This is a genomic window from Reyranella sp. GW821-FHT14A01, from assembly GCF_058803965.1.
The window spans coordinates 167,751-222,802 of sequence record NZ_JBXAPM010000009.1 but is presented as its reverse complement, the minus strand read 5'-3'; the positions used below and the strand labels follow the sequence as shown (position 1 = coordinate 222,802).

Genomic DNA, 55,052 nt, shown 5'->3' with positions numbered 1-55,052 from the left:
TCGAGGCCATCCAGCGCGCCCTGCCGAAGGTCCCGGCCAAAACGCTCTACTGGCGCTACTACTTCATGATGGGCGCCTACGTCTGGACCCTGCTGCAGCCCGGCCGCCTGGAATCGATCTCCCAGGGCAACTGCGATCCCGCGGACATGGAAACCGCCATCCGCGAGATCGTGCCCTTCGTTTGCGCCGGCCTCGCCGCGCCGGTCGAGGGTTAAAGCCTCATTGGAGCGCGCAACTCCAGTTGCGCTCATGTCTTGGCAACCGATGAAGTATGAGCGCCACTGGAGTGGCGCGCTCCATTGCTACGCCGTCTTCAAGCGGCTCTTCAGGCGGCAGCGGCATTTGTCGAACTGGTGGAGTTCCACCATGTTGCCGCACGGATCGTTGAGGAAGAGCTGTTCGGCATCAGGCCCCGTCGCGCCCTTGAGAGACCAGTAGTTCGCGCCGAGGCGATCGAGTTCGGCCTTGGTCTCGACGATGTTTTCGACGGCCAGCGCCACATGCGGCGAAGTCGGGTCCTTGCCCGGCCCCTGAGCGAAGCGCGAGGGCACGTCGCCGCCGATCAGGTGGATCTGGCCGACATCACCGATGTTGATCCACATGCCGGGAATGCCCGGGATCTCCGGACGGCCGGTGTCGTGCTCCAGGCCGAGCACGCCGGTGTAGAAGTTCTTGAGGTCTTCGACCGTCTTGTCGCCGGCGTCGATGCGCACGCCGTGGTGATGGATCTCGAGCACCTTGATGGCCATCGTCTGCTCCTCCCGTGAGCTGTTCTGTTGGTTGGGAGTATCGCCGACAGCAGGTCAATCGATCAACAAATTAGGTCACTTGACCTGAACGCGTGACACAAGCATCGTGACGACAAGGAACAAGCGCTGAGGCGCCGGGAGGAAATTCGATATGCGGACCAAGCGGGCCGCCGACTGGACACCGTCGGCGACGTTGCCCAGCACGCCCGTCTCGTTCACGGGCGTCACCTATGCGGAGATGCTCGACCGTGCGCGCGCACTCGTGCCGACGATTGCCGCCCGCGCCGAAGCCTGCGAGAAGCTGCGCCGCCTGCCCGACGACACCGAGCGCGACCTGCACCGCACCGGCCTCTTCCGCATGGTCCAGCCGGCAAGGGTCGGCGGCGCCGACCTCGATGTCGGCATCCTGGTCGACACCTGCGCGGAGATCGCGCGCGTCTGTCCGTCGACCGCCTGGAACCTCGGCAATCTCGGCAGCCATCACTGGATGCTGGGCTACTTCCATCCCGAGGCGCAGGACGAGATCTGGGACGCCTCGCCCGACGTGCTGATCGCCACCTCGCTCATCTTCCCGGCCGGCCGCGGTCGCAAGGTCGAGGGCGGCTACGAGGTTACGGGGCGCTGGCCGCTCTCCTCCGGCATCGACAATTCCGACTGGAACATGCTGGGCTTCATGGTGCGGGAGCGCGACGACGGTCCGCCTGTCGACCAGCGTTTTGCCCTGATCCATCGCTCGCAGTACGAGATCATCGACACTTGGCATGCCGTCGGCCTCTCGGGCACCGGCTCGAAGGACGTAGCGGTCAAGAACCTCTTCGTGCCGGACATCCGCACGATCTCGGCCTGGTCGATGAACGGCAAGCCGCACCCCGGCTCGGCGGTCAACACCTCGCCCCTGTTCCGCCTGCCCATGCTGGCGCTCGGCCCCTACGTCCTGTCGGGCGTGATGCTGGGCTGCGCGCAGGGCGCCTACGAGACGGTCGTCGGTGCCGCTCGCAAGCGCAACGCGACGACGACGGGCCAACCGTTCGGTGCCAGCCAGGCGGTCCAGATCAAGGTCGCCGAGGCCAGCGTCCGCATCGATACGGCGGAGGTCATGATGAAGCGCGCCTGCGAGCATGCAATGGCGGTGGCCCGGTCGGGCGCCGACCCGACGCACGAGGACAAGCTGCGCTACCGGCGTGACGCCTTCTTCTCGGCCCGGCTCTGTCTCGAGGCCGTCGACATATTGATGGGTATCGCGGGATCGAGCGGCCTCTATCTCAGCGGCTCGATGCAGCGTCTGTTCCGCGATGCGCATGCTGCCAACGCACACGTCATGTTCTCGACCGACATTCAGGGTGCATTGTTCGGACAACACGCGCTCGGCATGGCCGGGCCGCCGCCGCTGCTCTGACAGTGGCGGCCATAAAGAAGCTCAATGAGTGGGAGGAAGAAAAATGTCAGTCAAATCGTTCATCGCAAAGTTAGCCGGCGCCACGGCGCTGGTCGGACTGTCGGCACTCAGCGTCCAGGCGCAGACCTCGGGTGAGCCGGTCAAGATCGGCGCCATCGTTTCCGTCACCGGCGCGGGTGCCGGCCTCGGCGTGCCCGAGCGCAACGGCCTGCTGCTGGCCGAGAAGGACATCAACGCCAAGGGCGGCATCAAGGGCCGACCGATCAAGATCATCGTCGAGGACGACGCGTCCAATCCCGACACCGCGCTCAGCAAGGCCAACGACCTGATCTTCGGTCAGAAGGTCCAGGCGCTGCTCGGCCCCTCCCTCACCGCCAGCACCGTCGCCGTCGGCGGCGTGACGCATGCCAACAAGATCCCGCAGATCGCCTTCACCGGCATCGGCCCGGCGGTCGAGCGCGAGCGCAAGTGCCTGGCCCACGTGCTGCCGCCGCAGCGCCTGAACGCCACCGCGCTGCTCGAATATGCCAAGAGCATCAAGGCGACCAAGATCGGCGTGCTGCATGATGCCGGCTACGGCAACGTCGTGATGGCCGAGCTGCGGCCGCTCGCCGACAAGTACGGCGTCAAGCTGGTCGCGGTCGAGAAGTTCGAGATCGGCGCCACCGACACGACGACCCAGGCGGCCAAGGTGAAGGCGTCCCAGCCCGACGCGGTGTTCATCATCGCCACCTCGGCGACGCCGTTCCGCAACGTCAAGCAGATCCAGATCACCCAGCCGGTGGTCGCCGCGATCGGCTCCTCGTCCTACGAGTACGTGAACGCGATGGGACCGGCCGCCGACAATATCGTCATCCCCGAATTCCTGGTCGGCGAGGATCCGCTGCCGCACCAGAAGGCTTTCGTCGAGCTCTACAAGACGGCCTACAATTCGACGCCGAAGAACTACGAGGCGGCGGCCTGGGATGCGGCGCAGATCATCGCCGCGGCCCTCAACAAGGCCGGCGCCGACGCCACGGGCGAGAAGCTCTGCGAGGCCATGAAGGCGCCCTATACCGGCGTGCTGGCCAACTACGACTTTTCGGCCGACGACATGACCGGCATTCCGCTCTCGAGCTTCATCTTCTCGAAGCTGGTCGGCGGCAAGTACACGCGCACGCCGTTCCGCGTCACGCAGTAGCGACCCTCAGCGGCGCAGGTCTCCTCGCGAGCCCTGCGCCGCGCCTTCTTTTGCGCGGAAGCATCTCTTCATGACATTGAGCCTGGTCCTTCAGGCCCTCTTCGCGGGCGTGACGAACGGTATCGTCTACGCGCTCGTCGGCATGGGCCTGTCCGCCATCTTCAAGGGCAGCCGCGTGATCAACGCCATGCAGGGCGAGTTCGCCGTGATCGGCGCCATGACCACGGTGCTGCTGCTCACCAAGGCTGGCTGGCCCTATACGGCGGCCATTGCCGGCGGTGCGATCTCGGGCGCCCTGGTCGGTGCATTCATCGAGGTCGCCTTCGTCCGTTACATGGCCAAGAAGAATGCGAGCGAGGACAGCTTCCTGCTGCTCACCATCGGCCTCGCCCTCTCCCTCTCGGCCAGCATTCTCTATTTCGTCGGCCGCGACGGTCATCTCCTGCCGCCGCTGGGCGGCGAAGGCGTGCTGATCGTCATGGATGCGGTCATCCAGTTCCACGCGCTGTGGCTGATCGCCATCGGCATCGGCGCCACGCTGGCGCTGCGCGCCTTCTATCACCGCACCACGATCGGCCTGTCGATGATGGCGGCCTCGATCGACGCGGACGGTGCCGCCACCACCGGCATTAACGCCGGCCGCATGCGCACCTACACCTTCGTACTGGGCGGTGTGCTGGGGGCGCTAGGCGGCATTCTCGTGACTCCACTGATTTCCGTCGACTACACGCTCGGCCTCAACCTAACGCTCAAGGGCTTCGCCGCCGCCGTGCTGGGCGGGCTCACCAACCCGCTGGGCGCCGCCGTGGGCGGCATCACCCTGGGGCTGGTCGAGTCGCTGGCCATCATCGGCATCTCGTCGAGCTACAAGGACGTCGTCGCCTTCTCCGTGCTCATCATCATCATGATCCTGATGCCGCAGGGCATCCTCGGCCGCGCCGGCCGGCGGGGAGGCTGAGCGCATGAACTCCCGCACCCTCCTCTGGCTGGTCCCCTGCCTCATCGTCTGGGCCGTCCTGCCCTTTATCGTGCCGCGCAATATCGCCGACCTGCTGGTCTTCACCGGCATCTACACGGTCGCCGGCCTCGGCATCGGCCTGCTGCTCGGCCATTGCGGCATCGTCAACCTGGCGCAGGCGACCTTCTACGGGCTCGGCGCCTATGCCAGTGCCTACTGCACGGTGATGATGGGCCTGCCCAGCATCGTGGGCTTCGTGGTCGGCGCCGTGGTCAGCATGGCGCTGGCCTATGTGATCGGCCGGCCCATCCTGCGCCTCACCGGCTATTTCCTCGCACTCGGCACGCTGGCGCTCAGTGCCATCGCCAGCGCCCTGTTCTTCGAATGGGACTGGCTGACCGGCGGCACGCTGGGCATCGGCGGCATCCCCAAGCTCGACCTGTTCGGCTTCCTGCTCGACCGGCCCTCGCGCTACTACTTCTTCGTCTGGATCGTGGCCTTCGCCTGCATGGCGGTGGCGCACAATCTGGTCGACAGCCGCACCGGCCTGATGCTGCGCTCCATGCGCGATTCCAGCACCGCCGCCGCCGCCCTCTCGATCGATCTCCAGGCCCTGCGCACCAAGGTCTTCGTCGTCTGCGCGCTGTTCGGCAGCCTGGCCGGCAGCCTGTTCGCCCACCACGTTTCCTTCGTCAGCACGCAGAGCTTCACCGTCGACCGGTCCATCAGCTTCCTGCTGATTCCGGTGATCGGCGGCGCGACCTCGATCCCGGGCATTGTAGTCGGCGCGCTGTTCGTGACCTTCCTGCCCGAACTGCTGAGCAAGCTGGGCGACATCCACGGGATCCTGTTCGGCCTCGCCCTCGTGGCCGTCGTCGTCCTGATGCCGGAGGGCCTCGTCGGCGCGTTCAGCAAGCTGCGGACCCGACTCGCCAAGCGGGGCAGCGGCAATGGCTGAGCCCCTTCTCGCCCTCAAGGAGGTCGGCCATTCGTTCGGCGGCCTCTCCGTCCTGCGCTCCGTCACCTTCGACGTTCCCGAGGGCGGCATCATCGGCCTGATCGGGCCCAACGGTTCGGGCAAGACCACGCTGTTCAACATCGTGACCGGCTATATCCGCCCCCTGGCCGGCACCGTCAGCTATCGCGGCGTGACGCTGGGCCGCGACACGATCCAGCAGCGCGGCCTGCGCGGCCTCGTCCGCACCTTCCAGACGCCGCAGGTTTTCGAGCAGATGACCGTGCTGGAGAACGTCATGGTCGGCTGCACCAAGCTCACGAAGACGACCATGCTGCAGGACCTGTTGCGCACCCCGGCCGCGCGCGGCCAGATGCGCGAGATCCGCGAACGCGCCGAGGCAGCCTGCGAGCGGTTCAGTCTCACGGCGCTGCGCGACCTGCCGGCCGCCAGCCTCACCGCCGGCCAGCGCCGCATCCTCGAGATCGCCCGCGCCGTGGTCGGCGAGCCGCGCCTGCTGTTGCTCGACGAGCCCTCCTCCGGCCTCAACGTCCAGGAGATCGACGACCTGCGCGACTGGATCGTGCGGCTGAACGAGGAAGGCATCACCGTCCTGCTGGTGTCGCACGACATGGGCCTGATGACCGTGGCCCGCACCGTGCACACGCTCTATTTCGGCGAGATCATCGCCAGCGGCGACATGGCCGCCATCCAGCGCGACCCCAGGGTCCGCGAAGTCTATCTCGGGGTCTGAGCCGTGCTGGAAGTGACCTCCGTCTCCGCCGGCTACGGCGCGCTCACCGTCCTGCGCGACGTGTCCCTCAAGGTGGGCGACGGCGAGGCCGTGGCCCTGGTCGGCGCCAACGGCGCGGGCAAGACCACCCTCGTCCGCACCGTCTGCGGCCTGCTGCGCGCCCGTGGCGGCCGCATCGTGAAGAACGGCACCGACATCACTGCCACGCCGGCGCATGACCTCGCCCAGCACGGGCTCGCCGTCGTGCTGGAGAACCGCCGGCTGTTCGGCGAGTTGTCGGTGCGTGAGAACCTGATCCTGGCCGAAACGGTCGGCCGCAAGGTGCGCGGCGCCAACATGCGTTTCTCATGGGACGAGGTGACGGCGCTCTTCCCCGTGGTGAAGGAGCGGCTCGCCTCCCCCGTCGAGCTGCTGAGCGGCGGCCAGCAACAGATGGTGGCGATCGCCCGCGCGCTGCTGCTGCAGCCCGACCTGCTGATCATGGACGAGCCCTCGACCGGCCTTGCGCCCAAGGTCGTGAAGGACATCCTGCTGGTCATCAAGGCGCTGCGCGAACGCGGCATGGGCCTGCTGCTGATCGAGCAGAATGTCGGAATCGCCTCGGAGATCACCGACCGCGCCTATGTCATGTCGGTCGGCAGCATCGTCCACGAGATCGGTCCCGGCGAATGGCAATCCTTCCTCACCGACGAACGGCTGGTGAAGGCCTATCTCGGCTGACACGGTCGCGCTAGGCTCCCCCAAAACAACCGGGGGAAACAGCGTGCAGGACGAAGCTTCCTACGATTTCATCGTGACCGGCGCGGGCTCCGCCGGTTGCGCCGTCGCCGGCCGGCTCAGCGAGGACGGCCGCTTCTCGGTCCTCCTGCTCGAGGCCGGGCCGCGCGACACCTATCCGTGGATCCATGTGCCGCTCGGCTATCACAAGACCTTCAACAATCCGAAGGTCAACTGGATGTTCGACAGCGAGCCAGAGGCCGAGCTCAACAACCGCATCATGTACCAGCCGCGCGGCAAGGTGCTGGGCGGCACCAGCTCGATCAACGGCATGGTCTATATGCGCGGCAATGCGGCCGACTACGACGAATGGCGCCAGCGCGGCTGCGAGGGCTGGGACTATGCGTCCGTCCTGCCCTACTTCAAGCGCGCCGAGGACCAGGAGCGCGGCGCCGACGAGTTCCACGGCACCGGCGGTCCGCTCAAGGTGCAGGACCATCGCTGGCAGCCGACCTTGGCGCGCGCGATGCACGAAGCTGCCGTGCAGGCCGGCATTCCCGCCAATCCCGACTTCAACGGCGCCACGCAGGACGGCGTCGGGTACTACCAGACCACCATCAACCGGGCGCGCCGCTGGTCTTCCGCCCGCGCCTATCTCGGTGCAGCCAAGGGTCGGCGCAATCTCACGATCGCCACGTCAGCGCACGCCACCAGGGTGCTGATCGGGAACGGCCGTGCCACCGGCATCGAATACCGCACGCCCGGAGGCCTCGTGCGCGCTCGCGCGAAACGCGAGGTCATTGTCTCGGGCGGCGTCTACGGCTCGCCGCAGCTCCTGATGCTGTCGGGCGTCGGTCCGGCCGATCACCTGAAGCAGCACGGCATCGAGGTCGTGCGCGACATGCCGGGCGTCGGCAGCCATCTGCACGATCATTTCAACACCTACGTCGCCTATCGCTGCAGCCAGCCCGTCACCATGAACGATCTGACGCTCAGCCTGCCGCGTCGCTTGATGGCCGCCGCGCAGTACGCGTTCGGCCGTACCGGCCCGCTGGCCAGCATGGGCCTGTTCGTCGGCGCGCTGGTACGGAGCGACAAGCGCCTGGAGCGTCCCGACCTGCAGATCAACATGTTCGCCTGGGCGATCAAGGACCGGAACAAAAATGGCGTCATTCCGCAGCCCTTCTCGGCCTTTGGCCTCAGCCCCGTGCATCTCACGCCCTCGGGCCGCGGCACGGTGCGGCTGAAGTCCGCCGATCCTTTTGCGGCGCCGGAGATCAAGTTCAACTTCCTGAAGAACGCCTCGGACTTCGACGCCCTGCTGCACGGCATGCGGATCTGCCGCGAGATCGCCAGCCAGCCGGCGCTGAAGCCCTTTATCATGGAAGAAATCCTGCCCGGCGCCGGCATCACCAGCGACGCCGACCTCAAGGCCGACATCCGCGCCCGCGGCGTCTCGAACCTCCACCCGGTCGGCACCTGCCGCATGGGCCGCGAGGTCGACGCCGTGGTCGACCCGCAGCTCCGGGTCCATGGCATCGCCGGCCTGCGCGTCGCAGACGCCTCGATCATGCCGTCCATCGTCGCCGGCAACACCAACGCGCCCGCCATCATGATCGGCGAGAAGTGCGCCGACATGGTGCGTGCGGCTGCAACGGGCTGAGCTCGGCGACCTACTTCCGACGGATCGCCGGATTGAGAGACACGGCTCCACCCGCGACGCCGCCGGCATCGTAGGCATCTGGCGATATGAAACGCCCCGGCCCCGCCTCGACGGTACGCAGTTTCAGGCCGAGCTTTTCAAGCTCGGTATCGACCACGGCAGCCTTGAGCACGACCAGCCCCCGGCCGCTGCTCTGGATCACGCCATCGCGCTCGGCCTTCATCGCCACCAGCCGGTCGGCGATGGACGCGCACATGCCCAGCGTGAAGGAGGCATTCGCGAGATGTCGCTCCTGGTGCCGGAAGCGCTTGTACTCGGCCGAGACCTTGTAGCGACCCAGCTCGGCGCGGACCGCGCCGTCGATCAGCTCGGTCAGGTAATGCGCCACTTCGACGTCGGCCGGCAGGCCGAAGAAGACGTAACGCGCCTCGCCGGCTGCGTTCTTCTCGCGCCAGACGCGGCAATCGCAGAAAGCCGCGATGGCGCCGATGCATTCGTCGATCGGGATGCGCTTCTTGAGATGGGTCTCGTAAATCCGCTCCTCGCACTGCGTCTCCCGGATCTCGATATCGGTGAGCGACAGCTCATAGCGGTCGAGCAGCTCGGCCACCTTGGCTGCCGCCGCCAGCGCCTCGCCCTCGGTGCAGCCATTGTCGATGGTCTTGGCCCGCAGCGCCTGGATGCGAGCCCTGAGCTTGTCGAACTCCAACGTCACGGTCGTACGGCCGTTGTCGCGTGCTTCTTGCGGAAATGCCGGTACAGCGCGAAGGCGACGCCGATCGCCAGGCCCGGCAGCGCCGAGGCGATGGCGAGGGACGCAATCCCCATCTCGCAGCCGCCGGAATCGCCCGGCGTGCCGCAGCCAGAGTCCAAACTGTATGCCAGGGCGAGAGCCGTGATCCCGACCACGATGGGCGTCAGGAGAAACCCAAGCAGACCGAAGCCGATAATTTTTGCGATGAGGCCAAACATGGTTCGGCAGTATACGCCTCTCAGACCTTGATATCCGCCTTCCTGACGATCTCGCCGAACGACACCCGCTCGCGTTCGATCGTCGCCTGGAAGGTCTTCGTGTCCTGGAAGCTCGAATAGTTGCCGCTGGTCACCAGCTTCTCGTTCAGCGCCGGGTCCTTGACGGCCTCGCCGATCGCTGCGGACATCTTGTCGATCGCGGCCTGCGGCGTGCCCCTGGCCGCCAGGATGCCGTACCAGGCATCACCGCCGATCTTGCCGAGGCCCTGCTCCTTCAGGGTCGGCACGTCCGGCTTGCCAGGCCAGCGCTTCTCGCCGAGCACGGCGAAGCACTTCAGGCGGCCGGCCGCGATGTGCGGCAAGGTGGTCGGATCGAACTGCACCTGGATCTGGCCCGACAGCAGGTCGTTGGTCGCCGGCGCGCTTCCCTTGTAGGGCACATGCACCATCTTCACGCCGGCCTCGATGTTGAAGATCTCGCCATAGAGCTGGGTGATGGTGGCGAGGCCCGCCGAACCGAAATTGACTTTGCCGGGATTGGCCTTGGCGTAGGCGATGAACTCCTGGAGGTTGTTGGCCGGAACCTGCGGGTTGATGCCCATGCCCATCCACGAGGTCGCGGTACGCGCCACCGCCACGAGGTCCCTGGACGTATCGTAGGGCAGCGGCTGCAGGTGCTCGGTGATGCAGACCATCGCCGTGGTCGTGGTCAGGAAGGTGTAGCCGTCGGCCGGCGCGCTCTTGATCACATGCTCGGCGCCGATCGCGCCGCTGGCACCGGCCTTGTTGTCGAACAGGATGCTCTGTCCCAGCACCGCGCCGGCGCGCTCCAGCACGATGCGCGTGGTGACGTCCGATGGGCCGCCGGGCGGATAGGGAATGACGACGCGGATCTGCCTGTTGGGCCAGTCGTTCTGCGCCGACACGATGGTTGGCGCCGCAACAAGGCCTGCGGCCGTGCCGCCGAGAAAAAGACGCCGTCCGACCTTCGCCGGATTCTTCCTGCGGTTGTCCATGGTCGTTTGCCCTCCCAGGCACTTGTTTTGCGGGAAGGCTACACCAAACCTCAGGAAAGGCCAGCCGGCGGCTCCTCGCCGTTGCGTTCGAACGTGAACCGGTCACGGATGTGCTGGTTGAAGAACTCACCCTTCGAGAAGGCTGCCTTCATCGCGTCGTAGGTCTCTTCCGGCACGCCGAGATAGGTGTAGCGGCGGCGCGACTGGAAGACGATGTCGAGCGCTCGCCGCCGGCGGTCGTAACGGTAGGAGCGGATGACGGTCGAGGGCATGACTGGGTAACGCCGGAGCCCCGCGCAGGATGCTCGTGGCTGCGCCTAACGCTGCAGGCTGACCCGCCGCCACAGGCCGAACAGGCCGACTCCGAGCGCCAGGGTCGCGCCGATCAGGAAGCCGGTGCTGTAGCCACCGGTCAGCGATAGTGCCGCGCTGAACAAGAGCGGCAAAGTCAGCGCGCCGGCATCGCCGAACGCCAGCACGGCGCCCGTCGTGGCGCCGATGCGGCCGACGGGCGACAGGCGAGCGACCTCGGCCAGCAGCACGCCATGCCAGCTCACACCCGTCACGCTCAACGCCGTGGCGATCAGCGCCGCGGCCCAGGTCGGCCACGCCGGATCGATCGAAGCCGTGAGAACGGCGGCGCCCGCCATGCCGATGCCGAGGAAGGCCAGCAGCGTCGCCGGCGGCACGAAGCGCGAGGCGAGCCAGCCCCAGCCGATGCGCGCCGGCACCGCCACGACGATGGCGATGGCGAAGACCTGGCCGGCGCGCTCGAGGTCGTAACCCAGGCCGCGCACCAGATAGAGCACGAAGAAGCCGGTGAAGAGCGACTGCAGGCCGACGAAGCTGAACATCGCGACGCACAGGATGCGCAGCGCCGGGTCGCGTAGCACGCCCACGACATTGGCCCGGATATCGGCCGGCGACAGCGGCTGGGCCGGATTGCGGTCGACGTCGAAGCCCGCGCGCAGCGGCTGCAGCGCCAGTACGATGAGGATGCTGATAAGCGCGATGACCAGCAGCGCCATCCGCCAGCCAGCTTCGACCACAAGCGCCGGCGCCACGACGCCGGCCAGCATCAATCCTACCGGCACGCCGCACTGCTTGATCGAGAAGACCAGCGGCGCCAGGTTCCGGGGTGCCAGCCGGCCGAGCAGATGCGAACTCGACGGTGTCGAGACCGCCTGCCCCAGCCCGCCGATGAAGGCGCCGGCCGCGATGAGCGGCAACCAGCCCGCCGTCGTGATGGCGAGACCGATGCCAAGCGCCGCCATGCCGACCTGGGTCATGCGCACCGCGCCGTAACGCAGGATGAAGCCGCCGCAGCCCAGGGTCGTGAGGAAGGCCGCGACCGAGCCGATGGCGAGATAGACGCCGACCAGCGCCGCCTCGATGCCGAGATCGACCACGATGGCCGCCGCGATCAGCGGCACCGTGGACCGTCCCAGGGTTGCGAAGGTCTGCTGCACCGTCATGGCGCCGAGCGCGACGTAGAGTGGACTGGCGATGAGGCGGCTCCGATGAGGCTTTCGTCAGAGTGCCGCCGCACGCTTAGAATGCAAACAGATTGTCGCGGAAATGCGCGTGCGCGTACGCAGTGCGAACCAGGCCACGCTTTTGTAATTCAGGCACGAGTCCGTCCGTAATCTCGGCGACATAACGACGGCTGATCGGGCCGCTGAACATGAAGCCGTCGCCGCCCACCTGCTCCATCGCTTCTTCCATCACGTCGGCGACGTGCTGAACTGTTCCGACCACGGGATGCTCGAAGCCGAAGCTGTAATTGCTCGCCACTTCGCGCAAGGTACGGCCCTGCGCCAGGAAGCGCTTCAAGGTGCCCTGCTGGCCGTTGGTCTTGAGCTCGGCCAGCGGCGCGTCGAGATCGAAGGTCGAGAAGTCGATGTCCGTCAGGCTGCCCATCATGGCCAGCGTGATCTCCGGCGCGGCCTCACGCTGGGCCTGCCGGCGGCGGACGCGTTCCTGCGCTTCTTCGTTGCTCTCGCCCAGGGTCGGCGAAACGACGAACAGGACCTTGCAGCTTTCGGGATCTCGGCCCAGTGCCGAGAGACGCGCACGCATATCGTCGCGAAACGCCTTCATCTCCGCGACCGTGCCGAGGGCCGCGATCACGATGTCCATGTGACGGGCGGCGAAGGCCTTGCCCTGCGGCGAGCCGCCGGCCTGGACCAGCACCGGCCGTCCCTGCGGCGGTTGCGCGGTGTTGAGCGGCCCGCGCGAGGAGAAGAAGCGCCCCTTGAAGTCGACGGCGTGCACCTTCGTGGGATCGACGAAAGTGCCCGACTTCTCGTCCATGACGACCGCATCGGCATCCCACGACGACCAGAGCTTCGTCGTCAGTTCGACGAACTCGTCGGCCATCTCGTAGCGCAGGTCGTGTTCGAGATGCGCGTCGAGGCCGAAATTCTGCGCCGCGCGCTCCGCCGTCGAGGTCACGAAGTTGCAGCCGACACGGCCCTTGGACATCAGGTCCAGGGTCGCGATCAGGCGCGCCAGCAGGAACGGCGGATAGAAGCTGGTCGAGATGGTCGGCACGATGCCGAGATGCTTCGTCGCCTGCGCGATCAGCGGCACCAGCGGCAGCGGATCGTTCTTCGGCGCGCGCAGGGCCCGCTTGAGATAGAAATCCATCGAGCTGCCGTAGTTGTCCGGGACGAACAGCGAGTCCTCGAGCAGCAGGCAGTCGAAGCAGGCGCGCTCCAGCGCCTTTGCGAGTTCGACGTGAAGATCAGGCTGCGCCCACTCGCGCGCATCGATGCCCGACCAGGGCTGGTTCCAGCCGTGCACGCCGAAACTGTTGCCGAGAAACCAGCCGAGATGGAACCGCGACGCCAAGCACTTTCCTCCGCCTTCGATCCCGGCGGAGATGCAATCGACGGACCAGCCTGACGAAGAAAGGAACCATGGAGCGCGCCACTCCAGTGGCGCTCATCTCCTACTTATCGACGAAGCTTGAGCGCCGCTGGAGTGGCGCGCTCCAATGAGGCCGAATTAACCCTACGCCTCGACCTTCGCGGTCATGTCGACGGTGCGCGCCTTGTGGGCGTAGAGGTCGATCTTGGCCCACATGCGGGCGAGCGCGACCTCGTCGGCTTCTTTCTCCGTGTCGTACGGCCCGTGCCAGGCGATCGTATCCCGCACCGGCCTGTTCCAGTTGGCCTTGCGATCCTCGATCTCGTACTCGGCTTCGAAAACGAACCACATGCCCGGCCCCCTACTCTTTTACGCGGCTTCCTTGTCGTTGCCCTCGCCCACACGGGCGGCCAGCGACGCGGCCATGAATTCGTCGAGGTCGCCGTCGAGCACCTTCTGCGGGTCGGAGCGCTCCACGTTGGTGCGCAGGTCCTTCACCATCTGGTAGGGCTGCAGCACGTAGGAGCGGATCTGGTGGCCCCAGCCGATGTCGGTCTTGCTGGCCTCGGCCTCGAGCCGCTCGGCCTCGCGCTTCTGCAGCTCGACCTCGTAGAGGCGCGCCTTCAGCATCTGGATCGCCTTGGCGCGGTTCTGGTGCTGCGAGCGCTCCTGCTGCACGGCGACGGCGATGCCGGTCGGCAGATGGGTGATGCGCACCGCCGAATCGGTCTTGTTGACGTGCTGGCCGCCCGCGCCCGAGGCGCGATAGGTGTCGACCCGCAGATCCTTGTCGATCAGCTCGATCTCGATGTTGTCGTCGACCTCGGGATAGACCCAGACCGAGGCGAACGAGGTCTGGCGCCGCGCATTGCCGTCGAACGGCGAGATGCGCACCAGCCGGTGCACGCCGCTCTCGGTCTTCAGCCAGCCATAGGCGTTGGGACCCTCGACCTTGTAGGCGCACGACTTGATGCCGGCTTCTTCACCGGCGCTCTCTTCCAGCCAGCTCACCTTGAAGCCGCGGCGCTCGGCCCAGCGCGTGTACATGCGCGCCAGCATCTCGGCCCAGTCCTGGGCCTCGGTGCCGCCGGCGCCGGCATTGATCTCGATATAGGCGTTGTTGCCGTCGGCCTCGCCCGACAGCAGCGTCTCCAGCCGCGCCGCCTTGGCCTCGGCCGTGGCCTCGCGCAGCGCCTTCTCGCATTCGGCGATGGTGGCTTCGTCCTTCTCGGCCTCGGCCATCTCGATCAAGCCGACATTGTCGTCGACCGCCGCGCGCAGGCGCTTGATCGCACCGATCGCTGCTTCGAGCTTGGTGCGCTCGCGCATCACCTTCTCGGCTTCCTTCGGATCGTTCCACAGCGCCGGATCCTCGGCGCGCGCGTTCAGCTCATCGAGACGTACGACCGCACGGTCGTAGTCAAAGACGCCTCCTGAGGAGTTCGAGCGACTCCTCGATCTCGTTCACCATTGCCTGTGCTTCGGCGCGCATCACAAATCCGTTTCGAACTGACTAATAGGTCTCGCCGGTGCCCGAGAGACCCGGACGCCGGGGGCCGCCCGCCTGCTGCGGGCCTTGCGTGGGGTCTATAGCGGAATAAGGGGCCGATCCGTCAAGCGGTGTGACCATATAGCCTTCCGATCCCGGCTCGGTGTTCGGCTTGAAGACCTCGTCGATCGTGCCGCCCTCGTAGCTGAAGCGGACCATGCGCAGGCCCGGCGGCACGCGGAACGGCGTCGGCGGCTTGCCCTTGAAGATCTCCTTGGCGATCGCCTCGTAGATCGGCACCGCGTTGCCACCGCCGGTCTCCTGCGAGCCCAGGGTGCGCGGCTCGTCGAAGCCGATATAGACGCCGACGGTGATGTCGGGCGTCGAGCCCAGGAACCAGTTGTCGTGCGCGTCGTTCGTCGTGCCGGTCTTGCCGGCGATCGGGCGGCCGAGCGCCGCCAGACGACCGGCGGTGCCGCGCGTCGTGACGCCCTGCATCATGCTGACGACCTGGTAGACCGAAGCCGGATCGTGGAAGGGCTTGCGCCCATCGACCAGCTCGGGCGCCGCCGGCTTGGCGTTACCCGCCGTCTCGCCGCAGCCGCGGCAGGTGCGCGGCTCGTGGCGGTAGACCGTCTTGCCGTTGCGATCCTGCACGCGATCGACCAGCGACGGCGTGATCTCCAGCGCGCCGTTGGCCAGCATCGCGTAGGCCATGGTCATGCGCAGCAGCGTCGTCTCGCCGGCGCCCAGCGCCATCGGCAGGTAGGCGCCCATATGATCGGTGACGCCAAATTCCTTGGCGACGTCGACGACGCGCTTCATGCCGATCTGCTGGGCCATGCGCACGGTCATCAGGTTGCGCGACAGTTCGAGGCCGCGGCGGACCGTGGTCGGTCCCAGCATGTCGCCGCCATAGTTCTTCGGCGTCCACAGCGGCTGGCCATAGCCCGGGTCGTAGACGAACGGCGCATCGAGCACGATCGAGGCCGGCGTGAAGCCGGCATCCATCGCCGCGAGATAGACGAACGGCTTGAAGGACGAGCCCGGCTGGCGTGCGGCCTGGACGGCGCGATTGAACTGGCTGCGGCCGTAGGACCAGCCACCCGACATGGCCAGCACGCGACCGGCCTGGGTATCCATCACGACCACGCCGCCCTCGACATTGGGCACCTGGCGCAGCGCATAAGTCCGGGGCGGATAGGGCTTGGCGTTGGCGCCCGCCGGCTTCTCGATCTTCTCGACGACGATCACGTCGCCCACCGAGACGACATCGCGCGGACCGCGCGGTCCCGCACCCAGCGTCTGGTTCTGCAGGGTCGGGCGCGCCCAGGTCATCTCGGCGAAGGGCACGGTGCCCTCGCCGTCCGGCAGGCCGACGATCTGGACCGATTGCGCATCGACCTTGTTCACGACGGCGAGCTGCCAGGCCGGCGGACCGGCCAGCGGCCGGCGCTGGGCGATGCGGGCGAACTCCTCCTCCCAGACGCTCATATCGGGGATCTTGGCGTAGGGCCCTCGCCAGCCGTGGCGGCGGTCATAGGCGATCAGCCCCTCACGCAGGGCATTGTCGGCGACGTTCTGGATGGCGGGATCGAGCGTCGTGCTGACCGTGAGGCCGCCTTCGTACAAGCCCTTCTCGCCATAGGCCGCCATCAGGTTGCGGCGCACTTCCTCGGCAAAGAAATCGGCCTGCGCCACTTCGGTGGTGCTGCGGCGGCGATACTGCAGCTTCTCGGCCCGGGCGGCCTGCGCCTCGGCGGCGGAGATGTAGCCGTCTTCGGCCATGCGATGCAGCACGTAGTCGCGCCGGGCGTAGGCTTCCTTCTCGTTGCGCACGATGTTGTAGCGGTTCGGCGCCTTGGGCAGCGCCGCGAGATAGGCGATCTCGGACAGCGAGAGTTCGTCGAGCGAACGGTCGAAGTAGTTGAGGGCCGCCTGCGCCACGCCATAGTTACCCGAGCCGAGATAAATCTCGTTCAGGTAGAGTTCGAGGATGCGCTCCTTGGAGTAGGTCTCCTCGATGCGGAAGGCGAGAATGGCCTCGCGGATCTTGCGCGAGAGCGTCGCCTGGTTGGTGAGCAGGAAGTTCTTGGCGACCTGCTGCGTGAGGCCCGACGCGCCCTCGGGCCGCTTGCCGGGGTTGGCGATGTTCGCGACCATGGCGCGCGCCACGCCGATGAAGTCGATGCCGGGATGGGTAAAGAAGCGCTGGTCCTCGGCGGCCACGAAGGCCTCGAGCACGCGCTTGGGCATGGCGTCGACCGGCACGAAGACGCGCTTCTCGCGCGCATATTCGGCCAGGAGCTTGCCGTCGGCGGCATAGAGGCGGGTCAGGGTCGCCGGCTGGTAATCGGCGAGCTGCTTGTGGTCGGGCAGTCCGTGGCTGAAATGCCAGAAAAGGCCTGCAACGGTGCCGGTGCCGACGATGAGGGCGGCGGTGGCAAAAGCCAGACTGATCTTGAGGAAATTGAGCACGGTCACTTTCTACGCGGCACCCGGAGAGCCTTCAACGTCGCAGAGTGGCTCCCACTTATGCCTTTCTTGTGGCGCCAAAATAGGCGTCCACGGAGGCCCGCAGCGCCCGGGCCAGCGCCATCTGGTGCTGGCGGACGGTCAGCAGCTTTTCATCCTGGGGATTGGACAGGTAGCCCAGTTCGACCAGCGCGGCCGGGATCTCGGGCGAAGTCAGCACGGCGAAGCCGGCCTGGCGGTGCGTTCGCGGCAGCAGGCGGACACCGTTGCGGGCGAAGGTGGCGACCACGGTGTCGGCCAGCCGGCGGGAATCGTTCACCGTGCCGCGCTGGCTCATGGCCACCAGGGTCTGCGCCACGTTGTCGGGCTGCTCCGACAGCCTCATGCCCGAAACGACACCGTTCTCGCGGGCGGCCAATGCCGCCGCCTCGCGGTCCGTCGCCTCTTCCGAGAGCGTGTAGACCGACGCGCCGCGCACATCGTGGTCGCTATGGGCGTCGGCGTGCAGCGACAGGAACAGGTCCGCCTTGGCCGCCTGGGCACGGGCGACCCGCTCGCGCAGGGCCACGTAGCTGTCGGTATTGCGCGACAGCAGGACCCGGTAGCGGTTGCCGGCCAGCAGCTCGCGTTGCAGGTCGCGCGCGATGGCGAGAACGACACCCTTCTCCTGGGTGCCGCGGCTGCCGAGGGCGCCGGGATCGCGGCCACCATGACCCGGATCGAGGAAGACCAGCTTCGGCTTGGCCATCGGCACGGAAGGCGTGGGCTTCTTGACGGATTTTTGACGCTTGTTTGGCGCCGCCAATGCCCCGCCGGAGCCCATTCCAAGCACGCTCACGCCGGCCAGAACGGCGAGCAGATGACGGCGACGGAAGTCGGACATGGCAAACGCCAAGGATCAAAGAGGGATGAAAATTAATTGAATATTGTTAAACCAATATCAGAAACACGACTGTAATTCCAAATATTTTCAAGAACTTAAAAGGCTGAACTCAGACGACACAATCTTTTGATTGTGGGTCTCTTTCTAACCCCGTATGTTGCGTGCGCGAGCAGTCGCCGTCGTTCGTAGCGCGCCTTCGGGTCGCGCTCCGACGGCAGTTTCCGAGCCAGGTTGGGCTCGCGCCCTAACGAAATGGGGCGCGGCCGGTCTGCGGAGAGACTGTCAGGCAGGCGGTGGCTATCAGGAAACTCGAGGTTGGCAGGACCCTGTCGTGGTCCGGCAGTGCGAAGCTTCCCCGTCTTGGCCGGAGTTGGCCGTTCGGCGGGTCGATGACGCACCGCTCCCCTCGCACGACGGAGGCGACATGGCCGCCGGTCGCTCGCGCTGGTTGGGATCGGACGCCTCGGAGCGAGCCCATGGCAAGGCGTATGCTCATCGATGCAAGTCACCCGGAAGAAACCCGGGTCGTTGTGGTCGATGGAACAAGACTTGAAGAATTCGACTTCGAAACCGCGAGCCGCAAGCCCCTCAAGGGCAATATCTACCTCGCGAAGGTCATTCGCATCGAACCGTCGCTGCAGGCGGCGTTCGTCGAGTATGGCGGCAACCGGCACGGCTTCCTCGCCTTCTCGGAAATCCATCCCGACTACTACCAGATCCCCGTCGCCGACCGCGAACGGCTGATCGCCGAGCAGCAGCGGCTGCATGCCGAAGCCGAGGAAGACGAACCCCGGCAGAGCAACCGCGTCGATCGCACGGACATCGAGGAAGCCCGCGCCGATATCATCGAAGCGGCGGCGGACGATATCATCAAGGCTGCGGCCGTCAGTGACGAGGCCCCCGCGGCCGAGTTCGCCGGCGACGCTCCCGTGAGCGAGCCCGCCGCGGAGACTCCCGCCGTCGAAGTCGTTGCGGCAGAGACGCCGGCGCCCGAGGCCCCTGCCCCAGAGGCTCAGGCCATCGAGGCTGCTCCCGTCGAGCCCGTCATCATCGAAGCCGCGCCGGTCAGCGAGCCTGAGCCGCAGGCCCAGCCTGCGGAAATCCCGGTCGAGCGTCTCGACGGTCCGGTTCATGTCGAAACCGCCGAAGTCCTGGTTTCCGAGCCGGCGGCCGAACCCAAGGCCGAAGGCGAGACGACCGCCCTTGCCGAAGGTGCCGAGCAGCCGGCAGAGCAGCCGGCCGACCTCAATGGCGAGTCCTTCCCGGCCGAAGCGGCCGATCCGGCCGAGGCGCCGCAGCCTGACGTCACGGTCGAGACGCTGGGCGGCGACGAAGGGGTCACCGAGGAGCGCGAGACGCGCGAGCGTCGCCGCCGCAACCCGATCCGCCAGTACAAGATCCAGGAAGTCATCAAGCGCCGGCAGATCCTGCTGGTGCAGGTCGTCAAGGAAGAGCGCGGCAACAAGGGCGCCGCCCTCACCACCTACCTCTCGCTGGCCGGCCGCTACTGCGTGCTGATGCCCAACGCCGGTCGTGGCGGCGGCATCTCGCGCAAGATCTCCAACCCGTCCGACCGCAAGCGGATGAAGGAGATCCTGAGCGACCTCGACGTGCCGCAGGGCATGGGCGTGATCCTGCGCACCGCGGGACTGGAACGCTCCAACATCGACATCAAGCGCGACTACGAATACCTGTCGCGCCTCTGGGATTCGATCCGCGAGATCACCATGCGCTCGACGGCGCCGGCGCTGATCTACGAGGAAGGCGACCTCATCAAGCGCTCGCTGCGCGACATCTACGACACCGACATCGCGCAGGTCCTCGTCGAGGGCGAGGCGGGCTTCCAGGGCGCCGCCGAGTTCATGCGCCAGCTGGTGCCGCACCAGGCCAACAAGGTCGAGCTCTACAAGGAGCCGATTCCCCTCTTCCACCGCTACCAGGTGGAGAGCCAGTTCGACGCCATGCATTCGCCGACGGTGCAGCTCCGCTCCGGCGGCTACATCGTCATCAACCCGACCGAGGCGCTGGTCGCCATCGACGTCAACTCGGGCCGCTCCACCAAGGAGCGGAACATCGAGGAGACGGCGGTCCGCACCAACATCGAGGCGGCCGAGGAGATCGCCCGCCAGGTTCGCCTGCGCGACCTCGCCGGCCTGATCGTGATCGACTTCATCGACATGGAGGAGACGCGCCACCAGCGCCAGGTCGAGCACAAGGTGAAGGACTCGATGCGCAGCGATCGCGCGCGCATCCAGATCGGCCGCATCTCCGCCTTCGGCCTGCTCGAAATGTCGCGCCAGCGGCTGCGACCCAGCCTGCTGGAGCACTCGACCGAGGTCTGCCCGCATTGCGCCGGCACGGGCCGCATCCGCTCGCTCGAGTCCGCCGCGCTGCACGCGCTGCGCGCCATCGAGGAGGAAGGCGTGCGTCGCCGGGCCAGCGAGATCGCCGTCAACGTTCCGCCGAACGTTGCACTCTACCTGCTCAACCAGAAGCGCCATTCGCTGTCGGAGATCGAGCAGCGCTACGGCTTCACCGTCATCGTCGAGGCCGACGAGGAGCTTCACGCCGCCGATTGCGAGATCGAGCGTGTGCGCTCGCGCCGCGACGATCATCGCAGCAACGACCGGCCTGCCCCCGAGTTGGCCCGCGCCAGCTACGAGGAGACGTCCGGCGACGAGGCCGAGGGCAGCGAGGCCCGGGAGGATGACGAGCGCGGCGAGGAGAGCGGCAGCCGCAAGGAAGGCGAAAGCCGCAGCGGCAGCAGCAGTGGCCGTCGCCGTCGCCGCCGTCGCAGCAGCAGCAGCCGTCGTGAGGACGGTGAAGGCTCCGAGCGGTCGCAGGCGGCCGACGAGGCTCGCGAGGGCGACGCTCCGCAAGCCGACGAGCAGCACGTCAACGGCGCCGATGACGACGATTCCCAGGACAATGCGCCCGAGGGTGATTCCGATGTCGCCCGCGCCGACGATGACGGCGCCGAGGACGATCGTCCCGAAGGCGACCGCAATGGCGATGATCGCAACGGCAGCAGCAGCAGCCGGCGCCGCCGCGGCCGCCGCGGTGGCCGCCGCCGCCGCCGCGAGCCCGGCGAGGGTGAGGGCGACGGCGAACCGATGCAGGGCGAAGGCCAGAACCCGGAAGGCGACGCCTACTCGCACGGCGAAGAGCGCGCCGAGAACGGCCACGATACGAGCGAGTCGAACGGCAGCAGCCACGAGCCGCCGGCTTCGCCGCCGACGCCGCTGGAAAGCATGCCGGTCGAGCACATGCCTGTGGAACGCGCGCCCTACGATCCGGGCCCGCCGGTGAACGTCGAAGCGGCCCCGCCGCCTGCACCGGAGCCGGAACCTGTCGTCGCCTCGGCACCGCAGCCGATCGCGATCCCCGAGCCGGAGCCCGCTCCTGCACCGCCGCCGGTCCCCGTGATCGAGGCGCCGCCGGAGAAGCCCAAGCGCGGCTGGTGGCGCCGCTAGACAAGACGAACATCATGCGCCGGCGATCCCTGATCGCCGGCGCTGTCGCATTGCCGGGGGGGCGGCCACCGACCAGAGTGTCCGCAACGTCGCTGACGGCCTCAACAAGGCCTTCGCCGTCCCCGCCTATGTCGAGCGCCACGCGCAGGGCGGTTCGGAGATCACGCCCTGCTCTCCCGATAAGATGCGCCGGATCGTGTCGCCGAGATCGACCTCTATCGCGAGATGATGAAGATCGCCGGCATCGAGCCGGAGTGGCCGCAGCGGTCGGGCTTGCCCGGTCCGCCATATCGTTGTATTCAAAAAGATACAACGATATGGCCACATCCCCCATGGACACCACCACGGCCGCCGGTCGCCTCCAGGCTCTCGCCAACCCGGCGCGTCTCAAGATCTACGAAATCCTCTCGCAGGCCGGCGAGGAAGGCCTCACGGTCGGCAGCGTCCAGGACCTCCTCGGCATCAACGCCTCCACCCTGTCGCATCACCTGAAGACGCTGGTTCTGGCCGGCCTCGTCACGCAGACGCGTGCGGCGACCAGCCTGGTCTGCCGTCCCAATCACGATGCGATGGATGGGCTGTTCAGCTATCTCGCGCGCGAGTGCCGCCCCGCGCCCAGGCGCACGGCCGCCTAGCCCGCCGGGCGGGTTTCCGTCATTCCGAGGATCGTACGGCCAATCTCGGCCATGCTGTCGCGCGGCAGCGAGAAGGACAGAACCGCGGCGCCGACCTCGACGGTCAGCACGCCCTTGTCGTCCGACTCCATGCCCAGTGAAACGCCGTGCAGCGGCAGCGGCTGGGCCTGATAGGTCTCGCTGAAGGCGGCGAACCGGCCGTTCATGGCCGCCTTGCCGCCCAGGATCAGCAGAAGCGTCAGGAGGTGCTGGAGGTCGACCGTCGGGAACGCCAGTTCGATCCGCCCGTCCCGTTCCGTCTCGACGTTCAGAAGCAATTCCCGGCCATCCGGCGTCACGTCGCCGGTGACGTAGGACACCTGCCGGACCTTGCTGCTGCGTTCGCGGAACGGAAATACCTCGGCCAACGGTCTCTTTCCCTTCGTTATATTCAATTATATATATCGCCAGTCGCACATCGGCGAGCACTTTCCCAAACAGCCTCAGAGGGTCGCACCATGCAGCACGCGAAGCATTTCTACATCGACGGCCAGTGGGTCGATCCGATCAAGCCGGCCCTGCTCGACGTCATCGATCCGTCGACCGAAGAGGCGTACATCCAGATCTCGGTCGGCACCGCCGCCGACGTCGATCGCGCCGTGGCCGCCGCCAAGGCCGCCTTCCCCGCCTTCGCCCGTACCAGCCGCAAGGAACGGCTCGAACTGCTGCGCGCCATCCTGGCCGAGTACAACAAGCGCCGGAACGACGTGGGCGACGCCATCTCGCGCGAGATGGGTGCGCCGCTGGAATTCGCCCGCACCATCCAGGCCGGCCGCGGCACGGCGCATCTCGAGCGCATGATCTCGGTCCTCGAGACCTATCCGTTCGAATCGGTCGAAGGCACGACCCTGATCGCGCGCGAGCCGATCGGCGTCTGCGGCCTCATCACGCCGTGGAACTGGCCGACCAACCAGATCGCCTGCAAGGTCCTGCCCGCGCTGGCCGCGGGCTGCACCATGGTGCTGAAGCCGTCCGAGGAGGCGCCGATCGACGCCATCATCTGGACCGAGATCATGCACGCCGCCGGCACGCCCAAGGGCGTCTACAACATGGTCCAGGGCGCCGGCTCGGTGGTCGGCGAGGCCATGTCGAGCCATCCCGACATCGACATGATGTCGTTCACCGGCTCGACCCGCGCCGGCATCCGCGTGGCCCAGGCCGCCGCCCTCACGGTCAAGCGCGTCGCCCAGGAGCTGGGTGGCAAGTCGGCCAACATCCTGCTGCCCGACGTCGACTTCCAGATGGCCGTCACCAAGGGCATCAACAGCATGATGGTGAACTCGGGCCAGTCCTGCACCGCGCCCAGCCGCATGTTCGTGCCGCAGGACCGTCACGACGAGGTGAAGCAGATCGCCAAGGTCGCGGCCGAGAAGTTCGTGGTCGGCAATCCGCAGGATCCGGCCACCAGGCTCGGCCCCGTGGTCAATGAGTCCCAGTTCAACAAGATCCAGGGCCTCATCCAGAAGGGCATCGACGAAGGCGCGGAACTGGTGACCGGCGGCGTCGGCCGTCCCGAGAACCTGAACCGCGGCTTCTACGTGCGCCCGACCGTGTTCGCGGGCGTGACCAACGACATGACGATCGCGCGCGAGGAGATCTTCGGGCCGGTCATCTGCATCCTCCCCTACAAGAACGAGGAAGAAGTCATCCGTCTCGCCAACGACACGATCTACGGACTCGCCGCCTACGTGCAGGGCACCGATCTCGAGCACGCCCGCAAGGTCGCCTCGCAGATGCGGGCCGGCAACGTCCATGTGAACTACCCGATGGGCGACACCGCCGCCCCATTCGGCGGCTACAAGCAGTCGGGTAACGGCCGCGAGTACGGCAAGTGGGGCATGGAGGAGTTCCTCGAGACCAAGGCGGTCATCGGCTACAAGGCCGCCTAAGCTCTCCGCGATCGAACGAAGCGGCCGGTCCGAATGCTCGGACCGGTCGTTTTCATTGGAGCGCGCCACTGCGCGCGGAGTAACCTCCGCGCTGAAGTGGCGCAATCATGATCATGAGCGCAACTGGAGTTGCGCGCTCCAATGACTACGTCGGAAAGTCGGCGGCGGCACCGACCTCTGCCCAGGCATCGAGTTCGCGGCGCTGCTCGTCCAGTTCTGCGCCGATGCGCTGGATCGCTGAGCGGCCCAGCGCCAGCCGGAACGGCGGGTCCTTCGCCTCGACAGCCTTGATGATCGCCTCCGCCGCGCGCACGGGATCGCCGGGCTGCCGTCCGTCGGTGGTGCTGTTCTCGCGGCGGCGCTTGCCGGCCGTCTCGGCATAGTCGTCGATGACGCGGGCGGACTGGTGCAGCGAGCGGCCGGCGAAGTCGGTCCGGAAACCGCCCGGCTCGACGACCGTGACGGCGATACCGAGCGGCTTCAGTTCCTTGCGCAGCGCATCGGAGAGACCGCCGACCGCGAACTTGCTCGCCGAATAGTAACCCGAGCCCGGCTGCGCCATCCGCCCCGCGACCGAGGAGATGTTGACGATGTGTCCCTTCCGGCGCGCGCGCATGCCGGGCAACACGGCCTGGGTCATGGCGACGAGGCCGAAGAAGTTGGTCTCGAAGAGCTGGCGAATCTCGGCGTCGTCCGCCTCTTCGACTGCGCCGCGATAGCCGTAGCCCGCATTGTTGACCAGCACGTCGATGGCGCCGAACCGGCTTTCTGCGGCCTTCACGGCGTCGGCAATCTGGGTCCGATCCGTCACGTCGAGCGGCAAGGCAAGCCCAGTGGCTTCCTTGCCGGCCACGATCTCAGCCACCGTCGCCGGATTGCGTGCGGTGACGGCGGCATTCCAGCCGCGCGCCAGAACGGCGCGGGCCAGCTCGCGGCCGAAGCCTGTCGAGCAGCCAGTGATCAACCAGGTCGGCATGGTCCCTCCTCCTTCAGCGCTCGGCATCGACGGCACGCCACTCGTGCGTCAACTCGTCGAGCTTGGCCTTGAGGTCCTTAGGCAGCGGCCCCTGCTCGGCCGCGGCGAAACTGTCGGCGAGCTGTTCAGGCTTCGACGCGCCAATGATCGGGGCGGTGATCGCCGGGTTCGACAGGGTCCAGCGCATCGCGAGGGTGGCCATGCTCATGCCGGCTTCGGCCGCGACCCCGCGTATCGCCTCGATGCTCTCGAACTCCCGCTGGTGCCAGTAGCGCTCCTGGTAACGGGCACCGGCGGTACCGAGCTGGAAGCGCGAGCCTTCCGGTGGGGCTGCCTTGGCGTTGTGCTTGCCGGTGAGAAGACCGCCGGCCAGCGGATTGTAGGGGATCACGGCGATGCCCTCTTCCTCGCAAAACGGCAGCAGGTCGCGCTCATAGCCACGGAACAGAAGGTTGTAGCGCGGCTGGACGGAGTCGATGCGCACGCTGTTCTTCACCTCGGCGCGTCCTATCCCGCGTGCCACTTTGTGGGCGGGCCAATTGGAGACGCCGACATAGCGCGCCTTGCCCTGCCGCACGACCGTGTCTAGCGCATCCATCGTCTCGTCCAGCGGCGTGTTCGGATCGTAGCGGTGGAGCTGGTAGAGATCGATATAGTCGGTGCCGAGCCGCTTCAGCGAGGCATCGATCGCCTCCAGCACGTGCTTGCGTGAGGTGCCCTGCTCCCAGGGATTGCGCCCCATCACGCCGGCGCACTTGGTGGCGACGATGTAGTTGTGGCGCTTGCCCTTCAGCCAGTCGCCGACGATCTGCTCGGTGCGGCCGACCGTATTGTGGCCACCACCCAGCGGATAGACGTTGGCGGTATCGAGAAAATCGATGCCGCCTGCCGCCGCCGCATCGAGGATGGCGTTGCTCTGCGCGGCGTCGCATTGCAGGCCGAATGTCATGGTGCCGAGACAGAGCTTCGAGACGCGCAGGCCGGTCCGGCCGAAATTCGTGTGTTGCATGATCCCCTCTCAAACGACACGTGGGCCGATTGGCCCACGTGAGTGATTTCCAGCGATGGTAACGGTGTCAGGCGGTCTTGATCCAGACCGCCTTCACGTTGAGATATTCCTCGACATGCTGCAGGCCGCTCTCGCGCCCGTAGCCGCTCATCTTGTAGCCGCCGAACGGCACGGCCGGGTCCATCGCCTGGTAGCAGTTGACCCACACCGAACCGGCGCGGATCGCCTTGGCGAGGCGATGGGCCTTGCTGACGTCGCGGGTCCAGACGCCGCTGCCCAGGCCGAAGGTCGTGGCATTGCCGCGCTGGATCACCTCGTCGATGTCGGTGAACGGGATCGCCGAGATGACCGGCCCGAAGATCTCCTCCTGCGCGATCCGCATGTCGTCGCGGACGTTGGCGAAGATCGTGGGCGGCACGAAGTAGCCCTTGCTGTACTCGCCTTCGGTGAGCTGCTCGCCACCCGACAGGCTCTTCGCGCCTTCCTGCCGGCCGATGCCGAGATAGGTCGTGACCCTGTCGAGCTGCTCCGAGGAGACGAGCGGACCGACCTGGGTCGCGGGATCGACGCCGTTGCCGACCTTCAGGTTCTTGGCGAAGCGCGCGACCTTCTCGGTGAACTCCTCATAGACCTTCTGCTCGACGAAGAGACGCGTGCCGGCGCTACAGATCTGGCCCGAGTTCGCGAACACCGCCATCGCCGCGCCCGGCACCGCCGCCTCGAGATCGGCATCGGCAAACACGATGTCAGGCGACTTGCCGCCCAGTTCGAGCGACACGCGCTTCAGGTTGGTCGACGAGGCCTGGACGATCTTCTGGCCGGTGAGATGCGAGCCGGTGAAGGCCACCTTGTCGACATCGTAGTGCGAGGACAGCGCCGCGCCCGCCGTCTCGCCGTAACCCGGCACGACGTTGACGACGCCCGGCGGCACGCCGGCTTCGAGGCAGAGCTCACCCAGCCGGAGCGAGGTGAGCGGCGCCTCTTCTGCGGGCTTCAGCACGACCGTGCAACCGGTGGCCAGCGCCGGGCCGATCTTCCAGATCGTCGCGGTCAGCGGGCCGTTCCACGGGATGATGGCGCCGACCACGCCGACCGGCTCCTTCAAGGTGTAGGAGAAGATCTCGCCCGGCAGCGAATTCTCGATCGTCTCGCCATGGATCGAGGTCGCGAGGCCGGCATAGTAGCGCAGCATGCCGACGGCGCGCTGGCGGTTGTTGCGGGTGCGGCTGATGGGAGCGCCCATGTCGAACGTGTCGAGCGCCGCCAGCTCCTCGATATGCTGCTCGACGAGGTCGGCGAGCTTGAGCAGGAGAAGCTGCCGTTCGGCCGGCTTCCACTTGCTCCACGGGCCGGTGAAGGCCTTGCGCGCCGCGGCGACGGCGCGGTCGATATCCTCCTTGTCGCCCTCCGCCACGTGGGCGAGTAACTCGCCCGTGGCCGGATTGTGCGTCTCGAAGGTCTTGCCCGAGGCTGCCGGCACCCAGCGGCCGTCGATCAGCATCAGCTTCGTCTTGCCGTCGATGTACGACGGCTTCTGGGCCGTGCCCTTTTCCATCACAGTCATGTCTCTCTCCTCTGATCAGAGCATCGCGGCGACGGCCTTGACCTCGGTGTAAAGCTCGATCGCCTCGTAACCCATTTCGCGGCCCCAGCCGGATTGCTTGTAGCCACCGAAGGGCAGCGCCACGTCGTTGAAGTTGTGGACGTTGATCCACACCGAACCCGCCTTGAGCTTGCGGGCGAGCTTGTGGGCGACGCCGATGTCGCGGGTGTAGATGCTGGCGGCGAGGCCGTACTCGGTGGCATTGCCCTGCCTGGCGATGCGCTCGAGATCCTCGTCGTTGAACGGCATGGCGCAGACCACCGGCCCGAAGATCTCCTCGCGTACGACCTTCATCGTCGAGTCGGTCTTGGTCAGGATGGTCGGCTCGATGAAATAGCCTTCGTTGCCGAAGCGCTTGCCACCGGTGATGGCCTCAGCACCCTGCTCCTTGCCCGAGGCAAGATAGCCGGTGACGCGATCGAACTGCTCCTGCGATACCAGCGGACCGATACGCGTCGTCTTGTCGAGGCCGGGGCCGATCTTGAGCTTCTGCGCCTCGTCGGACAGGCCGGTCATCACCTTGTCGAACAGCCGCTCGTGCACGAAGAGGCGCGAGCCGGCGGTGCAGCACTGGCCCATGTTGAAGAAGATGCCGGTGGCGGCGCCGGGGATGGCGACGGAGAGGTCGGCGTCGGGAAAGACGAAGGACGGCGACTTGCCGCCGAGTTCGAGGCTCACCTTCTTCAGGTTGCCGGCGGCCGCCTGGACGATCAGCTTGCCAACCTCGGTCGAGCCGGTGAAGGCCACCTTGTCGACGTCGGGATGGGCGGCGAGCGCCGCGCCCGGCGTGCCGTCGCCGGTCACGATGTTGACCACGCCCGGCGGGAAGCCCGCTTCCATGATCAGCTCGCCGAGACGGATGGCGGAGAGCGGCGTCTGCTCGGCCGGCTTCAGCACGATCGTGCAGCCCGCGGTCAGCGCCGGCGCGATCTTCCACACCGCCATCATCAGCGGGAAGTTCCACGGGATGATCTGGCCAACCACGCCGACCGGCTCGCGCATCGAGTAGGCATGCCACTCGCCCGGCGCCGAGATCGGAATGGTCTGGCCGGTGATCTTGGTCGCCCAGCCGGCCATGTAGCGCAGCAGCTCGCAGGAGAACGGCACGTCGACCATGCGCGCATCCATCACGGGCTTGCCGTTGTCGATGCTCTCGATCTCGGCGAGTTCGTCGGCATGCTTTTCGAGGAGGTCGCCCAGCCGCCACACGATCTTGCCGCGCTCGGTCGGCTTCACCTTGCCCCATGGGCCTTCATCGAAGGCCTTGCGCGCCGCCTTCACCGCGAGATCGATGTCGGCCGCGCCGCCATCGGCGACCTGCGCGATCTGGCCGCCGGTCGCGGGATCGAACACGCCGAAGGTCTTGCCGCTTTGCGCGGCCACCCACTTGCCGTCGATGAGCAGCTTGTGGGGCCTGGAGATGAAAGCGGAAGCGGCGGCGCCGAGGCGTCCGACATTGACGGAGACGTCCATGATTTCCTCCTGGAAAGGGTCGACTGTTTTTCGTTATATTTGTTTGAACATAACGATTGCCGACCCTGTCGTCACCGCCAATCGACCGATCCGGAGTTGCAGAATTATTTCCGCACAATACGCAGGGAAAACTGCAGCAGCGCCTAGGCGTCGCACCTGCATGGCTGGCGTCCCCGACAGGGCATCTGCATACTTCGGCAATGCAGCATTGCGAACCGCCCTCCCCGTCCGTCGACATCGCAATCGTCGGGGGCGGCGCCAGCGGCGTGCTGCTCGCCTCCCAGTTCGTGCGCAAGAGCGACCTGCGCGTCGCCCTTATCGAGCGGGGCGACCATCCCGGCCTGGGCGTCGCCTATTCGACGCGCTCCCAGGGGCATCTCCTCAATGTCCGCGCCAGCGACATGACCGCCCTGGCCGACGAGCCCGACCACTTCGTGCAATGGCTGGCGCGCGACGGCCGCGGCTTCGGGCGAGCGGACTTCGTTCCCCGCGCCATCTACGGCCAGTATCTGCAGGACCTGCTCGCCGACGCCGTCCAGCGCGCCGACGGCCGCCTCCAGGTCATCAGGGGCGACGTCGTCGCGATCCACGATAGACATGACGGCGTCGAACTCGACATCGAGGGCCGTTCGCCGCTGCGGGCCCGCAAGGCTGTCCTGGCGACCGGCCATCGTCCGCCCTCGAAGGATGCCGGCGCCTATCACGGCAATCCCTGGCGCGACGAGGCGATCGCCGGCCTGGCGCCCGATGCCTCGGTCCTGCTGATCGGCACCAGCCTGACCATGATCGACGTGCTGATCTCGCTCATGGAGCACGGGCATAAGGGCCCGATCGTCGCCCTCTCCCGCCGCGGACTGGTGCCGCATCGCCATCCGCCGGCGCCGATCCCCACGCCGGAAGCCGATACGAGCGATCTCTTCACCGGCAGCCTGTCGCAGCGCACCAACCGCTTCCGCGCCAAGCTGCGGGCTGGCCTCGGCTGGCCGGGCCTCATGCAGCTCCTGCGGCCGCACAACAACGAACTCTGGCACGGGCTCGACCACGACCGGCGGAAGCGCTTCCTGCGCCACCTGCGGCCGTGGTGGGACATCCATCGCCATCGCGTGGCGCCGCAGATCGGCGAGCAGATCGATGCCGCCAAGGCGCGTGGCCAGCTCTCTATCGTCTCCGGCCGCGTCGAGATCGGCGAAGCGACGGACAGCAGGGTCGAGGTCACGATCGTTCGGCGCGGCTCGGATGTCCGCGAAAAACGGAGCTTCAACCGTGTGGTCGACTGCCGCGGTCCGCGCAACGAGGTCGATGTGCACGTTCCGCTGCACGCGCAATTGGTGAAGGACGGCAAGCTGCGGCCGGATCCGCTCAATCAGGGCCTCGATGTCGCGGTCGACGAGGCGCTAATCGGGCGGGACGGCACGCCATCGGACCGTCTCTACGTCCTCGGACCTCCGACCCGTGGCCGCTACACCGAGATCGTGGCGATCCCGGACATCCGGCTGCAGGCGATGGACATCGCCAAGGGACTGATCGCCGCGCTGCGAGAGCCATCTGGCCTTGCTGCCAGTCCCGCCGCATAATCCGGACATGGGACGCGGACCTGCCAAAGCAGCGGCCAAGCCGGCCGACAAGACCTCCTTGCATCTCCGGATCGATTTCGGCGGCGAACGCTCGATCGGTCCCGGCAAGATCCGCCTGCTCGAACTGATCAACGAGACCGGATCGATCTCGGCCGCGGGTCGCGCGCTCGCGATGTCCTATCGCCAGGCCTGGCTGCTGGTCGACGAAATGAACCAGATGTTCCGCGATCCCGTGGTCTCCGCCCAGACCGGCGGCGGCGGCGGCGGCGGGGCATCGGTGACCGAGACCGGCAACGATATCGTGCGCCTGTACCGCGAGATGGAGCGCCGGGCCTACGGCGCCTCGTCGCCGGAAATCCGCTCGCTGGCCCGCCTGCTCACCCCTCCCGACGTCAAGCTCCACTAGACCTCCCGGCCGACCTGCGTCCTGCGGACCGCTTGCGCCCCCTCTCGTTATATCTTACTGGATATAGCGTCATTCACGACAACGGGGTGTCGATCATGGAGATCGTCGGCAAGGGTCTGACGGACTGTCAGGTGGATCCGACAGGCGTGTCGTTCCGCCTCAACCTCGAAAGCGTCGACGGCCACCCGGCCTCGGTGATCCTGCCGGTCGATTGCCTGCGGTCGCTGCTGATGACGCTGCCGAACGTCATCGAGAAGGCGCTGAAGGCGCGCTACCAGGACGACTCGCTGAAGATCGTCTATCCGATGGGTAGTTTCACGCTCGAGGCCGCGGCCGGCAGCGACAGCACCATCCTGACGATGAACACGCCGGACGGCTTCAAGGTCTCCTTCGCGCTCACGCCCGAGGATGCCGGCGGTCTCGCGACCTCGCTGGTCGGGATCGACGTGGCGCAGCCGCGCGCGACCTTCAACTAATGCCGGATGGCGACCAGAGGATCGATTTCGGCCAGGCCGCCGAGGTCAGCGGCGAATTGCTGCCGCAGGACAATGCCGTGCTGATCACCCTGGTCGGTCGCGATGGCGGGCGGTCCACGCTCACCATTCCGGCGGCGGACCTGCAGCGGCTGGTGCCGCTCCTGCTCCTGCTGGGCCGCGCCCTGCCGCAGAACGAGCCGTCAAATTCCGCCAAGCTTTCGCTGGTGCCGACCGATTCGCTGAGCGTCGGGGGCCTGCCGGGCGGCGAAACGCTGCTCGCCGTGGCGGTCGGTCCCGCCACGGTCGGCTTCTCGATGCCCGCCTCCGCCGCCGAGAAGCTGGGACGGTCCCTGCTCCTCGCCGGCAGCGAGGCGGCCGAGGCTACTTCAATACAGTGAAGCCCTGCTTCTCGAAGTACGGCCTGGCGGCCGGAGTCTTCAGGAAGTCGATAAAGGCCTGCGCATCCGGATTGGTCGAGGTCGAGAGCAGCGCCATCGGATAGATGATGGCCGGATGCGAGTCGCTCGGGAAGGCGCCGACGATGCGCACGGCGGGGTCGGAGGCAGCGTCGGTCTTGTAGACGATGCCGAGCGGCGCCTCACCGCGCGAGACCAGGGTCAGCGCCATGCGCACGTTCTCGGCCTGCGCCACGCGGTCGGCGACCGACGGCCAGACGCCGAGATATTCCAGCGCCGCCTTGCCGTACTTGCCGGCCGGCACCGCCTCGACGCTGCCCATGGCGAGGCGGCCGTCACTGCCCAACGCGCCGCGCAGGTTGAAGCCCTTGTCGATCTTGAGATCGATCTTCGAGTCCTTGCCGGCGATCAGGACGATCTGGTTGCCGAGATAGTCCGAGCGGCTGGCCGGCTTGATGAGCTTGCGCTCCGCGACATAGTCCATCCACGGCACGTCGGCCGAGATGAAGATGTCGGCGGGGATGCCGCCCTCGATCTGCTTGGCCAGCGCCGAACTCGCGGCATAGGAGATCTTGGTGGTCTTGCCGGTCTGCTTGGTCCAGTCGGCCGAGGCCTCGTCCAGCGCATTCTTGAGGCTGGCGGCGGCGAGGATGATGACATCCTTGCCCTGCGCGAATGCCTGCTGCGCCATCCCGCCCGACGCCACGACGAAGGCGGCGGCAGCCAGTGCCGACGTGAATGCCCGACGAGTACCCAGCATGAAATCCTCCATTTCGACAGGGCACGATATATCCCATTGAACATATCGTTTATCCACCGGATTCGCAGTTTTACTGCATCACCAGGGCCCGTCGTGCCCGAATGGATATAATGAGACCTTGGCCCTATACTCCGGCCGTCAATCCCAGGAGGACTCATGCGGATTAGCGCCAGGAACCGGTTGAAGGGCACCATCGTCGAGGTCAAGAAGGGCCAGACGACCGCCCATGTCCGGATCGACGTGAAGGGCATCATCGTCACCGCCGCCATCACCAACGAGGCGGTCGACGAGCTGGGCCTGAAGGCCGGCCAGGAGGCCTACGCCATCGTCAAGGCGTCCGACGTCATGGTCGGCCTCGACAACTAGTCGCCAATGGTCCGGCTGAACGAAATCCGCCAGGGCGAGCGGTCGGTCGATCTGCCGGACCGCTTCGACGCCTCCCTTTATTTCATCGGGCGCATCCGCACGCCGTGGACGTCCCGACTGGAGACGCCGCGGCAAGGCCGGCTCGACGGGCCGACCTGTCGACTCGAACTGGACGCCCATTGGGCCGACGGTCTGCACGGTATCGACGAGTTCGAGCGGCTGGAGGTCCTGTACTGGCTGCATGAATCGCGGCGCGACCTCACCCATCAGAGCCCGCGCAACGACGGCGAGGCGCGTGGTGTGTTCTCGCTGCGCACGCCGGTCCGTCCCAATCCCATCGGCACGTCGATCGTGCGGCTCGTGAAGATCGAGGGACCTGTCCTGCTGGTGCGCGGCATGGATTGCCTCGACGGCACGCCGCTGGTCGACGTGAAGCCCGATCGCACCCTGTTTGAGCCGCTGGCGCCGGCTCAGCCCGGCGACTTCCAGGTGGGCGACAAGTGAAGCGGCGTAGCGCCCTCGCGCTGCTCGGAGCCGGCCTGCTGGCCCCGCCGAGCCTGGCACAAGCCACGCGCACGCTGGTCGATTCGACCGGCCGCAAGGTCACGCTACCGGCTCGCATCGAGCGTGTGTTCGTGGCGGGACCGCCCGCCTCGGTACTGGCCTACACCCTGGCCCGCGACGCCATGGTCGGATGGGTGCGCACGCCCTCGCCCGCCGAGAAGGAATTTCTGGCCGTCCCGGCGCGCGACCTTCCCGAGACCGGCCGACTCACCGGGCGTGGCGACACGGTGAGCCTCGAGCGGCTGGTCGCGGCCAAGCCCGACATGGTCCTCGATTTCGGCTCGACCTCCGACACGTTCGTGTCGCTGGCCAACCGCGTCCAGGAACAGACCGGCATTCCCTACGCCCTGATCGACGGCCGCTTCACCGCGACCGCCGCCTCGCTGAAACTCGCCGCCGAGATGCTGGGCCGGATCGAGCGCGGTGCCGCGCTGGCGGCCTATGCCGAGGCAGCCTTCGCCCAGGTCGACGGCGTGCTGGCGCGCGTACCGGCCGACAAACGGCCGCGCGTCTATCTCGCGCGCGGTCCTGAAGGTCTGGAGACCGGCAGCCGCGGCTCGATCAACACCGAGATCATCGAGCGTGCCGGCGCCATCAACGTGGCGGAAGGCCTGGGCGGCAGCGGCAACATCGCCAATGCCTCGCTGGAACAGATCATCGCCTGGCAGCCCGACATCGTGGTCACTCTGGACCGTGGCTTCTTCAACAGTGTGGCGGCCAAGCCAGGCTGGAACCAGGTCCACGCCATCGCCAACAAGCGCGTCTATCTGGCACCCAACCTGCCCTGGGGCTGGATCGATGGGCCGCCCTCGCTCAACCGGCTGATCGGCCTGCGCTGGCTGCTGTCGATCCTCTATCCCACCGAGGCCAATCTCGACCTCAGGGCCGAGACGAGGAAGTTCTACGACCTGTTCTACGGCGTGAACGTGACCGACGATCAACTGGCGCGGCTGCTGGGTGGCACGGCAAACTGACGGCGTCATGCGCGCCGGCCTCGTCCTCACTCTCCTCGCTTTGTGCCTGCTTGCGTCCATGCTGGCTGGAAGCATCATCGGTCCCTACCAGATCCCGCCCGGCGAGGTGCTAAAAGCCCTCGCCGCTCGGCTTACCCGCGCACCGGCCACGGCGACCATCGACACGATCCTGTTCCAGATCCGCCTGCCGCGCGTACTGGCCGCTGCCCTTGTCGGTGGCGCGCTGGCGGCGGCAGGCGCCAGCTACCAGACGCTGTTCCGCAATCCCCTCGTCTCCCCCGACATATTGGGCGTCTCGGCCGGCGCGGGTCTTGGCGCCGTGCTCGGCATCCTGCTGTCGCTGCCGGTCATCGCCATCCAGGGGCTGGGCTTCGTCACCGGGTTGATCACCGTCGTCATCGTCTATGCGCTCGCCCGCGCGCTGCGCAGTCAGAACGAGGTGCTCGTGCTGGTGCTGGCCGGCATCGTGGTCGGTGCGCTGGCGGGCGCCGGCATCTCGCTGGTGAAGATCCTGGCCGATCCCTACAACCAGCTCCCCGCCATCACCTTCTGGCTGCTGGGCAGCCTGTCGGGGACCAAGGTTTCCGATGTCTGGGGTGTGGCGCCGTTGGTGGTCGTGGGCCTCGTGCCGTTGGTGCTGCTGCGCTGGCGGATCGGCGTCCTGTCGCTGGGCGATGACGAGGCCCGTGCGCTGGGCGTCAACGTCGCCCTCATCCGCGGCATCGTCATCGCCGCGGCAACGCTGGTGACGGCGGCGGCAGTCTCCGTGTCGGGCGTGATCGGCTGGATCGGCCTGATGATCCCGCACATGGTCCGCCCGCTGGTCGGCCCACGCTACGACCGTGTGCTGCCGGCCTCGGTCCTGATGGGCGCCGCCTTCCTCGTGCTGGTCGACACGCTCGCACGCTCCGCCGCGCGCATAGAAATCCCGCTTGGCTTGCTCACCGCCCTGATCGGCGCGCCCATCTTCGTCTGGCTGCTGGCGCGCGGCCGGCGCGTATGGATCTGAGGATGATCGAGGCCCGTAATCTCGACATCGGCTACGGCACAACGCAGGTCGCGGCCGCTATCGATCTCGCCGTCGCTCCCGGCGAAATCCTTTGCCTGCTGGGACCGAACGGTGCCGGCAAGACGACGCTTTTCAAAACGCTGCTCGGTCTCATTCCCGCCCTGCAGGGCACGGTCTCGGTCAACGGTACACCGGTCGGCGACCTGTCACGCGCCGCCCTCGCCCGTTCCGTCGCCTATGTGCCGCAAGCGCAGGTGATGGAGTTCGCCTACACCGTCCTCGATCTGGTGCTCATGGGTCGCACGGCCCACCTCGGCCCCTTCGCGGCGCCGGGAGCTGTCGATCTCGACCGTGCCCGTGCCGCCCTTGATGAACTGGGAATCTTGAATCTCGCGGATCGCGAAGCCAACCGCATTTCCGGCGGCCAGCGCCAACTCGCCCTGATCGCACGTGCCCTCGCACAGGACGCGACGATGATGGTGATGGACGAGCCGACCGCCAGCCTCGATCTCGGCAACCGCTTCCTCGTACTGGCGCGCGTTAAGGCGCTGCGCGAACGCGGCTTCGGGGTCGTCTTCTCGACGCACGATCCCGATCAGGCCCGCGAGCTGGCAACCCGCGTTGCCGTCATCGCCGATGGCCGTCTCGCCGCCTATGGCGCGCCTGACGAGACGCTGACCGCAGCGATGCTGTCGGAAGTCTATGGCGTGCCGGTCGCCCTTGAACGCACAGCTAGCGGCCGCACCGTCGTAGTGTCCGCCTGACCTAATTTCAGGCGGCGTAGCGGCTTTCGGTCAGCGCCGGCCACAGCTCGTCCTTGCCGGCCTTGGCGAAGGACTCGCCGATCTTCTCGCCCCAGAAGCTCTCGCTGCCGAAGTCGCGACGCCACACCCAGAGCCTGCGCGTATAGTGATGCAGGATGTGCTCGTGGGTGAAGCCCATCGCGCCCATCGATTGATGCGAGATGGCGGCGATGCGGTGCGCGAAGTCGGAGCACTGGGTCTTGGCGGCGGCGATCGAGAAGCTGCCGCCGTTCTCCAGCCCGCCCTCGTCGGCGTCGCGCGACGCGGCCTCGGCCGAGGCGATGGTCGCGGCGGCGTAGCTCGCCAGCTCGGCCAGCATGTGCTGGATCGCCTGGAAGGTCGAGATCGGGCGGCCGAACTGGACGCGCTGCTTGCAGTATTCCGTCGCCGTCACGAGGATCTTGTCGGCCGCGCCCGCCATCTGCATGGAACGGGCAAGGGCTGCGAGTTCCAGCGCACGCTCGGCGCTGATGGTGGAGGCCGCCGAAAATTCCGGCGTGGCGCCTTCGAACGTCACGCTGCCGTAGGGCTCGCCGGCATGGCTCGGCGCATCCTCGATCTTGACCGCGTCGCGCGGCACGACGACCAGCGTCGACTTGCCGCCCGAGGTGACGATCGAGACGAAGCGCTCGGCGACGCCGGCGAACGGCACGCGCGCGACCTTGCCGGAGATGCGATTGCCCTGGAGCGACAGATCACCCAGTGCCAGGGTCGAAGGACCGGTCGCGGGCTTGCCGCCCGCAGCGGAGATCAGCAGGTTGGCGAGCGCGGTCTCGGCGACCGGCACCGGCACGGCATGCTCGCCGGCCACGCGCAGCAGCGCCATCAGGTCAGCCAGGGTTCCGCCCACCCCTTCCAATTCCTCGGAGACTGCGATCAGCGGCAGGCCCATCTCCTCGATCTCCTTCCAGAGATCGGCGGGCCACACGCCCTTCTCGACGCCGTTCACGACGTCCTTACCGGCACGCTCGGCGAAGAAGCGGCTGGCGGTCTCCAGCAGCATGTCACGGGTTTCGCGATCCATGATCTCTCTCCTTCAGCGCAGACCGAGGCCGCGGGCGACGATGCCGCGCAGGACCTGGGTGGTGCCGCCCTGGATGGTATAGCTGGGCGCCATCATCGACGCGTACTGGGCGATATCGAGGAAGTCGGCGAGATCGTCCTCGGTCGTGGCGTCGGATTCGGCCAGGGTGCGCGCGATCTCCGGCAGGTCCTGCTGGTAGATCGTGCCGAGGTCCTTCACGAGCGACGCCTCGATGGCCGGCGACTTGCCGCCCTGCATCATGCCGGCGACGGCCGTCGACATCTGGCGCAGGGTCCACAGGCGCGCGATCAGGCGGCCGAGGATGGCGCTGGCGCGCTTGGCCGGCTGGCGGCCCAGCACGCGCACCAGCTCGCGCAGCACGTAGAAGTTCTGCATGAAGCGTTCGGGGCCGGAGCGCTCGAAGGCGAGCTCGCTCGTCACCTGCAGCCAGCCGTCGCCCTCGTTGCCGATCAGGCAATCCTCGGGAATGAAGGCGTCGGAGAAGGTCACCTCGTTCCAGTCGTGGCGGCCGGCGAGATTGATGATCGGACGGATCGTGACACCCGGCGTCTTGAGGTCGACCAGGAGCTGGCTCAGCCCCTTGTGACGATCGCCATGCTGGCCCGACGTGCGAACCAAGGTGATGCAGTAGTGATTGCGATGCGCGCCCGAGGTCCAGACCTTGGTGCCGTTGACGCGGAAGCCGCCGGGCACCGGCTCGGCGCGCGTGCGCACCGACGCGAGATCGGAACCCGAGTCGGGCTCGCTCATGCCGATGCTGAAATAGCACTCGCCGCGCGTGATGCGCGGCAGGATCGCCTGGCGCTGCTGTTCGGTGCCGAACTTCAGGAGCAGCGGACCGGACTGGCGGTCGGCCACCCAGTGCGAACCGGCCGGCGCGCTGTTGCCGAGCAGCTCCTCGGTGACGACGAAGCGGTCGAGGAAGGAACGCTCGGCGCCGCCATACTGCTTGGGCCAGGTGATGCCGAGCCAGCCCTTGGCGCCCAGCGCCTTGCTGAACTCGGGCGACGCGGTGTTCCAGCTCGCGAAGCGATCCTCGGATTTGATCCTGGGCAGCGTCTCCTTGAGGAACGCGCGGACCTCGCCGCGCAGAGCTTCGGCTTCGGCGGGCAAATGGAACGGCGGGAATTCGAGCTTGGGAATGGACATCATCATCTCGACGGTTGGATGCCTCTTCTGTGTCGGCTAATCCTGTGCCGCGCAACCTGTGAGTTTCGAGGGTCGAATGCCCCGCCGTCCACCACGCCTGCCGCCGCTCTTGGCGGAATTCGACGATGACGAACGCGACGCAGTCCTGGCCGCGAACCGCGCTTTCTACAAGGCCTTCAACGATCGCGATGCCGCCGCCATGGACCAGGTCTGGGCGCCCACCGGTTCGGTCATATGCCTGCATCCCGGCCAGGCGGCACTGCACGACCGCGCGGAGATCATGGCGAGCTGGCGGGCCATCATGAAGCACCCCGAGGCGCCGCGCGTGCGCTGCACCGAGGAATGGGTCGTCGGCCGGCCGGGCCTCGCGCTCGTCATCTGCCGCGAGATCCTGCCCAACGGCCAGCTCATGGCGAGCAACCTCTATGTCCGCCTGAGCGACGGCTGGCACATGACCAGCCACCATTCCGGCCCGGTGCCGCCCGTCGCCACCGAGCGCGCCTCCCCCGCTTCAGTGCCCGCCGCGGCCCGCGACCGGCGCAAGCTTCACTGACCCGGCTTCAGCGCCCGATCGGACCGCCGGCGCGCAGCAGCGGCTTCAGCCGGCTGTAGGGAATGTCGACCGTGTAGGGCCCGGCCGAATAGGGTCCAACCTCGTATTGATTGAAGTAAAGTTGCAGCTTGTCGGCCTGCCAGCAGAAACGGCCGGCCGTGTTGACCGTCTTGGTGAGCTTGTTGGGCTGTAGCGCATCCTCGAAGCCGGGATTGTCATTGAACTGCTTCTTGAGATCGGCGCCGACGATCGTGACGAGTTCCTTCAGCCACGGCGTGCCCGCCGCGAATACGGCTTCAGGCGCCACGATCTTGCCGGTGTGCAGGTCGACCAGCGTGCAGCTGGTGCTGCCGTAGCCGTGCGCGCCGCCGGTGAAGGCCCAGAAGGTCAGCGCCACGGTGATGGCATCGGGGCCGGGCCGGTAGAGCGAATAGCCCTGCTCGGCCTGCCACTCCTGCTCGCGATCGACGCCGGCATCGGCCGTCGGCGTGGTCTCGCGCGCCGCCTTCCCGGCCGCTTCGGCATAGGTGCGATTGACGATCGTGAAGTCCGCCGTCTTGCCGGCAAACCGCGGATAGCGAAGGTCGATCGTGTAGGTCACCTTGCCGACCTTGCCGGTCTTCTCGATCGACTGGTCCTCGATGAAGGGATAAGGCCCGGCGGCCGACGCCTTGAGATCGGCGATGCGGTTCTCGTAGCGCGTCTTCAGGCAGCGCAGGATGACGTCGGGATCGTCATTGGGCACACAGGCGCGGTTACGGCCGACGACCCAGCGCACCTGGCTCTTTTCCAGGCTCTCCTTGGCCGGTCCATTCAGCCTGGCCAGGAGCGCCGTGTAGAGACCGGTCAATTCGCGATCGGCCTTCGAGAGGGCGGGATCCTTGCAGACCGCGCGCTCCGCGCCGTTGGACGCCTTGGCGCAATCGAAGCTCGGTCCGCTCTGCGCGAAGGCCACGGCCGGAGCGAACGCAACCAGAGCTGCGACGGCAAGAGCCTTCATACCCGCCTCCACTGTTTCAGGCGGCGCACCGCCTCCTCCATCTCCGCGGTCGAGCCGGCGAAGGAAATGCGCAACGTGCCCGCACCCCGCGCGCGGTCGAAATCGACGCCCGGCGTCGTCGCCACACCGGCCTCGCGCAGCATGCGGCTGCAGAAGTCGCGGCTGTCGTTGGTGAGGTGCGAGACGTCGGCGTAGATGTAGAAGGCGCCCTGGGCCGGCGTCAGCCGGTCGAGCCCCGCCGCCGGCAGGCCGGCCATCAGCAGATCGCGATTGGTGCGATAGCGCTTCACATGGCCGTCGAGTTCGTCGCGACACTCGAAGGCCGCAAGGGCCGCGTGCTGGCTGAGCGTCGGCACCGAGATGAAGAAGTTTTGCGTCAGCCGCTCGATCGGCCGCACCATGTCGGGCGGCACGACCAGCCAGCCGACGCGCCAGCCGGTCATGGAGAAGTACTTGGAGAAGCTGTTCACCACGATCGCCGTGTCGGACACCTCGACCGCCGAGTGGGTTTCGCCCTCGTAGACGATGCCGTGATAGATCTCGTCCGAGATCAGCCGCACGCCGTTGGCGTTGCACCAGTCGGCCAGCGCCTTCAGTTCGCCGCGCGTCACCATGGTGCCGGTCGGATTGGACGGGCTCGCCACGATCAGCCCGTCGAGAGGACCGGCCTTCTCCAGCGCCGCGACGGTCGGCTGGAAGCGGTCTTCCGCCGAGGTCGGCAGATCGACCGCTTCGAGATTGAGCGCCGACAGGATGTTGCGATAGGCCGGATAGCCGGGCGCCGCGAGCGCGACACGGTCGCCGGCATCGAAGCTCGCCAGGAAGGCCAGCGGAAATCCGCCGGACGATCCCGTCGTCACGATGACGCGCTCCGGCGAAACGTCTGCGCCGTAGGTCTCGCTACAGTGCCGTGCGATGCGTTCGCGCAGCGCCGGCATGCCCAGCGCCGCGACATAGCCGATCCGGTCGGCGTCGAGCGCGGCGTGCGCTGCCGCCAGCGCCCCCTTCGGCGCCGGCGTGCTGGGCTGGCCGACCTCGAGATGGATGACGGTGTCGCCCGCTGCTTCCTTCTCGGCGGCGGCCGCCATCACGTCCATGACGATGAACGGGTCGACGCCGCTGGAGCGGCGCGAAAGCTTGCCCGACATGGCGCGCGCTATTGGCCGGCGACGGCCGACAGGCCCGCTCCCGCAGGATCGGCGGCGGCCCGGCAGGTGTCCGATCCGCCGCGCAGGCCCGACGGGCAGGCGATGGCATTGACGAAGCCGCCCTGCCCGCGACGGTTGGCGAGCACGGTCGCGAGCGGCTTGCCGCCGTCGATGACTTCGCGCGCCACGAAGCCCACGGCCTGCGCCGCGGTGGCGGCACCGCCGCCGGCGCCGGCGAAGGTGAACTCGCCGTTGCCGGGGTTTGCGATGATGAACGGGCTGACCGAGGCCGCCTCGGGGTTCGGTGAGCCCAGCATGATGCCGCTGCCGGGCACCACGACACGCGCGCCGAAGAGCTGGCCCATCGACAACTCGCACGCCGCCGCGCCGCCCTTGGAGTCGACGGCCGCAAAGCCCGCAAAGCCGCCGGAATCGACCGGCGTGCTGCCGCCCGGCTGGCTGCCCTGCCACCCGGCCAGGGCCGTGGCGCCCGCTGCAGGCGCCGGCGCGGCATAGGCCCGGCTGCGGTAGTGGCTCACGGATACAGGATCCTTCGCGATGGGAATCGAATTGCGCAACGTGTCGACCGGCAGGCTGCCGCCCGCTTGCGAGACCTGCTCGGAGAATGTGCGGGCGAGCGCCCCCTGGAAGAACTCGCCGCCGCCGCGCTGACGGATGCCGCCCAGGACCGTGGCGAGGTCTGGCTGCGTCAGGAGCGTGCCCTCGCCGGCGCTGCCGAAGATGCGCCGCGCCTCGGCATCCCCCCCGAGGAGAGCGCCGCCAGCCTGCAGGTCGCGCGCAAGGGCACGCGATACCGGGACGCCGAGACGCGCCAACCGTTCCGCCGGGGCAACCGTCTGTTCCCAGCGGAGCTGGCCATGACGGACATGCATCAAGGTGATGGCGCGCACGCCGCCAGGCACCGAGAAAGGCGTCCCCTTCACCGCGCCCGGTGCGGCGATCGGCGGAAAGACGAAGGCTTCCGCCTTCTTGGTCTTGTCATCGTGGACGATGCAGGCGCCGGACGCCCCCAGCGACGCTGCCGACGGCAGGGTCACGGCAAGTGCAAAATACATGGCGGTGGCAGCATCGGTCGCATTGCCGCCCGCCAGCAGGATCTCGCGTCCGATTTCGGCGGCGCGGCTCTCGTCCGCCGTGGTCGCAGCGAAACGACCGGCCTCTGCGCTGCTGCTCCTCGTGACGCCGGAAAGGCCACGCCGGTTGGGCGACAGCCCTGAAGGATTCTCGGCGTTTTCCGACCGATCCTGCGCCCGGTCCGTCTCACTAAAGCCACAACCCGACAGCAAGAGGAGGGCAATCAGGGCTGCGTTGCGCAATTGACGTGGCCGCCGACCGTTCCTAGCCTGCCTCAGCCCCGTGCCGACCTTGTTCAAACGCATCATCACCCTCTTAAGTCTGGCGCTCCTGGCGCTGGCACCGTTTCGTGCCGCGACGGCCCAGCAAGGTCAACGCCTCAATCTCATTCGCGACGCCGAGATCGAGAGCACGATCCGCACCTTCACGATCCCGATCTGGAGGGCCGCAGGTCTCGACCCCAATGGTGTCGAGATCATGCTCGTACAGGATGGTTCTCTCAACGCCTTCGTCGCAGGCGGCCAGCGCATCTTCATCAACACCGGCCTGATCATGCGGACTGAACGGCCGAACCAGCTGATCGGCGTCATGGCCCATGAAAGCGGCCATATCGCCGGCGGCCATCTGGCCCGCATGCAGGAGGAACTGCGCAGTCTCTCCACCCTGCAGATCCTGGAGACCATCCTGGCCGGCGGCGCCATGGCCGGCGGAATGGTGGGTGGCGCGGGCGCCGGCACCGGTGGCGGCCATGGCGGCGGCACCGGCCGGCCGATGGCACCGGGATCGCTGATGTCGTTCCTGAAATACACCCAGACGCAGGAAAGCGCGGCCGACCAGGCGGCGATCAGCTATCTGCAGCGCACGGGACAGTCGCCCAAGGGCACGGTCGAATTCCTGCGCTACCTGCAGCGTGAGGAGAAGCTCGCGATCAACCGCCGCGATCCCTATCTCACCACCCATCCGCTCACGCCGGAGCGCATTTCGGCGTTCGAGCAGGCCGCGGCGAACTCGCCCTACGCCAACACGCCCGACACGCCGCAATTCCTGATACTGCACCAGCGCATGGTGGCGAAGCTCTATGGCTTCGTCGCGCCCGATGCGGCCCTGCAGCGCTACGGCGAGGCCGACCGGTCGCTGCCGGCGCGCTATGCCCGCGCCATCGCGCTCTATCGCAAGGGTGCGCTGGGCTCGGCGCTTCTGACGATCGACGGATTGCTGAAGGAATATCCCAACGATCCGTACTTCCACGAAGTGCGCGCGCAGATGCTCTACGAGAACGGCCGCGCCGCCGAGTCCATCCCCTCGTACCGCCGTGCCGTGCAGCTCGCGCCGGCGGCGGCGATCCTGAAGATCGACCTCGCGCGCGCCCTGCTCGACGTCAGCAGCCCCGACAACACCCGCGAGGCGATGCGCAACCTCGACATGGCCGTGCAGCAGGAGTCGGGAAGCTTCGAGCTGTGGCGCCTGATGGCGGCGGGCTACTCCAGCCTCGGCGATCAGGGTATGACATCCCTCGCCCGGGCCGAGATGGCGGCGATCCGCGGCCAGCGCGCCGAAGCCCAGGCCCATGCCGAGGCGGCGGCGCGTCAGCTCACCGCCGGGACTCCGGCGTGGCAGCGTGCGCAGGATCTCAAGGCCTATATCAACACCCGGCCCCGCAAATAGCCGGCTCTGGAGAACATAAATATGCGTTCCCTTCTCTTGGCTCTCATGGGCGGCCTGATCATCGTCGGCGCCGTCGCCGCGACCCGCACCGGCCTGCGCCCCGGCACGACGGCCCCCTCTTCGTCCAGCGCCCAGGCCACCAACGCCGCCGCCGTTCCGGCCGATCTCGGCAAGAGCATCCGGGCCTACCTGATGGCCAATCCGGAAGTCCTGGTCGACGCGATGCAGGAGCTCGAGCGCAAGCAGGATACGCAGCGCGATGCCGTGGCCGTGAAGGCGATCAGCCAGAACGAGGCCGAGCTGTTCCGCGATGCCGACAGCCCGACCGGCGGCAACCCGGCGGGCGACGTCACCATTGTCGAGTTCAACGACTACCAGTGCCCCTACTGCAAGCGCGCCTACCAGGCGGTGAAGTCGGTCACCGGCACCGACGGCAAGGTGAAGATCGTCTACAAGGACCTGCCGATCCTCGGCGAGCCCTCGAAGATCGCGGCCCTCGCCGCCCTCGCCTCGATGAAGCAGGGCAAGCACCAGGCGCTGCACAACGCGCTGATGGAGTTCAACGGCAAGCTCGACCGCGAGAAGATCCTGCAGACGGCGGCCTCGGTCGGCATCGATGTCGCCCAGCTCGAGAAGGACATGGAAGATCCCAAGCTGAAGCAGATCATCGACCGCAACCTGGCCCTCGCCGGCGCGCTGGGCGTCCGCGGCACGCCGGCCTTCGTGATCGGCAAGCAGTTCGTGCCGGGCGCGGTCGACGCCGAGTCGCTGAAAGCCCTGATCGCCGACGCGCGGAAGAGCTAACGCGGCATCTGCCTTTCTTGTCATCCCGAGCGCAGCGAGGGACCTTTACTGCAACCGCGCAAAGGTCCCTCGCTGCGCTCGGGATGACAAAGGGTTTATCGCGCGAACAGCGCTTCTTTACTTCGACACCGTCGCGGTGAGGCCGAGGGCGTTCACGAGGTCGGCGCCCGGCTTCAGGAGATAGTCGAGCTTTTCCAGGCCCAGTGCCGGTTGCGGCGCGGCGTCGACGGTGAGCGTGCCGCCCTGCTCGACGAAGCGGGCGACCGCATCGAGCAGCTTCGACATGTCCTGCGTGATCAGCACGCCGGGCGGCTGATAGCGCCGGATCTCGGCCGCCAGCGCCGCGCGCTCGGCCGCCGCCGGCTGGCCGCTCAGCCGCGCCTTGGCCTGCAGGCTGCGCTGCAGGAGGCTCTTGTCGGCAACCACCAGCTTGGCCGATTTCAGCGCGGCTTTAGTCCCCAGCAGACCGAACATGTCGCCCTCGTCGACCGAGCGCCAGAACTCGTCGTCGGTATCGACGATCTGGGAGGCGAAAGAGACCTCGACCAGATCGGGACCGCTCAGCTTGCAGTCCTCGACCTTCAGCGCGTGGCGGGCGCGATCCTCGACGGTGCTGCAGTCGAGGCTCAGCCGCACCTCCTTGAGGTTCATGGACTGCAGGACCATGCGCATGCCGATCGCCTCGACGCTGCGCAGCGACGGCGCCAGCACGAAATCCTCGACGCGCACGCGTGACCGGCTGAGATCAGCGCTTTCGCGCTTGGTCTCGGTCGAGACGCTGCCCATCGACAGGCCGTAGCGCGTCATGAGATCGCCGCCGAAACCGGACATCCGGCCCTCGGCCACGGGAACCCGGCCGATCGGCATCCCCGGCTCCCAGTCGATGGACGACGCCAGCCCGATCGGCCGGCGCAGGTCGATGCCGCGCGCCGCGATGTCGGCAATCGTGACGCCGGCCATGCGTGCGCCGGCCGGCTTCACCTGGAGATCCTTGATCTCCAGTGCGTCGATCAGGCCGCGCACATAGCCCGTGAGGGAGAGGCGCGAGACGCTCTGCGTCATCTGCTCGAGCGAGACGTAGGTGAAATCGCTCTGCTCCAGGCGATCGACCGAAAGCGCGCCCAGCAGGCGGGCCATCATCACCTCGTTGCGGAACGGTCCCTCGTAGGTCGAGTCGTAGCGCGGCAAGTCGATATTGGTGCCGGTCAGTTCGCCGATCGTCCAGGAGTTGCCGGCGTCGGGCTCGGCCAGCCGGAAATTGCGGATATGCAGCCGCGCCACATGCAGCGGATCGCCCCAGTTGAGGCCATTGAAGGGCAAGCGTCCCTTCAGCATCTCGTCCAGCGGCCAGGCCAGGCCCGAGGCTTCCCATTCGTCGACTTTCAGCTCGCCGTTCGGGCCGCCCGCCACGTTGCGCAGCGCGATGCTGCGGTCGAGCAGACCCACCTTCACCGTTTCGACCTGCACGCCGTTCTGCGCGAGGCCGGCCTTGAGGCGCGAGGCGGCAAAGCTCTCGGCAAAGGGGATTGAAGCGGCGCCGATGCCGACCAGGGCAATGACGGCGCCGAGAGCGATGACGGATTTCCTCACGGTTCGGCGTCCGGCTGCTTCGAGGGTTGGGCCGCATCGAAGGCTGGGTGCTTCATGCAGGTATCGTAGATTCGCTGGATGGCCGGGTAACGCTTCATGTCGACCTTGAAGCGCGTGGCGTTGAAGACCTGCGGGACCAGGCACATGTCGGCCATGGTCGGCCGGTCGCCGTGACTGAACGTACCGCCGCCACCCTGTTTCAGTGTCGCCTCGTAGGCGTCGAAGCCGGTCTCGATCCAGTGGCGCGACCAGGTGAAGGCGCTCTCCTCGGTCTGGTCGAACTTCTGGCGCAGGTAGGCCATCACGCGCAGGTTCTGGATGGGATGGATGTCGGCGCTCACGATCAGCGACAGGGCCCGCACGTGCGCCCGGCCGACCGGATCCCCGGGCAGCAGCGGCGGCTCGGGATGCGTCTCCTCGAGATACTCCATGATCGCCAGCGACTGCGTCAGCACCGCGCCATCGTCGAGGATCAGCGAAGGCACCAGCTTCTGCGGGTTGATCGCGGCATAGTCGGCCGAGGACTGCTCGCCCTTGCGCAAATGCCGCGACGCATGCTCGACCGCGATGCCCTTGAGGTTGAGCGCGATGCGCACGCGGAACGCCGCCGAGGACCGAAAATAGCCGATGAGCTTCATGACCGCCTCCGCGGCCACTGTAGCACGGCTTATGCGGGCGGCGTGTAGCGCACGACTTTCTGGTCGATGGCCCCGAAGATCGACTTGCCCGCCCGATCGAACATCTCGATGCGGATGTGATCGCCGAAGCTCATGAACGGCGTCACCGGCTTGCCGCCCTCGATCGTCTCGCGCACGCGACGCTCGGCGATGCAGGAGCAGCCGACGGCCGCATCGCGGTTCGCGACCGTGCCGGAGCCGACGATGGTGCCCGCCTCGAGATGCCGCGTGCGCGCGGCATGCGCAATCAGCTGGCCGAAATCGAAGGTGAGATCGGTGGCGGCGTTCGGATGGCCGAACTCCTTGCCGTTGAGGGTCGAGATCAGCGGCCGGTCGAGCCGGGCGCCGTTCCAGTCGTCACCCAGCTCGTCGGGCGTCACGGCCACCGGCGCAAAGGCCGTGGCGGGCTTGCCGTGGAAGAAGCCGAAGCCTTTGCCGAGTTCGGTCACGATGACGTTGCGCAGCGACACGTCGTTCAGGATCGTCACCAGCTTGATGTGCTTTCTCGCCGCTTCGGCCGAGATGCCCATCGGCACGTCGTCGACCATCACGCCGATCTCGCCCTCGAAATCGATACCCCAGGCCTCGTCGGCCATCTCGATCTCGTCGTTGGGACCGATGAAGGAGTCCGAGCCGCCCTGGTACATCAGCGGATCGGTCCAGAAGGACGGCGGCATCTCGACGCCGCGCGCCTTGCGCACCAGTTCGACATGAACGACGTAGGCCGAGCCGTCGGCCCATTGGTAGGCGCGCGGCAAGGGCGCCGCCAGCGCCGTCGTGTCGAGTTCGAACGAGCCGACCGCCTTGTCGTCCTCAAGCGCCTCGGCGAGCGCCCACAATTTTGGTGAATTGGTGGCCCAGTCGTCGAACGCCTTCTGCATCGTCGGCGCCACGGTGGTGGCCCGCACGCCGCGCGTCAGGTCGCGGTTCACGACGATCAGCGTGCCGTCGCGGCCGCCTTCCTTGAGCGATCCCAGCTTCATTGTGCGCTTCCCTACTCCGCTGCCTGCTTCACGTCCGGCGGCCGCCAGGACTTCACATATCCTTCGAACTCGACACCGGCCGGCATGGCCGCGACATCGACCGCATCGCGCGTGTCGATCATGACCGCGACCTCGTCGGTCTCGGTCTTGCCGCCACTGCCAACCTTGGTGGTCGCCGCCTTGAACGCCTTGGGATGCGGCCCGTGCGTGAAGCCGGTGGGATGCACCGTCATCATGCCGGGATGGATGTTGTCGCGGCTGAAGAAGCTTCCCTTGTGATAGAAAATCACTTCCTCGAAGTCGTCGTTGTTGTGGAAGAACGGCAGGCGCAGCGCCTCCGGGTCGCTCTCCAGCGGCCGCGGCACGAAGGTGCAGACGACGAAGCGGCTGGTGGCCCAGGTCGTGTGCGCCGAGGGCGGCAGATGGGCGCGATGGCTCATCAGCGGCCGCAGGTCACGCCAGTTGATGCGCACGACGCTGAGGTCGCCATGCCAGCCGATCGCATCCAGCGGATTGAACGGGAAGGTCACCGTCGAGAGCGTGTTGCGCCGCTTCACCGAGACCTTCCAGGTGCGCTCGTCCTGCTGGGCGCGGAAGGCCTCGTCGATGCGCGGTGTGTCGAGCATCGCCGGATCGAAGATCGCGTGACGGCCGACCAGCCCTTTCTCCGGCAGGACGAAGTGATCGTTGGTCGCCTCGATCATCAGCGATACGGTCGGCTTGGCCGGTTCCAGGCGCCACATCGTGCCGCGCGGGATCACGAGATAATCGCCCTCGGCATAGTCGAGATGGCCGTAGTCGCAGAACAGCGCTCCGTTGCCCTCGTGGATGAACAGGAGCTGGTCGCCGTCGCTGTTGCGGGCGAGCTGCGGCATGGGCTTGTCGAGCTTCCAGATGCGCATCTGCAAGTGGTTGTTGCCCATGACAAGCTCGGCCTCCCAGGGATTGGCCTGCGCCGTCACCAGCTTGTTGAGATCGAGGGCGCGCGGACGGATCGGGCCGTCGAATTCGACCCAGTCGGTCGGCTTGTGCTTGTGATGGAACTGCGCGGAGGGCCCGAAGAAGCCCTCTTTGCTGATTTCACGCTCGTAGGTGCCCTCGGGCAGACGCACATGGGCCTGGCGCGAGGCGGTACCCTCGACCTGGCGCAGCGGAATCCAGTTTTTGGCCATGGGGTCCCTCCGTTTCGTTTATTTCGTTTGTTTCGTTTATTGAGCCTTCAACACACCGCGGCGGATCTGGTCGAGTTCGATCGATTCGAACAGCGCGCGGAAATTGCCCTCGCCGAAGCCCTCGTTGCCGCGGCGCTGGATGATCTCGAAGAAGATCGGTCCGATCACGGTCTGGGTGAAGATCTGCAGCAGCAGCCCGCCGCCCTTGGTCGGCGCGCCGTCGATAAGGATGCGGTCGGCGCTCATCCGCTGGAGGTTCTCGCCGTGGCCTGGCAGGCGCGCGTCGACCTGTTCGTAATAGGTGTCCGGCACGTCCTGGAACGGCACGCCCTTGAGCTTGAGCGACTCGACCGACTCGTAGATGTCGCCGGTGCCGAGCGCGATGTGCTGGATGCCCTCGCCATGGTAGGCGGACAGATATTCCTGGATCTGGCTCTTGTCGTCGGAGCTTTCGTTGATCGGGATACGGATCTTGCCGCACGGGCTGGTCATCGCCTTGGACTTGAGGCCGGTGAGCTTGCCCTCGATGTCGAAGTAGCGGATCTCGCGGAAATTGAAGAGCCGCTCGTAGAAGTCGGCCCATTCGGCCATGCGGCCACGATGCACGTTGTGCGTCAGGTGGTCGATATAGGTGAGACCGACGCCCTTCGGATTGCGGTCGACGCCCGGCAGATACTCGAAGTCGACGTCGTAGATCGAGCCGCGCTCGCCGTAGCGGTCTACGAGATAGAGCAGCGAATCGCCGATGCCCTTGATGGCGGGGATGTTGAGTTCCATCGGCCCGACCTTGCCCTCGACGCCCCAGGCGCCCAGCGACAGCGCCCGCTTGTAGGCGGCGCCGGCGTTCTTCACGCGGAACGCGATGGCGCAGACGCTGGGCCCGTGCACACGCGCGAAGCCCTGGGCAAAGCTCTCCTTCTCTCCGTTGACGATGAAGTTCACGTCGCCCTGGCGATAGAGCGAGACATCCTTGGAGCGATGCTTCGCCACCTTGGTGAAGCCCATGCTCTCGAACAGGGCGCCGAGCGCCGCGGGATCGGGGGCGGTGTATTCGACGAACTCGAACCCGTCGGTGCCCATCGGGTTCACGGCGTCCATCTCCAGGATCTTGGCTTCGCTGACACTTGCCATGTTTGACCTCCCGGCTGAATTGGTTTCAAATGTAACTATTATGCCGACCGATTCGCAAGCCCTCGAACTGGAGAAATTTCTCCCCTACCGGCTGTCCGTCCTGGCCCAGCTTGTAAGCGAATCATTGCACGATCTTTATGCCGGGCCGTTCGATCTCAGCGTCCCCCAGTGGCGGGTGATGGCGGCCCTCGGGCGGTTCGCCCCCCTCACCGCCTCCGATGTGGGACAGCGGATCGTCATGGACAAGGTGGCCGTCAGCCGGGCGGTCGCGAGCCTGACGAAACGGGGTCTGGTCGAGCGTACGGCCGATCTCGACGACCGGCGACGGGCCCTGCTCCGGCTCAGCGCGAAAGGCCGCGCGATGCATGCGAAAATCGTCCCGATCGCCCTCGAATACGAGGCCGGGCTCTACGACGCCTTATCCCCTGAGGAGCGCCAGACCCTCAACGGCTTGTGTGACCGGCTGTTCGCCCACGCCAAGCTGTTGAGAAACCGGCCCTGAGGCCGCCTTGTGGCCCCGACTCCCCATGCTATAACGCCCGCCTCTTGTGATTCTGGGAGGCAGGATTGGCTAAGGCCGCCCAGCGCCCACCGGCCAAGCCGGTGCTGGTGCTCAACGGGCCCAACCTCAACATGCTGGGCAAGCGTCAGCCGGAGATTTACGGCCGCGAGACGCTGGCGGACGTCGAGGCGGCGTGCCGTGCCGAGGCCGTGCGCCTGGGCCTCGCGGTCGAGTTCGCCCAGAGCAATCACGAGGGCGTGCTGGTCGATCGCATCCAGGCCGCGCGCGAGGGCAATTCCGGCATCGTCATCAATGCCGGCGCCTACACCCATACGTCGGTCGCCCTGCTCGACGCGCTCAACGCCGCCGAGCTGCCGGCCATCGAAGTCCATCTTTCCAACATCTACAAGCGTGAAAGCTTCCGCCATCATTCGTACATCAGCCCGGCCGCGGTCGGCGTGATCGCGGGTCTCGGCACTCAAGGCTATCTCCTTGCCCTCCAGGCGCTGGCGCGCCTGCTGGCACGCTGAGCAACATCGGGAGCGTTTCTCCATGGCAAAGTTCGAGCTGGATACCGAGTTCGTCCGCAAGCTGGCGGCCATCCTCGAGGAAACCAAACTCGGCGAGATCGAGCTGGCCGACGGCGAGCGGCGCATCCGCGTCGCCCGCCCGACCGCCCCCGTTGCGCAGGCCGCACCGGTCATGATGGCCGCGGCGCCCGCGACCGCTGCAGCGCCCGTGGCCGGCGCTGCGCCCGCGGCGGCCAGCGACCTCTCCAAGCATCCTGGCGTCGTGAAGTCGCCGATGGTCGGCACCGCCTATCTGGCGCCCGAGCCCGGCAAGCCGAACTTCGTCTCCGTCGGCGACAAGGTCACGGCCGGCCAGACCCTGCTGATCATCGAGGCGATGAAGACCTTCAATCCGATCAAGGCGCCCAAGGCCGGCACGGTCATGCAGATCCTGATCGAGAACGCCCGGCCGGTGGAGTTCGGTGAACCGCTGATGATCGTCGAGTAAGGGGCCTCGGTGCCGATGTTCGACAAGGTCCTCATCGCCAACCGCGGCGAGATCGCGCTCCGCATCCACCGCGCCTGCCGCGAGATGGGCATCCAGACGGTCGCGGTCCATTCGACCGCCGACAGCGACGCGATGCATGTGCGCCTGGCCGACGAATCGGTGTGCATCGGCCCGCCACCGGCCCGCGAGAGCTACCTCAACATTCCCGCGATCCTGTCGGCCGCGACCATCGCCGGCGCCGATGCGATCCATCCCGGCTACGGCTTCCTGTCGGAGAATGCCCGCTTCGCCGAAGCGGTCGAGGCTCACGGTTTCACCTTCATCGGTCCGACGCCGCAGCACATCTCCATGATGGGCGACAAGATCGTGGCCAAGCAGACCGCCAAGGAGCTTGGCCTGCCGCTGGTGCCGGGCTCGCCGGGCCCCGTCGAGTCGATCGAGGAAGTCATCGAATTGGGCACCAGGATCGGCTGGCCCGTGCTGATCAAGGCCGTCGCCGGGGGCGGCGGTCGCGGCATGAAGGTCGTCCAGGATGCCGACGCCGCCGCCGAGGCCTTCTCGCTGGCACGCGCCGAAGCCAAGGCCGCCTTCAACAACGACTCGGTCTATCTTGAGAAGTACCTGCCGCGGCCACGCCACATCGAGATCCAGGTGCTGGGCGACGGGCTGGGCGCTGGCATCCATCTCGGCGAGCGCGACTGCTCGCTGCAGCGCCGGCATCAGAAGGTTCTGGAAGAAGCGCCCTCGCCCGCGCTCAATGCCGAGCAGCGCAACCGGATCGGCGAACTGGCGGCCGATGCCGTGCGCAAGCTCAAGTATCGCGGCGCCGGCACGATGGAGTTCCTGTTCCAGGACGGCGAATTCTACTTCATCGAAATGAACACCCGACTGCAGGTCGAGCATCCGATCACCGAGGCGGTGACCGGCATCGACCTGGTGCGCGAGCAGATCCGTATCGCCTCCGGCGCGCCGCTCGGCCTCACGCAAAAGGACATCGTGATCCAGGGCCATGCCATCGAGTGCCGGATCAACGCCGAGAATCCCGAGACCTTCGTGCCCTGCCCCGGCCTCGTCACCGACTACCATTCGCCCGGCGGACTGGGCGTGCGCGTCGATTCCGGCCTCTATGCCGGCTACTCGATCCCGCCCTACTACGATTCGATGGTCGCCAAGCTGATCGTCAACGGCTCCAGCCGCAACGAGTGCCTGATGCGCCTGCGCCGCTCGCTGGAGGAGTTCGTGGTCGGCGGCATCGACACCACGATCCCGCTGCACCGCCGCATCATCGGCGAGCAGGCCTTCATCGACGGCGACTACGACATCCACTGGCTGGAGAAGCTGGTCGGCCTGAAGAAGTAGCGCCGCGATGCTGGAGATCACCCCCGACCTCCTGCTCCAGGCCTATCGCATCGGCGTCTTTCCCATGGGAGAGAGCCGCGACGACCCCAAACTCTACTGGCTCGATCCCCGCCTGCGCGCGGTGCTGCCGCTCGACGGTTTCCACCTGTCGCACCGCCTGGCGCGCACGGTCCGCAGCGGCCATTTCGAGGTGAGCGCCGACACCGCCTTCGCCGAGACGGTGCGGGCCTGCGCCGAGCCGCGCCCCGGCCATCCCGAGAGCTGGATCAACGAGCCGATCGTCGAACTCTATACGGAACTCCATGCGCGCGGCTTCGCACACAGCGTCGAATGCCGAGTGGACGGCCGGCTGGTGGGCGGCCTGTACGGCGTTTCGGTCGGTGCCGCCTTCTTCGGCGAGAGCATGTTCAGCCGCGAGCGCGATGCCTCGAAGGTGGCGCTGGTGCATCTGGTGGCGCGGCTGATCAAGGGCGGCTTCGCCCTGCTAGACTGCCAGTTCATGACCGAGCATCTGCGCAGCTTCGGCGCGGTCGAGATCCCGCGCGACGAGTTCAAGGTGTTGCTGGCCGAGGCGATCGACCGCCCGGCAACCTTTCAGCGTGAGCTGGGCGGCGAGGATCCCTGCGCCATCGTGCAGGAGAGCACGCGCAGATCGTAGACGCCGTGGTCGAGCGCCGACAGCGACGGCGTCGAGGCGAACATCCAGCCGGCGAACAGCTTTTCTTCCGCCTGTCCCGGCTTGTGGTCGACGATGGTGAGGTAGGCCACCGATTCGGGCGGCGCCTCGGGCACGTTCACCAGGCAATCGCCGACCGTGATCTCGAGCGTGCCGAAGCGCGTCGATTTTCCGACCGGCGCGTAGAAGCGCTGCGTGCGGGCGGTCACCTTGTCGAGGCCCTGAAGCTCCGCCGACCGTGTGCCCGGCCCGTCCGGCACCGGCCGCAGGTTGGCGTTGCCCGGACGTTGCTGAGGCTGTTGCGGTTGCTGTGGTGGTGGCAATGGCGTCTGCGCCGACGCGGCGCCAATGCCGGCCGCCAGGACCGCGAACACGATCAGCCCGCGCATGCTCACCCCTTGGCGCGGGGCGGCGTCAACCCGTCGATCAGTTCGTGAAGCGCCTGTTTGATCTGCGTGGCGTCGCATCCCATCAGAACTCCATCCTCCAGCGCATCGGCGCAGAGGGTTTCGATTTCCTGGATGTTCTGATTCAGGACTTTGATCTTTTCGAGGCACGACACCGGCTTGCCGTCCGGTTGCCGCCAGACCGGCGGCTCTTTCGGGGATTGAGTGCCCATCACTTGTTTTCCGTGCTGCCGCTTCCTGTGCTGCCGAACATGAACTTCGCGATCAACTCGGTGAGCGGGATCGAATCCTGCGTATGCTCGATCTCGCCGCCGCTCTTCAGCATCTGCTTGTCGTTGCCCGGTTCGAGCACGACCACCATGCCGCCCAGCAGCGATTCGCTCACGATCTTGGCGTGGGTGTCCGCCGGCAGGTTTACGTTCGACGAAACCGCGAGGCGCACCACTGCCTGATAGGTCTTAGTATCGAGGCTGAATCCCGTGACGCTGCCGACCTTCACGCCGCTCAACGTTACGTCCGCCCCGCGCTTCAGCCCATCGATGCGTCCGAATTTGGC

Annotated in this window: 58 protein-coding genes (2 of these 58 cut by a window edge); 28 read left to right on the top strand and 30 right to left on the bottom strand. The window is 67.0% G+C overall.

Translation table 11 applies throughout. The features are described 5' to 3' along the window. Positions 1-215: the 3' end of a TetR/AcrR family transcriptional regulator gene (locus tag AC1ROX_RS17635; RefSeq protein ID WP_493127444.1), read on the top strand. 481 nt of this gene lie to the left of the window's left edge; only the last 215 of its 696 coding nucleotides appear in the window; the start codon falls outside the window, past its left edge; its stop codon occupies positions 213-215. Between the two features lie 87 nt (positions 216-302). Here the strand turns inward: AC1ROX_RS17635 and AC1ROX_RS17630 are convergent, their stop codons facing one another. Continuing rightward, positions 303-749 (bottom strand): VOC family protein, encoded by a 447-nt coding sequence (locus AC1ROX_RS17630; RefSeq protein WP_493127442.1) that lies wholly within the window; start codon positions 747-749, stop codon positions 303-305. 151 nt (positions 750-900) lie between these two features. Between AC1ROX_RS17630 and AC1ROX_RS17625 the strand changes: the two genes are divergently transcribed. From AC1ROX_RS17625 to AC1ROX_RS17595, 7 genes are all read left to right on the top strand, one after another. Next, entirely contained in the window at positions 901-2,145 is a 1,245-nt protein-coding gene (locus AC1ROX_RS17625; protein ID WP_493127440.1) for an acyl-CoA dehydrogenase family protein, read from the top strand. A 43-nt stretch (positions 2,146-2,188) separates the two neighbouring features. Next, a complete protein-coding gene (locus AC1ROX_RS17620; protein ID WP_493127438.1) occupies positions 2,189-3,325 on the top strand; it encodes an ABC transporter substrate-binding protein in 1,137 nt (378 codons plus the stop codon). 70 nt (positions 3,326-3,395) lie between these two features. Beyond that, positions 3,396-4,283: a branched-chain amino acid ABC transporter permease gene (locus tag AC1ROX_RS17615; RefSeq protein ID WP_493127436.1), complete on the top strand. Its 888-nt coding sequence runs from the start codon at positions 3,396-3,398 to the stop codon at positions 4,281-4,283. Between the two features lie 4 nt (positions 4,284-4,287). After that, entirely contained in the window at positions 4,288-5,241 is a 954-nt protein-coding gene (locus AC1ROX_RS17610) for a branched-chain amino acid ABC transporter permease (protein ID WP_493127434.1), read from the top strand. Then, positions 5,234-5,992, top strand: coding sequence for an ABC transporter ATP-binding protein (locus AC1ROX_RS17605; RefSeq protein ID WP_493127431.1), 759 nt, complete (start codon positions 5,234-5,236; stop codon positions 5,990-5,992). Before AC1ROX_RS17610 ends, AC1ROX_RS17605 begins: the two co-directional genes overlap by 8 nt. 3 nt (positions 5,993-5,995) lie before the next feature. Further along, on the top strand, positions 5,996-6,712 hold the full coding sequence (locus AC1ROX_RS17600; protein ID WP_493127429.1) for an ABC transporter ATP-binding protein: 717 nt from the start codon (positions 5,996-5,998) through the stop codon (positions 6,710-6,712). 43 nt (positions 6,713-6,755) lie between these two features. After that, complete coding sequence (locus tag AC1ROX_RS17595) at positions 6,756-8,372, top strand: GMC family oxidoreductase (RefSeq protein WP_493127427.1); 1,617 nt, start codon at positions 6,756-6,758, stop codon at positions 8,370-8,372. Positions 8,373-8,382: 10 nt separating this feature from the next. Here the strand turns inward: AC1ROX_RS17595 and AC1ROX_RS17590 are convergent, their stop codons facing one another. From AC1ROX_RS17590 to AC1ROX_RS17545, 10 genes are all read right to left on the bottom strand, one after another. Further along, positions 8,383-9,087 (bottom strand): DUF7168 domain-containing protein, encoded by a 705-nt coding sequence (locus AC1ROX_RS17590; RefSeq protein WP_493127425.1) that lies wholly within the window; start codon positions 9,085-9,087, stop codon positions 8,383-8,385. Then, positions 9,084-9,344, bottom strand: coding sequence for a hypothetical protein (locus AC1ROX_RS17585; RefSeq protein ID WP_493127423.1), 261 nt, complete (start codon positions 9,342-9,344; stop codon positions 9,084-9,086). Before AC1ROX_RS17585 ends, AC1ROX_RS17590 begins: the two co-directional genes overlap by 4 nt. Before the next feature lie 20 nt (positions 9,345-9,364). Next, complete coding sequence (locus AC1ROX_RS17580; RefSeq protein WP_493127421.1) at positions 9,365-10,360, bottom strand: Bug family tripartite tricarboxylate transporter substrate binding protein; 996 nt, start codon at positions 10,358-10,360, stop codon at positions 9,365-9,367. Positions 10,361-10,410: 50 nt separating this feature from the next. Further along, entirely contained in the window at positions 10,411-10,632 is a 222-nt protein-coding gene (locus tag AC1ROX_RS17575; protein ID WP_493127419.1) for a KTSC domain-containing protein, read from the bottom strand. A gap of 45 nt (positions 10,633-10,677) precedes the next feature. Next, positions 10,678-11,835 (bottom strand): MFS transporter, encoded by a 1,158-nt coding sequence (locus tag AC1ROX_RS17570; protein WP_493127418.1) that lies wholly within the window; start codon positions 11,833-11,835, stop codon positions 10,678-10,680. Positions 11,836-11,911: 76 nt separating this feature from the next. Continuing rightward, positions 11,912-13,213: an NtaA/DmoA family FMN-dependent monooxygenase gene (locus AC1ROX_RS17565; protein ID WP_493127416.1), complete on the bottom strand. Its 1,302-nt coding sequence runs from the start codon at positions 13,211-13,213 to the stop codon at positions 11,912-11,914. Between the two features lie 162 nt (positions 13,214-13,375). Then, positions 13,376-13,582, bottom strand: a complete 207-nt coding sequence (locus AC1ROX_RS17560) for a hypothetical protein (protein ID WP_493127415.1) — start codon at positions 13,580-13,582, stop codon at positions 13,376-13,378. A gap of 18 nt (positions 13,583-13,600) precedes the next feature. Beyond that, positions 13,601-14,723, bottom strand: a protein-coding gene (gene prfB / locus AC1ROX_RS17555) for a peptide chain release factor 2 (RefSeq protein WP_493127413.1) whose coding sequence is annotated in 2 segments (ribosomal slippage) — positions 13,601-14,653 and positions 14,655-14,723 — 1,122 coding nt in all. Because the reading frame shifts where the segments join, the coding sequence is not laid out codon by codon here. 21 nt (positions 14,724-14,744) lie between these two features. Continuing rightward, a complete protein-coding gene (locus tag AC1ROX_RS17550) occupies positions 14,745-17,198 on the bottom strand; it encodes a penicillin-binding protein 1A (protein ID WP_493127411.1) in 2,454 nt (817 codons plus the stop codon). A 55-nt stretch (positions 17,199-17,253) separates the two neighbouring features. Further along, positions 17,254-18,078, bottom strand: a complete 825-nt coding sequence (locus tag AC1ROX_RS17545) for an N-acetylmuramoyl-L-alanine amidase family protein (RefSeq protein WP_493127409.1) — start codon at positions 18,076-18,078, stop codon at positions 17,254-17,256. Between the two features lie 476 nt (positions 18,079-18,554). Between AC1ROX_RS17545 and AC1ROX_RS17540 the strand changes: the two genes are divergently transcribed. Together AC1ROX_RS17540 and AC1ROX_RS17535 are read left to right on the top strand one after the other, a co-directional pair. Beyond that, a complete protein-coding gene (locus AC1ROX_RS17540; RefSeq protein ID WP_493127407.1) occupies positions 18,555-21,551 on the top strand; it encodes an Rne/Rng family ribonuclease in 2,997 nt (998 codons plus the stop codon). A 317-nt stretch (positions 21,552-21,868) separates the two neighbouring features. Next, the gene (locus tag AC1ROX_RS17535; RefSeq protein WP_493127405.1) at positions 21,869-22,186 is read left to right on the top strand and encodes an ArsR/SmtB family transcription factor; all 318 of its coding nucleotides are present in this window, start codon (positions 21,869-21,871) and stop codon (positions 22,184-22,186) included. On the opposite strand, the gene AC1ROX_RS17530 is transcribed toward AC1ROX_RS17535, so the two are convergent. Then, positions 22,183-22,593, bottom strand: a complete 411-nt coding sequence (locus tag AC1ROX_RS17530; protein WP_493127403.1) for a hypothetical protein — start codon at positions 22,591-22,593, stop codon at positions 22,183-22,185. The genes AC1ROX_RS17535 and AC1ROX_RS17530 overlap by 4 nt on opposite strands. Positions 22,594-22,683: 90 nt before the next feature. Here AC1ROX_RS17530 and AC1ROX_RS17525 point away from each other — a divergent pair, with 90 nt between their 5' ends. Beyond that, positions 22,684-24,114, top strand: coding sequence for an aldehyde dehydrogenase family protein (locus tag AC1ROX_RS17525; RefSeq protein ID WP_493127401.1), 1,431 nt, complete (start codon positions 22,684-22,686; stop codon positions 24,112-24,114). 145 nt (positions 24,115-24,259) lie between these two features. Here AC1ROX_RS17525 and AC1ROX_RS17520 read toward each other — a convergent pair whose 3' ends face one another. The 4 genes from AC1ROX_RS17520 to AC1ROX_RS17505 all read right to left on the bottom strand — a co-directional run bounded on the left by AC1ROX_RS17520 (position 24,260) and on the right by AC1ROX_RS17505 (position 29,175). Beyond that, positions 24,260-25,090, bottom strand: coding sequence for an oxidoreductase (locus AC1ROX_RS17520; RefSeq protein WP_493127399.1), 831 nt, complete (start codon positions 25,088-25,090; stop codon positions 24,260-24,262). Positions 25,091-25,103: 13 nt separating this feature from the next. Then, positions 25,104-26,099, bottom strand: coding sequence for an aldo/keto reductase (locus tag AC1ROX_RS17515; protein ID WP_493127397.1), 996 nt, complete (start codon positions 26,097-26,099; stop codon positions 25,104-25,106). A gap of 67 nt (positions 26,100-26,166) precedes the next feature. Then, the gene (locus tag AC1ROX_RS17510; RefSeq protein WP_493127395.1) at positions 26,167-27,663 is read right to left on the bottom strand and encodes an aldehyde dehydrogenase family protein; all 1,497 of its coding nucleotides are present in this window, start codon (positions 27,661-27,663) and stop codon (positions 26,167-26,169) included. A 15-nt stretch (positions 27,664-27,678) separates the two neighbouring features. After that, positions 27,679-29,175, bottom strand: a complete 1,497-nt coding sequence (locus tag AC1ROX_RS17505) for an aldehyde dehydrogenase family protein (RefSeq protein WP_493127393.1) — start codon at positions 29,173-29,175, stop codon at positions 27,679-27,681. Between the two features lie 200 nt (positions 29,176-29,375). Between AC1ROX_RS17505 and AC1ROX_RS17500 the strand changes: the two genes are divergently transcribed. The 4 genes from AC1ROX_RS17500 (at position 29,376) to AC1ROX_RS17485 (ending at position 32,029) form a co-directional block, all read left to right on the top strand. Beyond that, entirely contained in the window at positions 29,376-30,749 is a 1,374-nt protein-coding gene (locus tag AC1ROX_RS17500; RefSeq protein WP_493127391.1) for an FAD/NAD(P)-binding protein, read from the top strand. 7 nt (positions 30,750-30,756) lie between these two features. Continuing rightward, complete coding sequence (locus tag AC1ROX_RS17495; protein WP_493127389.1) at positions 30,757-31,155, top strand: winged helix-turn-helix domain-containing protein; 399 nt, start codon at positions 30,757-30,759, stop codon at positions 31,153-31,155. 95 nt (positions 31,156-31,250) lie between these two features. Then, complete coding sequence (locus AC1ROX_RS17490; protein ID WP_493127387.1) at positions 31,251-31,631, top strand: hypothetical protein; 381 nt, start codon at positions 31,251-31,253, stop codon at positions 31,629-31,631. Next, complete coding sequence (locus tag AC1ROX_RS17485) at positions 31,631-32,029, top strand: hypothetical protein (protein WP_493127385.1); 399 nt, start codon at positions 31,631-31,633, stop codon at positions 32,027-32,029. The genes AC1ROX_RS17490 and AC1ROX_RS17485 overlap by 1 nt, the downstream gene beginning before the upstream one ends. On the opposite strand, the gene modA is transcribed toward AC1ROX_RS17485, so the two are convergent. Then, positions 32,013-32,807, bottom strand: coding sequence for a molybdate ABC transporter substrate-binding protein (gene modA / locus AC1ROX_RS17480; RefSeq protein WP_493127383.1), 795 nt, complete (start codon positions 32,805-32,807; stop codon positions 32,013-32,015). The two genes, AC1ROX_RS17485 and modA, sit on opposite strands and share 17 nt — an antisense overlap. Before the next feature lie 156 nt (positions 32,808-32,963). Between modA and AC1ROX_RS17475 the strand changes: the two genes are divergently transcribed. The 5 genes from AC1ROX_RS17475 to AC1ROX_RS17455 are packed head-to-tail and all read left to right on the top strand — an operon-like array spanning position 32,964 to position 36,484. Then, positions 32,964-33,173, top strand: coding sequence for a TOBE domain-containing protein (locus AC1ROX_RS17475; RefSeq protein ID WP_493111240.1), 210 nt, complete (start codon positions 32,964-32,966; stop codon positions 33,171-33,173). A 6-nt stretch (positions 33,174-33,179) separates the two neighbouring features. After that, positions 33,180-33,677 (top strand): tRNA (N6-threonylcarbamoyladenosine(37)-N6)-methyltransferase TrmO, encoded by a 498-nt coding sequence (gene tsaA / locus AC1ROX_RS17470; protein ID WP_493127381.1) that lies wholly within the window; start codon positions 33,180-33,182, stop codon positions 33,675-33,677. Next, positions 33,674-34,711, top strand: coding sequence for an ABC transporter substrate-binding protein (locus tag AC1ROX_RS17465; protein ID WP_493127379.1), 1,038 nt, complete (start codon positions 33,674-33,676; stop codon positions 34,709-34,711). Before tsaA ends, AC1ROX_RS17465 begins: the two co-directional genes overlap by 4 nt. Positions 34,712-34,718: 7 nt before the next feature. Beyond that, positions 34,719-35,720, top strand: a complete 1,002-nt coding sequence (locus AC1ROX_RS17460) for a FecCD family ABC transporter permease (RefSeq protein WP_493127661.1) — start codon at positions 34,719-34,721, stop codon at positions 35,718-35,720. 2 nt (positions 35,721-35,722) lie between these two features. Next, positions 35,723-36,484: an ABC transporter ATP-binding protein gene (locus tag AC1ROX_RS17455; protein WP_493127377.1), complete on the top strand. Its 762-nt coding sequence runs from the start codon at positions 35,723-35,725 to the stop codon at positions 36,482-36,484. A 7-nt stretch (positions 36,485-36,491) separates the two neighbouring features. Here the strand turns inward: AC1ROX_RS17455 and AC1ROX_RS17450 are convergent, their stop codons facing one another. Together AC1ROX_RS17450 and AC1ROX_RS17445 are read right to left on the bottom strand one after the other, a co-directional pair. After that, a complete protein-coding gene (locus tag AC1ROX_RS17450) occupies positions 36,492-37,547 on the bottom strand; it encodes an acyl-CoA dehydrogenase family protein (protein ID WP_493127375.1) in 1,056 nt (351 codons plus the stop codon). Between the two features lie 12 nt (positions 37,548-37,559). Beyond that, positions 37,560-38,717, bottom strand: coding sequence for an acyl-CoA dehydrogenase family protein (locus AC1ROX_RS17445; protein WP_493127373.1), 1,158 nt, complete (start codon positions 38,715-38,717; stop codon positions 37,560-37,562). Between the two features lie 76 nt (positions 38,718-38,793). On the opposite strand from AC1ROX_RS17445, the gene AC1ROX_RS17440 reads away from it, so the two are divergent. Continuing rightward, complete coding sequence (locus AC1ROX_RS17440) at positions 38,794-39,270, top strand: YybH family protein (RefSeq protein ID WP_493127371.1); 477 nt, start codon at positions 38,794-38,796, stop codon at positions 39,268-39,270. Positions 39,271-39,277: 7 nt separating this feature from the next. On the opposite strand, the gene AC1ROX_RS17435 is transcribed toward AC1ROX_RS17440, so the two are convergent. The 3 genes from AC1ROX_RS17435 to AC1ROX_RS17425 are packed head-to-tail and all read right to left on the bottom strand — an operon-like array spanning position 39,278 to position 42,755. Beyond that, positions 39,278-40,270: a DUF3298 domain-containing protein gene (locus AC1ROX_RS17435; RefSeq protein ID WP_493127369.1), complete on the bottom strand. Its 993-nt coding sequence runs from the start codon at positions 40,268-40,270 to the stop codon at positions 39,278-39,280. Beyond that, positions 40,267-41,418, bottom strand: coding sequence for a pyridoxal phosphate-dependent aminotransferase (locus AC1ROX_RS17430; protein WP_493127367.1), 1,152 nt, complete (start codon positions 41,416-41,418; stop codon positions 40,267-40,269). The genes AC1ROX_RS17435 and AC1ROX_RS17430 overlap by 4 nt, the downstream gene beginning before the upstream one ends. Before the next feature lie 8 nt (positions 41,419-41,426). Next, entirely contained in the window at positions 41,427-42,755 is a 1,329-nt protein-coding gene (locus AC1ROX_RS17425) for a gamma-glutamyltransferase (protein ID WP_493127365.1), read from the bottom strand. 49 nt (positions 42,756-42,804) lie between these two features. Here AC1ROX_RS17425 and AC1ROX_RS17420 point away from each other — a divergent pair, with 49 nt between their 5' ends. Beyond that, the gene (locus AC1ROX_RS17420; RefSeq protein WP_493127363.1) at positions 42,805-44,178 is read left to right on the top strand and encodes a M48 family metalloprotease; all 1,374 of its coding nucleotides are present in this window, start codon (positions 42,805-42,807) and stop codon (positions 44,176-44,178) included. A 21-nt stretch (positions 44,179-44,199) separates the two neighbouring features. After that, the gene (locus tag AC1ROX_RS17415; RefSeq protein WP_493127360.1) at positions 44,200-44,982 is read left to right on the top strand and encodes a DsbA family protein; all 783 of its coding nucleotides are present in this window, start codon (positions 44,200-44,202) and stop codon (positions 44,980-44,982) included. A 117-nt stretch (positions 44,983-45,099) separates the two neighbouring features. Here AC1ROX_RS17415 and AC1ROX_RS17410 read toward each other — a convergent pair whose 3' ends face one another. Genes AC1ROX_RS17410 through hppD form a run of 5 tightly spaced genes read right to left on the bottom strand, consistent with a single transcriptional unit; the run spans position 45,100 to position 50,535 of the window. Next, positions 45,100-46,572, bottom strand: a complete 1,473-nt coding sequence (locus AC1ROX_RS17410; protein ID WP_493127356.1) for an aq_1923 C-terminal domain — start codon at positions 46,570-46,572, stop codon at positions 45,100-45,102. Continuing rightward, positions 46,569-47,210 carry a maleylacetoacetate isomerase gene (gene maiA, locus AC1ROX_RS17405; RefSeq protein ID WP_493127354.1) on the bottom strand — a complete coding sequence of 214 codons (642 nt, stop codon included), beginning with the start codon at positions 47,208-47,210 and terminating at the stop codon, positions 46,569-46,571. Before maiA ends, AC1ROX_RS17410 begins: the two co-directional genes overlap by 4 nt. A gap of 29 nt (positions 47,211-47,239) precedes the next feature. Further along, entirely contained in the window at positions 47,240-48,232 is a 993-nt protein-coding gene (locus AC1ROX_RS17400; protein ID WP_493127353.1) for a fumarylacetoacetate hydrolase family protein, read from the bottom strand. Positions 48,233-48,243: 11 nt separating this feature from the next. Continuing rightward, positions 48,244-49,404, bottom strand: coding sequence for a homogentisate 1,2-dioxygenase (locus AC1ROX_RS17395; RefSeq protein ID WP_493127351.1), 1,161 nt, complete (start codon positions 49,402-49,404; stop codon positions 48,244-48,246). 36 nt (positions 49,405-49,440) lie between these two features. Next, positions 49,441-50,535: a 4-hydroxyphenylpyruvate dioxygenase gene (hppD, locus tag AC1ROX_RS17390; protein ID WP_493127349.1), complete on the bottom strand. Its 1,095-nt coding sequence runs from the start codon at positions 50,533-50,535 to the stop codon at positions 49,441-49,443. Between the two features lie 40 nt (positions 50,536-50,575). Between hppD and AC1ROX_RS17385 the strand changes: the two genes are divergently transcribed. From AC1ROX_RS17385 to aat, 5 genes are all read left to right on the top strand, one after another. Further along, positions 50,576-51,037 carry a MarR family winged helix-turn-helix transcriptional regulator gene (locus tag AC1ROX_RS17385; protein ID WP_493127347.1) on the top strand — a complete coding sequence of 154 codons (462 nt, stop codon included), beginning with the start codon at positions 50,576-50,578 and terminating at the stop codon, positions 51,035-51,037. 65 nt (positions 51,038-51,102) lie between these two features. Next, a complete protein-coding gene (gene aroQ / locus AC1ROX_RS17380) occupies positions 51,103-51,567 on the top strand; it encodes a type II 3-dehydroquinate dehydratase (protein ID WP_493127345.1) in 465 nt (154 codons plus the stop codon). A 22-nt stretch (positions 51,568-51,589) separates the two neighbouring features. Further along, positions 51,590-52,054 carry an acetyl-CoA carboxylase biotin carboxyl carrier protein gene (gene accB / locus AC1ROX_RS17375; protein WP_493127343.1) on the top strand — a complete coding sequence of 155 codons (465 nt, stop codon included), beginning with the start codon at positions 51,590-51,592 and terminating at the stop codon, positions 52,052-52,054. Positions 52,055-52,069: 15 nt separating this feature from the next. Beyond that, entirely contained in the window at positions 52,070-53,413 is a 1,344-nt protein-coding gene (gene accC, locus AC1ROX_RS17370; RefSeq protein ID WP_493127341.1) for an acetyl-CoA carboxylase biotin carboxylase subunit, read from the top strand. Positions 53,414-53,420: 7 nt separating this feature from the next. Then, positions 53,421-54,071 carry a leucyl/phenylalanyl-tRNA--protein transferase gene (gene aat / locus AC1ROX_RS17365; RefSeq protein ID WP_493127339.1) on the top strand — a complete coding sequence of 217 codons (651 nt, stop codon included), beginning with the start codon at positions 53,421-53,423 and terminating at the stop codon, positions 54,069-54,071. Here the strand turns inward: aat and AC1ROX_RS17360 are convergent. The 3 genes in view from AC1ROX_RS17360 to mlaD are tightly spaced (at most 2 nt apart) and all read right to left on the bottom strand, a layout consistent with a single transcriptional unit that may run on beyond the window. Next, positions 54,008-54,478 carry a DUF2155 domain-containing protein gene (locus AC1ROX_RS17360; RefSeq protein ID WP_493127337.1) on the bottom strand — a complete coding sequence of 157 codons (471 nt, stop codon included), beginning with the start codon at positions 54,476-54,478 and terminating at the stop codon, positions 54,008-54,010. The genes aat and AC1ROX_RS17360 overlap by 64 nt on opposite strands. 2 nt (positions 54,479-54,480) lie before the next feature. After that, the gene (locus tag AC1ROX_RS17355; RefSeq protein ID WP_493127334.1) at positions 54,481-54,708 is read right to left on the bottom strand and encodes a hypothetical protein; all 228 of its coding nucleotides are present in this window, start codon (positions 54,706-54,708) and stop codon (positions 54,481-54,483) included. After that, positions 54,708-55,052, bottom strand: the 3' portion of a protein-coding gene (mlaD, locus tag AC1ROX_RS17350) for an outer membrane lipid asymmetry maintenance protein MlaD (protein WP_493127331.1). It continues 120 nt past the right edge of the window; only the last 345 of its 465 coding nucleotides appear in the window; its start codon lies off the right edge, out of view; it ends in the stop codon at positions 54,708-54,710. Before mlaD ends, AC1ROX_RS17355 begins: the two co-directional genes overlap by 1 nt.

Excerpts from the sequence above, each read along its gene's own strand:
- AC1ROX_RS17500 (WP_493127391.1), top strand. The coding sequence starts at position 29,376 with ATGCAGCATTGCGAACCGCCCTCCCCGTCCGTCGACATCGCAATCGTC.
- AC1ROX_RS17510 (WP_493127395.1), bottom strand. The coding sequence starts at position 27,663 with ATGACTGTGATGGAAAAGGGCACGGCCCAGAAGCCGTCGTACATCGAC.
- AC1ROX_RS17400 (WP_493127353.1), bottom strand. The coding sequence starts at position 48,232 with ATGAAGCTGGGATCGCTCAAGGAAGGCGGCCGCGACGGCACGCTGATC.
- AC1ROX_RS17610 (WP_493127434.1), top strand. The coding sequence starts at position 4,288 with ATGAACTCCCGCACCCTCCTCTGGCTGGTCCCCTGCCTCATCGTCTGG.
- AC1ROX_RS17495 (WP_493127389.1), top strand. The coding sequence starts at position 30,757 with ATGGGACGCGGACCTGCCAAAGCAGCGGCCAAGCCGGCCGACAAGACC.
- AC1ROX_RS17485 (WP_493127385.1), top strand. The coding sequence starts at position 31,631 with ATGCCGGATGGCGACCAGAGGATCGATTTCGGCCAGGCCGCCGAGGTC.
- accC (WP_493127341.1), top strand. The coding sequence starts at position 52,070 with ATGTTCGACAAGGTCCTCATCGCCAACCGCGGCGAGATCGCGCTCCGC.
- AC1ROX_RS17615 (WP_493127436.1), top strand. The coding sequence starts at position 3,396 with ATGACATTGAGCCTGGTCCTTCAGGCCCTCTTCGCGGGCGTGACGAAC.
- AC1ROX_RS17630 (WP_493127442.1), bottom strand. The coding sequence starts at position 749 with ATGGCCATCAAGGTGCTCGAGATCCATCACCACGGCGTGCGCATCGAC.
- AC1ROX_RS17435 (WP_493127369.1), bottom strand. The coding sequence starts at position 40,270 with ATGAAGGCTCTTGCCGTCGCAGCTCTGGTTGCGTTCGCTCCGGCCGTG.
- AC1ROX_RS17570 (WP_493127418.1), bottom strand. The coding sequence starts at position 11,835 with ATGACGGTGCAGCAGACCTTCGCAACCCTGGGACGGTCCACGGTGCCG.
- AC1ROX_RS17395 (WP_493127351.1), bottom strand. The coding sequence starts at position 49,404 with ATGGCCAAAAACTGGATTCCGCTGCGCCAGGTCGAGGGTACCGCCTCG.
- AC1ROX_RS17490 (WP_493127387.1), top strand. The coding sequence starts at position 31,251 with ATGGAGATCGTCGGCAAGGGTCTGACGGACTGTCAGGTGGATCCGACA.
- AC1ROX_RS17575 (WP_493127419.1), bottom strand. The coding sequence starts at position 10,632 with ATGCCCTCGACCGTCATCCGCTCCTACCGTTACGACCGCCGGCGGCGA.
- aat (WP_493127339.1), top strand. The coding sequence starts at position 53,421 with ATGCTGGAGATCACCCCCGACCTCCTGCTCCAGGCCTATCGCATCGGC.
- AC1ROX_RS17440 (WP_493127371.1), top strand. The coding sequence starts at position 38,794 with ATGCCCCGCCGTCCACCACGCCTGCCGCCGCTCTTGGCGGAATTCGAC.
- AC1ROX_RS17455 (WP_493127377.1), top strand. The coding sequence starts at position 35,723 with ATGATCGAGGCCCGTAATCTCGACATCGGCTACGGCACAACGCAGGTC.
- tsaA (WP_493127381.1), top strand. The coding sequence starts at position 33,180 with ATGGTCCGGCTGAACGAAATCCGCCAGGGCGAGCGGTCGGTCGATCTG.
- AC1ROX_RS17515 (WP_493127397.1), bottom strand. The coding sequence starts at position 26,099 with ATGCAACACACGAATTTCGGCCGGACCGGCCTGCGCGTCTCGAAGCTC.
- hppD (WP_493127349.1), bottom strand. The coding sequence starts at position 50,535 with ATGGCAAGTGTCAGCGAAGCCAAGATCCTGGAGATGGACGCCGTGAAC.
- AC1ROX_RS17355 (WP_493127334.1), bottom strand. The coding sequence starts at position 54,708 with ATGGGCACTCAATCCCCGAAAGAGCCGCCGGTCTGGCGGCAACCGGAC.
- AC1ROX_RS17605 (WP_493127431.1), top strand. The coding sequence starts at position 5,234 with ATGGCTGAGCCCCTTCTCGCCCTCAAGGAGGTCGGCCATTCGTTCGGC.
- AC1ROX_RS17560 (WP_493127415.1), bottom strand. The coding sequence starts at position 13,582 with ATGTGGTTCGTTTTCGAAGCCGAGTACGAGATCGAGGATCGCAAGGCC.
- AC1ROX_RS17445 (WP_493127373.1), bottom strand. The coding sequence starts at position 38,717 with ATGTCCATTCCCAAGCTCGAATTCCCGCCGTTCCATTTGCCCGCCGAA.
- maiA (WP_493127354.1), bottom strand. The coding sequence starts at position 47,210 with ATGAAGCTCATCGGCTATTTTCGGTCCTCGGCGGCGTTCCGCGTGCGC.
- AC1ROX_RS17580 (WP_493127421.1), bottom strand. The coding sequence starts at position 10,360 with ATGGACAACCGCAGGAAGAATCCGGCGAAGGTCGGACGGCGTCTTTTT.
- AC1ROX_RS17385 (WP_493127347.1), top strand. The coding sequence starts at position 50,576 with ATGCCGACCGATTCGCAAGCCCTCGAACTGGAGAAATTTCTCCCCTAC.
- AC1ROX_RS17620 (WP_493127438.1), top strand. The coding sequence starts at position 2,189 with ATGTCAGTCAAATCGTTCATCGCAAAGTTAGCCGGCGCCACGGCGCTG.
- AC1ROX_RS17520 (WP_493127399.1), bottom strand. The coding sequence starts at position 25,090 with ATGCCGACCTGGTTGATCACTGGCTGCTCGACAGGCTTCGGCCGCGAG.
- AC1ROX_RS17540 (WP_493127407.1), top strand. The coding sequence starts at position 18,555 with ATGGCAAGGCGTATGCTCATCGATGCAAGTCACCCGGAAGAAACCCGG.
- AC1ROX_RS17450 (WP_493127375.1), bottom strand. The coding sequence starts at position 37,547 with ATGGATCGCGAAACCCGTGACATGCTGCTGGAGACCGCCAGCCGCTTC.
- accB (WP_493127343.1), top strand. The coding sequence starts at position 51,590 with ATGGCAAAGTTCGAGCTGGATACCGAGTTCGTCCGCAAGCTGGCGGCC.
- AC1ROX_RS17460 (WP_493127661.1), top strand. The coding sequence starts at position 34,719 with ATGCGCGCCGGCCTCGTCCTCACTCTCCTCGCTTTGTGCCTGCTTGCG.
- AC1ROX_RS17430 (WP_493127367.1), bottom strand. The coding sequence starts at position 41,418 with ATGTCGGGCAAGCTTTCGCGCCGCTCCAGCGGCGTCGACCCGTTCATC.
- AC1ROX_RS17625 (WP_493127440.1), top strand. The coding sequence starts at position 901 with ATGCGGACCAAGCGGGCCGCCGACTGGACACCGTCGGCGACGTTGCCC.
- AC1ROX_RS17585 (WP_493127423.1), bottom strand. The coding sequence starts at position 9,344 with ATGTTTGGCCTCATCGCAAAAATTATCGGCTTCGGTCTGCTTGGGTTT.
- AC1ROX_RS17535 (WP_493127405.1), top strand. The coding sequence starts at position 21,869 with ATGGCCACATCCCCCATGGACACCACCACGGCCGCCGGTCGCCTCCAG.
- modA (WP_493127383.1), bottom strand. The coding sequence starts at position 32,807 with ATGCTGGGTACTCGTCGGGCATTCACGTCGGCACTGGCTGCCGCCGCC.
- AC1ROX_RS17475 (WP_493111240.1), top strand. The coding sequence starts at position 32,964 with ATGCGGATTAGCGCCAGGAACCGGTTGAAGGGCACCATCGTCGAGGTC.
- AC1ROX_RS17525 (WP_493127401.1), top strand. The coding sequence starts at position 22,684 with ATGCAGCACGCGAAGCATTTCTACATCGACGGCCAGTGGGTCGATCCG.
- AC1ROX_RS17415 (WP_493127360.1), top strand. The coding sequence starts at position 44,200 with ATGCGTTCCCTTCTCTTGGCTCTCATGGGCGGCCTGATCATCGTCGGC.
- AC1ROX_RS17545 (WP_493127409.1), bottom strand. The coding sequence starts at position 18,078 with ATGTCCGACTTCCGTCGCCGTCATCTGCTCGCCGTTCTGGCCGGCGTG.
- AC1ROX_RS17505 (WP_493127393.1), bottom strand. The coding sequence starts at position 29,175 with ATGGACGTCTCCGTCAATGTCGGACGCCTCGGCGCCGCCGCTTCCGCT.
- AC1ROX_RS17360 (WP_493127337.1), bottom strand. The coding sequence starts at position 54,478 with ATGCGCGGGCTGATCGTGTTCGCGGTCCTGGCGGCCGGCATTGGCGCC.